Source organism: Variovorax sp. 38R (genome assembly GCF_014843395.1).
GTDB classification, from domain to species: domain Bacteria; phylum Pseudomonadota; class Gammaproteobacteria; order Burkholderiales; family Burkholderiaceae_C; genus Variovorax; species Variovorax paradoxus_H.
This window is the reverse complement of record NZ_CP062121.1, coordinates 1652570-1709145: the sequence shown is the minus strand read 5'-3', so window position 1 is coordinate 1709145 and position 56576 is coordinate 1652570. Positions and strand designations below refer to the sequence as shown.

Genomic DNA, 56576 nt, shown 5'->3' with positions numbered 1-56576 from the left:
AAAGCTCTCGGGCACGCAGCGCGACCGCAGCCGCGTGGCGCACGTGGGCTACATCTTCCAGCAGTTCAACCTGCTGCCGTACCTGAGCGTGCTCGACAACGTGCTGCTGCCCTGCCGCTTCTCGGCGCGGCGCGAAGCGCAGGCCGCGCGCAACGGCAGCTCACGCGACGAAGCCGAGCACCTGCTCGACCAGATGGGCCTGGACCGCACGCTGTGGAAGCGCCAGGCGCTGCAGCTCTCGGTGGGCCAGCAACAGCGTGTGGCCGCGGCGCGCGCGCTCATCGGCCAGCCCGAGGTCGTGATCGCCGACGAGCCCACGTCCGCACTCGACGAAGACCGGCGCGAAGCCTTTCTCGACGTGCTGCTCACGGCCTGCGCCGTGAACCACAGCGCGCTCGTGTTCGTGAGCCACGACCAGCGCATCGCGCCACGCTTCGCGCGGCACGTGCTGCTGCCGGAGATCAACCGAGCGGCCAGCAGCGCGATGGCGGTGGACGCATGAGCGCTCTTTTCTCGATCGCATGGCGCAGCGCCTGGAACCGCCGCTTCACGCTCGCGCTCACCGTATTCTCGATCGCGCTGTCGACCTTCTTGCTGCTCGGCGTCGAGCGCATCCGCACCGAGTTGCGCGAGAACTTCGCGTCGTCGGTCTCGGGCACCGACCTCATCGTCGGCGCGCGCACCGGCTCCACGCAGCTGCTGCTGTACTCGGTGTTCCGCATCGGCGCGGCCACCAACAACATCTCGTGGAAGAGCGTGCAGGCGCTGCAGGCGCACCCCGGTGTCGACTGGGTGGTGCCGCTGTCGCTGGGCGACTCGCACCGCGGCTTCTCGGTGCTCGCGACCACGCCCGACTACTTCTCGCACTTCCGCTACGGCGACCGCCAGACCTTGAAGCTGCGCGAAGGCAAGCCCTTCGACGCGCTGTTCGACGCCGTGGTCGGCGCCGAGGTGGCCGACAAGCTCGGCTACCACGTGGGCCAGAAGATCACGCTCGCACACGGCAGCGGCGAGCTCAACGTGGCCGAGCATGCCGACAAGCCCTTCACCGTGGTGGGCGTGCTCGCGCGCACCGGCACGCCGGTCGACCGCACCGTGCACATCGGCCTCGCGGCGATGAAAGCCATTCATCTCGAATGGGTGGGCGGCGCGCCGATGCCGGGCGTGAAGATCCCGGCCGAGCAGGTGCGCAAGTTCGACCTCACGCCCAAGAACGTGACCGCCGCGCTCGTGGGCCTGAAGAACCGCGCCGCCGTGTTCGGCGTGCAGCGCTGGATTTCCACCTACACCGGCGAACCGCTCATGGCCATCCTGCCCGGCGTGGCGCTCGACGAGCTGTGGAGCGTGATCGGCATCGGCGAGAACGCGCTGCTGCTGATGTCGGCACTGGTCGCGCTCGTGAGCCTCGCGGGGCTGGTGTCGGTGGTGATGGCGGGCCTGAACGAACGCCGCCGCGAGCTGGCTGTGCTGCGCGCCGTGGGCGCGGGCCTGCGCCATGTGCTGGCACTGCTGGCGCTCGAAGGCGCGCTGGTCACCGTGCTCGGCGTGCTGCTGGGCGTGACCATGGCCGTGCTCGGCATCGCCTTGCTCTCGCCATGGCTGCAGGCGCAGTTCGGACTGACACTGAGCCTGTCCGAACCTACACTGAACGAATGGCTGCTGACGGCGAGCCTGCTGGTCGCGGGCTGGCTCGCGAGCCTGCTGCCCGGCATCCGGGCCTATCGCCTGTCGCTGGCCGACGGCCTTTCTCCGAGAATCTGACCATGACGAAGACTTCTACACCCCGCGTGCTCACTGCCCTGTCGATGCTGCTGGCCGGCGCCGGCCTCGCAGCCGCCGCCTGGGCCGCCGAGCCCGCACCGAAGGACACCACTGCGACCAACCCGCTGGGCGGCAAGCCGGCCGCCGCCGCGCCGCAGGCCGCGTCGGGCCAGCCGCGCCAGATCAGCTGGGAAGAGCTGGTGCCCAAGGACTGGGACCCGGCCAAGGCCTTCAAGGGCATCGACCTGAGCACGCTCGACGACGGCGACCCGCGCGCCAACGAGCTGCTGATGAAGATGCAGGAGGTGTCGAACAACGCGCCCACCAACCCCGCGCTCAACGGCGTGGAAGTGAAGATCCCCGGCTTCATCGTGCCGCTCGAAGAGGCCAAGGGCGAGGTCACCGAGTTCCTGCTCGTGCCCTACTTCGGCGCCTGCATCCACACGCCGCCGCCGCCGGCCAACCAGATCCTGCACGTCATTCCGCAGAAGGGCGCAAAGTTCCGCGCCATGGACACCGTGTGGGTCACCGGCAAGCTGCAGACGCTGCGCAACGACTCGATGATGGGCGTGAGCGGATATCACGTGAAGGCGAGCAGCGTCACCAAGTATTCGGGCGGCGCCAAGTAGCGCGTTCCCCGGGTCTCGTGGTCCTGCGCCGACAGGACAGGCGGCGCACCGCCGACACAGACCGTTGCATCAGAGGCGCAGGCTGTGTCATCGCCTGCCCTGGCCCGCCGTTGAAGGAGTTCCGGGCACCATGCCGGCGTCTTCAGGACATGCCAGATGACACCCTCACCCCGCCTCCCCCTGCTTCAGCGGCGCCTCATGGCCTCGCTGTGCGTTGCAGCGCTGTTCATTGCCGGCTGCGACAAGCCTGCATCACCGCCTCCGGCCGCTGAAGCACCGACCACCCAGGCACCAGCCCCCGCGCCCGTCGCCGCCCCGGTGCCGGCCGCCTACACGCCGCCCTCGGCCGAGCAGCTCTACCAGCTGGTCGCGCCTATTGCGCTGTACCCCGACAAGCTCGTCGCGCAGGTCCTGGCCGGCGCCACTTACCCCGAGCAGATCACCGCAGCGCACGATTGGCTGCAGCAGAACCGCACGCTCAAGGCCGGCCCGCTCGCCGATGCCGCCAACCAGCAGCCGTGGGACCCGAGCGTGAAGTCGCTCACCGCATTCCGGCCCGTGATGGACCAGATGGCCGCCAACATCGCGTGGACCGAATCACTGGGCAAGGCCTACTACAACGACCCGGCCGACGTGATGAACGCGATCCAGGTGATGCGCCAGCGCGCGTCGAAGGCCGGTCGCCTCAAGAACAACGACAAGCTGCGCGTGGCGCGCGCCGCGACGCCGTCCAACTACACGCCCGCGCCCGACATGCAGCCGATGTACGCGGGCCCCATGGTGATCGAGCCGCCCGAAGAGTTCATCACCATCGAGCCCGTGCAGCCCGACGTGGTGTACGTGCCGCGCTACGACCCGCAGGTGGTGTACGACATGCCCGTGCCCGTCTACCCCGGCTATGCCTATGCACCGCCGCCGGTGGTGGTCGAGCCCGGCTACAGCCGCGGCCAGGTGGCCGCCGTGGGCGCCCTCGCCTTCGGCAGCGGCGTGATCGTCGGCTCGGCGCTCGAGCGCCACGGCTGGGGCTGGAACGCCTGGAACATGAACTGGGGCACGCCGCGCTGGCGCGACCGCGCAGCACCGCCGCCGCCCGCGTATCGGCCTGCAGTCGTCTACAACAACAGCACGTACGTCTCGCGCTCGACCACCGTCGTCAACAACGTGCGCAACGTCTACAACAACAACTACGGCAGCGATCGCAGCGGCCCGCCGACCGGTGCGGCGGCGTTGCAGGCGGCGCAGCAACAACAGCAGCAGCAACAGGCGCTGGTGCAACAGCAGGTGACCCAGAACCAGTTGCGCGAACAACAGCAGGTGCAACAGGAACAGGCACGGCGCCAACAACAGGCGCAGCAGGAGCAGGCCTTGCGCCAGCGCACGGACCAGCAAGAGCAGGCGCGACGCCAGCAGATGCAACAGCAAGCGGCCCAGAACCAGCAGCGCCAACAGCAGCAAGCCCAGCAGGAACAGGCGCGCCGCCAACAGCAGACGCAACAGGAACAGGCACTGCGGCAACGCCAGGATCAGCAGGAACAAGCGCGTCGCCAGCAGATGCAGCAACAGCAGGCCACGCAAAACCAGCAGCGCCAACAACAGGCGCAGCAGGAGCAGGCACGACGCCAGCAGCAAGCCCAACAGGAGCAAGCACTGCGTCAACGCCAAGACCCGCAGGACCCAACCCGTCGACAACAGATGCAGCAACAGCAAGCGGCTCAGGACCAGCAGCGCCAACAGCAGCGCCAACAGCAGCAGCAGCAGCAGCAACAGCAGCAGCAGCAGCAGCAGGAACAGGCGCAGCGGCAACGCCAGGACGCTCGACAAGAACAAGCCCGGCGACAGCAGGTGCAGCAGCAACAGGCGCAGCAAGAGCAGGCACGTGGTCAGCAGCAGGCGCAGCAACAAGAGCAAGGCCGGCGCCAACAGATGCAGCAGCAACAAGCGCAGCAGGAGCAGCTAAGGCGTCAGCAGGAACAACAGCAGGCCCAAGCCGCCCAGCAGCAGCAGCAACGGCAGGCGCAGCAACAAGCCCAGCAGGTTCAACAACAGGAGCAGGCGCGTCGTCAGCAGCAGATGCAGCAGCAACAACAGGCACAGGCGCAAGCCGTGCAACAACAACGTCAGGCCCAGCAGGAACAGGCGCGCCAGCAGCAGATGCAACAGCAGCAAGCCGCCCAGGCTCAACAACGCCAGCAGCAGGAGCAGATGCAGCGCCAGCAGATGCAACAACAGCAGGCGGCGCAGAACCAGGCGCGCCAGCAACAGCAACAGCAACAGCAACAGCAACAGCAACAGCAAGCCCAGGCTCAGGCGGCAGCAGCGGCTGCAGCCGCGCATCGCCGCCGCCCGGGCGATCCTCCGGGGCAGCAGTGAACCCGCGGCCACCGCCGCGGGCGCACCACGCGCTACCTCAGTTGTTCTTGCCGATCTCGGTCAGCAGCCGCGTCACGAGGTACAGGCGCGGCACGATCGAGTCGACTTCGATGTACTCGTCGCGTGCGTGGTAGCCGAAGCCCGCGAGGCCGAAGCTCTCGACCACCGTGGCCTTGCCCGAACGGCCTGCGAAGCCCGCGTCGGTGCCGCCGCCGGTCATCGGCGTCAGCGCCAGTTCGCGGTCGATTTCCTTGTAGATCGCCTGGGCCTTCTCGGCCAGCGCGCGGCCCTTGGCGCCCGCGACAAACGCCGGGCGGCCCACCTCGACCTTCACCGTGGTCTCGGTGTCGGGAATCAGCTTGCCGCTGGCGATCTTGGCCTGCAGCGCTTCGTTGAGTTTTTTCTCCGCGCCAGGCTGCGTGATGCGGATGTCGCCCAGCGCCTGCGCCTTCTCGGTGATCTGGTTGATCGGGCCGGTGGCGCGCGCCACGGTCCAGTTCAGCGTCACGCCGGGGATGTCCTTGGCGAGGTCTTTCGTCTGCAGCATCTGGTACGACAGCTCGTACAGCGCGTTGCGGCCCAGCTCGGGCGCGGCGCCGGCGTGTGCCGCGCGGCCCTTCACTTCGAGCGTGGCCTGCGCGATGCCGGCCGCGCCGAGCAGCAGCGACTCGCCCTTGGCCACCGCCTTGGCGGCCGTCGGCTCGAAGGACAGCACCGTGTCGTGCAGATCGGCCGTGGTCGCGATGAGTTCGCCCGAGCCCACCGAGCCCACTTCTTCGTCGGGGTTCACGAGCACCGTGAGCGTGTCGTAGTCGCGCCAGCCCGCGTCGGCCAGGATCTTCAGCGACGCCATCATCACCGCGAGGCCGCCCTTGTCGTCGGCGATGCCGGGGCCGTAGATGCGGTTGCCGTCCACCTTGTAGGGCTGGCTGTTCAGGATGCCCGGCGCGTACACCGTGTCCATGTGGCCCTGCAGCATGATCTTGCGCTTGCCCGTGCCCTTGATCGTGCCGATGACGATGTCGGCGCCCGCGCCGGCCGAGGCCTTGCGGCGCTCCGTCTTGAAGCCGGCCGCCTTCAGGCGCCCTTCGATCACGTCGGCCATCTTCATCAGGCCCTCGACGTTCAGGCTGCCCGACTCGATCGACACCATCTCCTTCAGGTTGTCGATGACGGCGGGCTGCGCCTTCTCGGCGGCGGCGAGCAGCTTCGCATCGGGGGCCGCCTGCACGGAGGCCGCGACGCCGAGCGCCAGGCCGCAGGCCAGGGCGACGGAACGCAGGGAAAAGAATGCCGAAGTACGCAGGGTCATGAGAGTCTCTTTTCTTGGAGTGATGGATTGGCGGGCGCCAGCATAGCGACATGGCGGGCGAAGCGGCGCAAATCGGCGACAGCAGGCGGCCGGCGGTTTACAGTGCGCCGCACCCTCCCACACGCCGCCCACCGAAGACCATGAGCCTCGCGAACGACGCCAGATTCTGGGACCGCACCTCACGCCGCTACGCGAAGAGCGCCATCGCGGACGAGGCCGGCTACGCGCGCACGCTGGACCGGACCCGCGCGCTGTTCAAGCGGGATGCGCGCGTGCTCGAACTGGGCTGTGGAACCGGCACGACGGCACTGCGGCTGGCGGGCCACGCTCGCAGCTATCTGGCAACAGACATCTCCGAGGAAATGATCGCCATCGCTGAAGAGAAACACGCCGCCGCACCGATTCCCGGCCTCGCGTTCCGTGCAGCCACCGCCGAGACGCTGGCATCGAACGAAGACACCTTCGATGTCGTCATCGGATTCAACTACCTCCACCTGGTCCGCGACCTGCCCGGCACGCTGCGCTGCATCCACGCCCTGCTCGCACCGCAGGGCCTGTTCATCTCCAAGACGCCCTGCCTCGGCGACATGAATCCGCTGCTGCGGCTGGCCTTGCTGCCGGCGATGCACGCGATCGGGCTGGCGCCGCATGCCGGTGTCTTCCGGGCGGCGGAACTGGGCTCGCTTCTGCAGGCTGCCGACTTCGAGGTGCTCGCCACTGAGAACCACGCGACGAAGGGCGGAGAGACCCGCCCCTTCATCGTGGCGCGCAAGCAATGAACTGAGCGCGCCACGCGCTCAGCGCACCACCATCGCCCCGAACACCACGATCAACAAGGCCAGGTAGACCTTGGCGTGGATGCGGTCCGGGATGCGCCCGATCCACAGCGCGGCCACGCGGATGCCGATCCACGAGCCCACCACGAGCGTCGCTGCCGCGCGCACATCGACGTACCCCAGATGCCACGGCCCGAACGAGGGCGTCGAGGCGGCGGACAGGGCCACGTAGGTGGCCGTGCCCGCCAGCGCGACCGGCAGCGACAGCGGATTGGCCATGGCCGTCGCGCGGCTCATCTCGATGCCGCGACGGCGCATGAGGGGCACCGTCATCACGCTGCCGCCGACGCCGAGGAATGCAGCCACCCAACCGATCACCAACCCCGACAGCGCCGTGGCTGTGAGAGAGGGCGCCGCTTTGTGTGTCGCAGTTGACCCGTCCTGATCTGGGTTGACACCTTTTCCCTCAAGAAAAGGCAAGTCAATGGAATCAGGCGTCAAACGCACCCAGCGGGACTACACGCTGGCTTTTAAGCTGTCGATGGTCGATCAGGTAGAAAAAGGCGAGCTCACGTACAAGCAGGCTCAGGCGCGCTACGGCATCCAGGGCCGCTCGACGGTGCTGGTGTGGCTGCGCAAGCATGGCCGCCAGAGCTGGGGTTGGGCATCATCTGGGCTGCCCATGCCAGTACCGATCAAGAAATCCTCATCTGCACCCACTGCACCACTGACCCCCGAGCAAAAGATCAAGGCCCTCGAAGTCCAGCTTCGCGATGCCAATGAGAAGGCTCAGCTGTTCGAAGCGGTGATCAACGTCCTGAAGAAGGACTACGGGGTGCGCATCGTAAAAAAGCCTTCGGGCAAGTCCTCACGCAAGAGCTCCTCCCGGGGCTGAGCGTGGCGAGGGCTTGCCGCCATTGGGGCGTCAGCCGCCAGGCCTACTACCAGCAGTTACAGCATCAGCAGCAGCGCTGTGCGCGCGCCGACACCGTGATCGAGCTCGTTCGGGAGGTGCGCCTGCGCCAGCCCCGGCTGGGCGCGCGCAAGCTGCACCATCTGCTCAAGCAGCCGCTGCAGCAGGCCGGTGCGTGCCTGGGGCGCGATGCGCTGCTGGACGTGCTGCGCGAGGCTCGCATGCTGGTGGCGCCCCGGCGGGCGTACCACAAGACCACCGACAGCCATCACCGCTTCCGACGCCATCCCAACCTGCTCAAGGAGGGGCCGGATCAGGTGCGAGCAACAGCCAGCGAGCAGGTGTGGGTGGCAGACATCACGTATCTGCCCACTGACAAGGGCTTCGTCTATCTCAGCCTGGTGACGGACGCGTGGTCACGCAAGATCGTGGGCCATCACGTGCACGACAGCCTGCACACCCAGCAGGTCAGCCGGGCGCTGAAAGAGGCGCTCAAGGGCCGGCAGACCCGCCAGATGCTGGTGCATCACTCCGACAGAGGCATCCAGTACTGCTCGAACGACTATCAGGAGATCCACCGGCGCTACGGCATCGCCTGCTCGATGACCGACGGCTACGACTGCTATCAAAACGCGCTGGCCGAGCGCGTCAACGGAATCCTGAAGATGGAGTTCCTGCTGCATCGGCCCGCCGACCTGGCGCAGGCCGCCCGGATGGTTCGCCAGTCGGTGCAGATCTACAACCAGGAGAGACCGCACCTGTCCCTAGAATTGAAAACGCCCGATGAGGTTCATCGGGCGTCTATTGCCGGCTTCAGCACGCCGGCTATGTGTCCCTCGTAGGTGTCAACCTATCGCAGGACGGGTCAAGTCGGAGAAAGAAAACCGGGCCGGAGCCAGCAGTCCCCGATGGTCAGCGCCAGATACGCTGCAAATGCCCAGCGCAGCCACTCCCCATGGACCGCGGAGGCCGCCAGCGCACCCAGCACCGCGCCGACACCGATCACGCCCAGCAGCGGCCTGACTTGCGACCAGTCCAGCGTCCCTGCACGCTGATGGCGCCATGTGGCCAGCAGCGCGCCAAAGATCATCACGCACGTGGACGTTGCCACCGCGATCTGCATGGCCGACTGCCCGACGGCGCTGTCGGCGGCATTCAGCTGGGACAGCAGTTGATAGAGCAACGGCACCACGACAAAGCCACCGCCGAAGCCGAACAGCACGGTGGTGACGCCCGTCAAACATCCACACACCACCAACAACACATACAACGACACAAGGCACTCCATCGACACAGAAGCCCCAAGGCTAGAGTCGGAGGGCTTGGCGCGCTTGCGAGCTTCGGTCAACAATATTTGTGTTTCCGCCAACCCTCCGATCTCGCTGTGCGCAACCAGTCCCTCGATTCCCTCGACCTCACACCGCGTGCCGTGCTGGCCATCGGCACCGACTACGCGCCGGGCACCGTGCTCGCCATGCACAGCCATCGCCGCGCCCAGTTTCTCTACGGTGCGACCGGGCTCATGGAGGTGGGCACCGACGACGGCGCTTGGGTCGTTCCACCGCACAGCGGCGTCTGGATTCCGGCCGGCAAGCCGCACCGCGTGAAGATGGTCGGCGTCAGCACCCGCAGCCTCTACATCGAACCGATCGCTGCACCGCGCGGTGGTTCATCGTGCGAAGTGCTCGCGGTGTCGCCGTTGCTGCGGCAGCTGCTCATCGAGGCCATCGATGTGCCGGCGCTGTACGACGAGTGCGGCCGCGATGGCTTGTTGATGTCGCTGGTGTTGCAGGAGGTCGGCCGCGCCACCGCATTGCCGTTCTTTGCGCCGCTGCCCAGCGATCCACGCCTGGCGGCTTTGTGCATCGCGTTCCTGCACGAGCCCGATGTGCGCACCTCCCCGCTCGCCTGGGCGCAGCAACTGCACCAGAGCGAACGCACGTTCAGCCGGTTCTTTCGTCTGCAGACCGGGATCACGTTCGCTGAATGGCGCAGTCAGGCCTGCCTCCTCTCGGCCATGGCTCAACTGGCAATGGGCCATCCGGTGACCACCGTGGCGCTTCAACTGGGTTACGACAGCCCGGGCGCTTTCTCCACGATGTTCCGCAAGAAGCTTGGGCAGAAGCCATCGGCGTTCATGGCGGCTTGAAGGGTTTCCAGCCGCCATGCACCTGTGGCATTCTTTGCCGCGTTGCACGCCGATTCACAGGGAGTGAACCCATGAAGCCTCATCCGCGCAAGCACTGCGCAGCACGGACATGCCACCTCGTCGCATTGGCCTGCGCGACAGCGACCCTGCTAACAGCAGTGCCCACCCAAGCCGCCGACAACTGGACCGAGATCGCCAGCACCCCGCGCAAGAAGGTGCTGCTGCAGCGCGAGTCGATCAAACCGCACGGCGACGCCGTGGAGGCGTGGACGCTCTACCGCTACGACGAGTTGCAGACCGATGTGGGCAAGACCCCGTTCCGCACCTCGCGCTATCTCTACGACTACGACTGCAAGGGCGGGCGCGAAAAGATGCGCCGCGTCGTGAGTCACAACGGGCCACTGGAAGTGCATGACATCGACCTTGCCCGGCGCAGCGACTGGAAGGCCGTGGGCGGCCCGACCACGGTGAGCGGGATCGTGTTCAAGCGCGTGTGCGCGCTGGCACGTTGATCTGGCACATGGGGTGCGGCGCCTCCGCTGAAATCGCAAAGGTGCTTCCGAGCAGCGTGGAGGCGGCCTGAGGGCCCCACGTTGCCAGCAGGAATATCCACTGCTACGATGCCCCTTCGCGGGAAAACAGCCTCCCGCACTGCAAAGTAAGACGGTGTCCCGTCCAAGCGCTGGTGACTCACAACGGAGCCTTCCGTGGACACCGCCTTGCCTGACACACCTCCTGCGCTTTCCGCGCCCCCCTCGCCCGTCTCCTTTGCCGAAGCCCTTCGCTTCTGGCTCAAGCTCGGCTTCATCAGTTTCGGCGGGCCCGCCGGGCAGATCGCGATCATGCACACCGAGCTGGTCGAGCGGCGGCGCTGGATCAGCGAGAAGCGCTTCCTGCATGCGCTGAACTTCTGCATGCTGCTGCCCGGCCCCGAGGCGCAGCAACTGGCCACCTACATCGGATGGCTCATGCACCGCACGCGCGGCGGCATCGCGGCCGGCGCCCTGTTCGTGCTGCCCTCCCTGTTCATCCTGATCGCACTGTCGTGGGTCTACCTGCGCTTCGGCAACGTGCCGGTGGTGGCGGGCATCTTCTACGGCATCAAGCCGGCAGTCGCCGCACTGGTGCTGCACGCGGCGCACCGCATCGGCAGCCGCGCGTTGAAGAACCGGTGGATGTGGGGCATCGCCGCCGCGGCCTTCGTGGCGATCTTCGCGTTCGACACGCCGTTTCCGGCGATCGTGCTGGCGGCCGGCCTCATCGGCCACTTCGGCGCGCGATGGGCGCCCGAGGTGTTCGCGCTCGGCGGCGGCCATGGCAATGCGCGACAGAGCTACGGCCCGGCGCTGATCGACGACGACACGCCCACACCGGCGCACGCGCGCTTTTCACGCGCGCACCTGGCCAAGGTGCTGGGCATCGGCCTGGGCCTGTGGCTGCTGGCCATGGGCGTGCTCGTCGCGACCCAGGGTCTGCACGGCACGCTCACGCAGATGGGCTGGTTCTTCACCAAGGCCGCGCTGCTGACCTTCGGCGGCGCTTATGCCGTGCTGCCCTACGTCTACCAGGGGGCCGTCGAGCAATACCACTGGCTCTCCGGTGCGCAGATGATCGACGGGCTGGCGCTGGGAGAGACCACGCCGGGCCCGCTCATCATGGTCGTGGCGTTTGTGGGCTTCGTCGGCGGATGGCTCCAGCAGGTGCTGGGGCCCGACGCGCTGTTCCTCGCAGGGGCGCTGGCCGCGACGGTCGTCACCTTCTTCACCTTCCTGCCCTCGTTCATCTTCATCCTGGCCGGCGGGCCCGCCATCGAGGCCACGCACGGCAGGCTGGGCTTCACCGCGCCGCTGTCGGCGATCACCGCGGCGGTGGTCGGCGTGATCCTGAACCTGGCGCTCTTCTTCGCGTACCACGTGCTCTGGCCGCACGGTTTCGGTGGCCGCTTCGATGCGGTGTCGGCAGTGATTGCCGTGGCCGCTACGCTCGCCCTGTTCCGCTTCAAGGTCGGTGTGATGCCGCTGCTCGGTGCCTGCGCGGCCATCGGGCTGGCGGTCACCTTGTGGCTTCCGCTGCTGCGCTGAAGGAGTCGCCATGGACGCCCGAACTCAAGCCCTGCCCTTCGATCCCGCCACGCTGCGCGGCCTGTCGGCGCAACTTCTGAACAGCCATCACCAGAACAACTATGGCGGCGCGGTCAAGCGCCTCAACGCCATCCGGGCTCAGCTCGCCACGACATCGTTCGCCTCCACGCCGGGCTTCCAGCTCAACGGCCTCAAGCGCGAAGAGCTCATCGCCAGCAACTCGATGCTGCTGCACGAGCTGTACTTCGCGTCGCTCGGCGGCGACGGCCAGACGATGGAGCCCGCCATGGCACTCGCATTGGCGGCCAGCTTCGGCGGCGTCGACCGACGGCACGAGGAATTCGCAGCGATGGGCAAGGCGCTTGGCGGCGGCTCGGGCTGGGTGCTGCTCACCTTCCAGCCGCGCGAGGGCACGCTGGTCAACCAGTGGGCCGCCGATCACAGCCACGCGCTGGCGGGCGGCACGCCGCTCCTGGCGCTGGACATGTACGAGCACGCCTACCACCTGGACCACGGCGCCGCCGCCGGCGCCTATGTCGATGCCTTCATGGAGAACATCGACTGGGCCCCGGTGTACGCGCGCTACCAGCAGGCGGTGCACGCCGCCAGCGAGCCCTTCGGGGCAACGCAGGACGACGTGGCCGGATCGATGCTGCTCGACGTGCGCCGTGCCGGCGTGTTCGCGCAGGCCGCGTCGATGATTCCCGGCGCCCGCTGGCGCGACCCGGCCGCGGTCGAACACTGGGCCGGCGAACTCCCGGCCGGTCGCGCGCTGGTCGTCTACTGCGTCTACGGCCACGAGGTGGGGCGCAGCACGGCCATGCGGCTGCGCGCTGCGGGCCTGAACGCGCGCTATCTGCGCGGCGGCATCGACGGCTGGCAGGCCGCCGGCCGTCCGCTCGACCCCAAGCCTGCCGACCCAGGAGCGACGTCATGAAATGGATCACCCGCGAACGCCCGAAGATCGACCGCATCGCCTGCCCGTGGTTGATCCTGCGCTTCATCGACCGCGAGGCCGAGTTTCTCTACGTGCCACCGGCCGACGTGTTGAGCATGGCGACAAGCACCGGCGCCACGCCCTACGACATTCCGGGGGTGGAGATGAGCCACGTCGGCGAGCGCTGCAGCTTCGACGCCTTCCTCGCGAAGTACCGGCTCGCCGAGCCTGCGCTGCACCAGCTGGCCGACATCGTGCGCGGCGCGGACACCTCGCGGCTCGACCTCACGCCGCAGTCGGCAGGGGTCTACGCGATATCGCTGGGGCTGTCGCGCGTGTTCGCCGACGACCAGGCGATGCTGCAGCACGGGCTGGTGATGTACGACGCGCTGTACGCGTGGTGCCACGAGGGCCGCGACGAGACGCACAACTGGCCACCGAAGATGCCGGGTTGAAGCAGGCCGACGGAGGACCTGCGACCACGAAGGGCAACGGCCTCTCTGGTCGGAAGCACGGTAACATTTCGCCCGGCTCCGCCGCACCACCCGGGTCGGACCATCGCGAGGTCTGCGACAACCCAGGGTGTCACCGCAAAACATGGAGCGTCCCGATGTGGAGCATCCTGGCCGACCTTGTCGTCGGCATCTTCGATTTCGTTCTCGATGTCCTGTTGTTCCGGAGCGTGCGCAACAAGCGCGGCCACCGAAGGCGCAGCGTGGCGGAAGACAGCTTCGAGGTCGCGCGCTTCGATTTCGTCACGCTGACGTTCATCGCGCTGGTCAGCGTCGGCTTGATGCTGATCCTGGCGCTCGCGTTCGATGTGCCGGCAGGTTGGAGCGTGGGCATCGGCCTCACCGTCGGCGCGATCTGGGGCGTCTGGCGGTACGCCCAGCTGGTTCGCGAGCGGTGAACGCATGACGCACAAGGATCGTTTCGTGCGCATCGCTACGGCACTGTCGATCGCAGCAGCCGCCTTGCTGCTCCCCGGCTCCGCCTCGGCACAGTCCCTCGCCTGCAACGGCTACCTCGTCGGCAAAGGTGCATCGCCCGCGACCCTGCTTCAGACCTGCGGCGAACCGGTCTATCGGCAGGCGGTCTGTGTGCCGACGGTGCAGCTCGGCTGGGTCCTCACGCCGTATCGACCGGGCGGCCCCGAAGCGGTACTGGCCAACCAATGCGTGCCGATGGAAGAGTGGACCTACGACCGCGGGCCGGGCACGTTCTTCGGCATCGTGCGCATCTACAACGGCACGATCGAATCGGTGCGCGATGGGGATCGCGGCCGTTAGGGCGCCAAGGCCTGCCCCTCAGCAAGCCGGAAACGCCCGGCAACATCTCCGGTACCCACTATGGGGGAGGACGCCCGCGGAACGGCGTTGACGACGATGCCTGGCAGGGCCACCATGGCCCAGCGTCCCCGTCACGCATGCCCAAACAGGCACGGACTCGTTGGAGCAAGGGAGCAGGCTCGCTCTGCAATCAATGAATGGTCAAGCCATGCACTGCTCAGAGCTTTCAAGGAGTTCCCATGGCTGCCGAAAGCGACAAGGTGTTCGCGGGCTCGATCCCGAAGTTCTACGACACGCTGATGGTCCCCCTGATCTTCGAGGGCTACGCCGTCGACGTCGCAGCACTGGTCGCGGGGTTCTCGCCCGGCGCGGTGCTGGAAACAGCGGCCGGCAGCGGCGCGGTCACGCGGATGCTGGCACCCCTGCTCGGCGCCGATGCGCGCTACGTGGTGACCGACCTCAACCCCGCCATGCTCGACTACGCCGTCACGCGCCAATCGGCCGACAGCCGCATCGAATGGAAGCAGGCGGACGCGCTCGCCCTGCCGTTCGAGAATGCCTCCTTCGATGTGGTGCTCTGCCAGTTCGGCGCGATGTTCTTCCCTGACCGGGTCGCCGGCTACAGCGAGGCGCGTCGCGTGCTCAAGCCCGGCGGGCGCTTTGTGTTCAGCGTCTGGGACCGCATCGAAGAGAACGCCTTCTCCAACGAAGTCACCCAGGCCGTCGCCACCGTGTTTCCGGACGACCCGCCGCGGTTCCTCGCGCGCACGCCGCACGGCTACCACGACGTCGCACAGATCCGCGAAGACCTGAGCCGCGCGGGGTTCACCGACATCGAGATCAAGACGATCGAGAAACAAAGTCGCTCGCCCTCTGCCAGCGAAGTGGCCATGGCCTACTGCCAGGGAACGCCGCTGCGCAACGAGATCGAGGCGCGCGATGCAAGCCTGCTTCAGCTTGCGACCGACCGTGCGGCCGAAGCGATTGCCAGCCGACATGGCACGGGGCCGGTGGCCGGGAAGATCCAGGCGCATGTGATCGTGGCGACGGGTTAGAGGGCTCGTCTTCTGGTGCCGCACAGGCTGAGACAATGACAACGTCCTTCCCAGCCCCACCAGAAGACTCCAGTGCAGAACGGCCTCGTCAAATCAGCCATCCGCGTCTTTGATCTGCTCGAGCTCTTCGACGCCGAGCGTCGGCCGCTGCGCGTGACCACCATTGCGCAGAAACTGGAAGCCCCGCAGTCCAGTGTCTCCATGCTGTTGAAGTCCCTTGTGTCCCGCGGCTACATGGAGTTCGATGCGACCACACGTGAGTACTGTCCTTCGGTGCGTGTCGCGTTCCTGGGCGATTGGGCCACGCGCATCCCGCACAAGCGCGATGCAGTCCAGGATGCGTTGCGGCGACTGGCGAACGAAACGGGCGAAACGGTGCTATTGGGGCGCCAGAGCGGCATCCTGCTGCAGTACCTCTCTGTCATCGAGTCGCAGAACGTCCTGCGCTTCTCGCCCTCGCCCGGCACCATGCGCCCGATGCACCGCACGGCGAGCGGCATCATGTTGCTCAGCGCGCAGGACGACGAGCGGATCGGCCGGCTGCTTCGGCGCTACAACGCCGAGCCCGGAAGAACGGGGCCGGTCGCAAAGATCGCCACGACCATGCGTGCCGTTGAATGGGCGCGCGAACATGGCTACTACGAATCGGCCAACCTCGCGACACAAGGCGCCGGCGTCATCGCGACGCTGCTGGCCACGCCGATCCGCGGGCAGCGCCTGAGCATTGGCGTCGGCGGGCCTGTCGATCGCCTGCACGCGCGCCGTGCCGAGCTCGTGCGCACCGTGCTTGCCATCGCCAGCACCAGCTGATCGGCGCGGGCCCTAGCGCCCGCGCGCCGTCCGCTCCTCGATGGCGTCGTGAATGGCCAGCAGCGCCTGCGCTTGCGCCAGGTGCAGGCGCTCGACCATCTTTCCGTCGAGGTTGACGACACCCGCGTCGGCGTTTTCCGGCCGGGCAAAGACCGCCACGATCTGCCGTGCGTCTGCCACCGCAGTTGCCGAAGGAGAAAAGGCCTCGTTCGCCGGGCCGATCTGCGTGGGATGAATGAGTGTCTTGCCGTCGAAGGCCATCTTCACGGACTCGACTGCTTCCGCGGCGAAGCCCACCTGATCGGCGAAGTCGTTCCAGACCCCGTCGAGCACGCACACACCATGGCGCTTGGCACAGAGCACGACGTGCATCAGCCAGGGCCGAAGAAAGGCGCGCCCCTCACCGGGGAAGACGCCCGTCTCCTTGGCGATGTCGTTGGTGCCGACCACGAGGCAGTCGAGGCCGGTCTGCGACGCGAGGCCCGCGCGAACGATCTCGTCGAGCGAGAGCAGCGCCGCGGGCGTCTCGACCATGGCCCACAGGCGAGGCGCCTCGTTCGTGCCACTCTTTGGCAACGCACGCGCGATCACCCCGAAATCGCTGGGGTTCGAAAGCTTCGGCACCAGCACGGCATCCGGACGGCAGGCCGCGACGGTGGCCATGTCGGCCTCGAAGTCCGTCGTGTCGATGGCATTGACCCGGATGACCCGCTCCTGCAGGCCCTCTTTCGGCGTCGCGAAGAAGGCTTCGAGGTTGCACCTCGCAGCCTCCTTCATCTCGGGCGCCACCGCATCCTCGAGATCGAAGATGACCACATCGCAGTCGAGCGATGCGGCCTTCGCGAGCGCGCGTTGGTTGATGGCGGGAACGTACAGGGCCGAGCGACGTGGTCGTCGCGATCGTGGGGCTGGGGCAGTGAGTGTCATGGCAAGGCATCGATGGGTTGAACAGGCGCGTCGCAGGGGAACGGACGCGAGTGCCAAGTCTGGCCCGGGTGCGCCATGACTTCCATCATGGATGTGATGGTGTGTCGCATCGATCAACCATCACATATGTGATGCATCTTTGCCCGAGCCGGCTCAATACTTTGGAGAACCCACCAACGAGCCTCTCACCGAGGCCCAGAGATAACGTGAAGAATCAGACCTGCGAGAGCATCGACAGCGTGGCGGTCACGCACCTGATGGCCGACTGGATTAGCCGCACCGACGATGCCGCCCTCACCCCCTCGGCGTACCAATGGGCGAAGCACGCGATGTTCGACTGGCTCGCCGTCAGCATTGCAGGCTCGTCCGAGCCCTTGGTGCAGATCCTTGCCGATGCGTACCAGGGGTCGGCAGACCAACCCTGCCTGCTGCTGGCCAGCGGACGGCGCGGAGCGCCGCACGACGCGGCGCTCATCAACGGCGCCGCGGGCCACGCGCTGGACTACGACGACGTCGCATCCCGCATGTTCGGCCACCCCACGGTGCCGGTGGCGCCGGCCGTGCTCGCCCTGGCGCAGTCGCGTGCGGCCTCCGGTCGCGACCTGCTGCGCGCCCTGGTGGTGGGTCACGAGATCGAGAGCCGGCTCGGGGAGATCGTCGGACCGAGCCACTACCAGTATGGCTTCCATGCCACCGGGACCGTCGGCACCTTCGGCGCCGCGGCGGCCTGCGCGAACCTGCGCGGCCTGAGCAGCGAGCAGACGGCGCATGCCCTGGGACTCGCGGCGACCCAGGCCGCGGGGCTCAAGTGCATGTTCGGAACCATGGGCAAGCCGCTGCACGCCGGCAAGGCCGCGATGAACGGACTGATGGCCGCGGAGCTCGCCGCGCGCGGCTTCACGGTGAACGACAGCGCGATCGAATGCGTGCAGGGCTTTGCCCGCACCATGGCACCGGCGCTGAACGGCGTGGCACCGTCGATCGACACGCGCAACGGCTTCGCCGTCGAACAGACGCTCTTCAAGTACCACGCCTCCTGCTACCTCACCCATTCCACGATCGAGGCAATCCGCGCATTGCGGCAGCACGACGGCGTCGACCTCGACGCGCTGGAGTCGATGACCCTCCAGGTCGCCGGCAACCATCGGGGCGTCTGCGACATCGCGGTGCCGCAGAGCGGGCTCAACGTGAAGTTCTCGATCCAGCATCTGGCCGCGCTGGCGCTCGATGGCGCGGACACCTCCGACCTCGGCCTGTACTCGGACCAGACCGCGCTGGATGCGCGCTACGCCGCCGCAGCCCGGTGCATGTCGATGGTCGTGGTCGAGGCCGAGAACCGCGATGCGGCCACGGTGACGATGCACACGCGCGACGGCCGGACGCTCTCCCGCACCGCCAACGTGGCGATTCCCGCCACCGACCTCGACGCGCAATGGACGCGCCTGCTGGCCAAAGCCCGCGCCATCGCCGAACCCGTGCTCGGCGCCGCCCGCTTCGAGCGCTTCGTCGAGGCCGTCGACGCGCTCGACCGCTCCCCTTCTCTCCACCCCCTGTTCGAAGCCATCCAATGACTCCCAACGACACCACGGTCGCACGGCTGAAGGCCGACGCGACGCTGCGACGCCGCGGCAACCGCTACGAAGATTTCGAGATCGGCCGCAGCTTTGCGCACCACTGGGGCCGCACGGTCACGGCGGCCGACAACACGCTCTTCTCGACGCTCACGCTCCACTACAACCCGCACTACACCAACGAGGCCTTTGCCAAGACGCACGGCCATCCGGCCACGCCGGTCAATCCGCTGCTGGTGTTCAACACGGTGTTCGGGTTGTCGGTCGAAGACCTGTCGGAAGGCGGCGGCCCCTTCCTGGGCGTCGACGAACTCAGCTACCGCAAGGCCGTGTACCCCGGTGACACGCTGTACGCGCACTCCGAAGTCATTGCGCGGCGCCTGGCCTCCAACCGGCCCGGCTACGGGATCGTGACCTGGCACACGCGCGGGTCGAACCAGCAAGGCGAGGAAGTCATCGACTTCAAGCGCTCCAACCTCGTCAAAACAAGGAACTGAGAAATGTCAGAAGACGGACTGGGCTACATGACCGAAGAGCGTCGCATGATTCGCGACGCCGCACGCGACTTCACCATGAAAGAGGTGCTGCCGGTTGCCAACCGGCTCGACGGGCCCGACGGCGAGATCCCGATGGACTTGCGCCAGAAGCTGGCCGACATGGGCTACTTCGGCATCATGATCCCCGAGGAATACGGCGGCATGGGGCTGGGCTACTTCGAGTACTGCCTCATCTGCGAGCAACTGGCGCGCGGCTGGATGTCGGTGGCATCCATCGTGGCCCGCGCCCAAGGGGGCTGGATCAAGTCGGCCATGCCCGAGGAGATGCGTGCACGCTACCTGCCCCGCGTCGTGCGCGGCGAGTTCCTCAACGCCAGCGCCCTGAGCGAACCCGACACCGGCTCCGACCTGGCATCGATCTCGTGCCGCGCGGTGCGTGACGGCGACGAGTGGGTGCTCACCGGCAACAAGTACTGGTGCACCTTTGCCGATGGCGCCGACTACCTCACGCTCTTTGCGCGCACCTCGCCCCCGCCGAGTTCGGACAAGCGCTACCTGGGCATCTCGTGCTTCCTCATCGAGAAGGAGCGCGGCAGCTTTCCCAAGGGCATGACGGGCTCGCCCATTCCGAAGATCGGCTATTTCGGCTGGAAGACCTTCGAGCTCGCGCTCGACGGGCTGCGCGTGCCGGCCGAAGGGCTGATCGGCGAAGAAGGCAAGGCCTTCCACCTGATGACCAAGGGGCTCGAAGGCGCACGCGCACACACGGCGGCTCGCGCCATCGGCCTTGCGCAAGGCGCACTGGAAGACGCCATCGCCTATGCGGGCGAACGCAAGCAGTTCGGCATGCCCATTGCGGAGTACCAGGCGATCCGTTTCAAGATCGCGACCATGGCGACCGAGATCGAGGCGGCGCGCCAGCTGATGTACTACGTGTGCGGCCAGATCGACAGCGGCCGGCGCTGCGACAAGGAGGCGTCGATGGTGAAGTACTTCGCCTCCGAGATGGCCGAGCGCGTGACGTCCGAGGCCATGCAGATCTTCGGCGGCGCGGGCTACACCACGCTGTTTGCGGTGGAGCGCTACTGGCGCGACGCCCGCCTGACCAAGATCTTCGAGGGCACGTCGGAAATTCAGCAGCGCATCATCTCGACGCAGCTGCTGGGCAAGTCGGAAGTGGAAGCCATGATCGCCGAACGCGCCTTCGAGAAGCTGCAGGCCGCCAAGCGGGGGGCCACAGCATGAAGACGTCGGAACTCACCAGCACGGACAACTACTTCGAAGACTTCGAAGTGGGCGCGCTGATCCGGCATGCGCGCGGCAAGACCGTGACCGAGATGGACAACGTGCTCATCACCAACATGGTCATGAACACGGCCGAGGGGCACTTCAACGAGCATGCGATGAAGCGCGACGCGCGCGGCATCTTTTCGCAGCGCGTGGTGTTCGGCGGCATCAACCTGTCGATGGTGCTCGGGCTGGCGGCGCAGGACACGGCCGAACAGTGCCTGCGCGAACTGACGCTCGACAAGATCCGCCTGTCGAACCCCGTCTTCCATGGCGACACGCTGTACGCCTTCAGCGAAGTGCTCGAGCGCCGCGACGCCGACCAGCCCGACGCCGGCATCGTGCGCTTCCGGCACTACGGCATCAACCAGGACGACACGCTCTGCGTGGAGGCCGAGCGCACCGTGCTGCTCAAGCGCAAGAGCCACTGGGCCGACAAGTGACGGGCACTGCAGCGCCCTTCCGGTGTGCGACGGGCGCCCTCGAAGGCCTCGTCGTGCTCGACCTGACGCAGATGCTCGCCGGTCCGTACGCCACGATGATGTTGGCCGACCAGGGCGCGCATGTCGTGAAGATCGAGCCGCCGGGCGGTGATCTCACGCGCCGCACCGGGCCGCACCTCGACGGCGCCAGGCGCATCGACGAGCAGGGCTTCGGCAGCTACTTCGCCTCGATCAACCGCAACAAGGATTCGCTGGTGCTCGACCTGAAGCAGCCGGCCGGCAAGGCTGCGCTGTTGCGGCTCGTGCGGCAGGCCGATGTGCTCGTCGAGAACTACCGCTCGGGCGTGATGGAGCGGCTGGGCCTCGGCTACGAAACGCTGGCGCAGGAGAACCCGCGCCTGGTGTATGCGGCGCTGCGCGGCTTCGGCGATGCACGCAGCGGCGAGAGCCCTTATGCCGACTGGCCCGCCTACGACCCGGTGGCCCAGGCGATGGGCGGCATCATGGGCATCACCGGCGCCGTGCCGGGCGGCGCCCCCACGAAGATCGGACCCGGCGTGGGCGACATCGTGCCCGCCATGTACCTGGCCTACGGCATTGCCGCGGCCTGCTGGCGCACGCAGCGCACCGGCCAGGGCCAGTTCCTCGATGTGGCGATGGTCGATGCCGTGCTCGCGGTCTGCGAACGGCTGGTGTTCCAGCACAGCGCGACCGGCGCCATCCCGGGGCCCGAGGGCAACGGCCACCCGCTGCTGTGCCCCTTCGGGCTCTTTCCCGCGAAGGATGGCCATGTGAGCCTGGGCGTGCCCAACGACCGCTTCTGGGTGCCGCTCGTGCAACGCATGGGCCAGCCGGAACTCGCGGCGGACCCGCGCTATGCGACCAACGAGGCGCGCGTCAAGCACAGGGCGAGCGTCGAGGAGATCGTCGGCGGCTGGACCGCGCGCCATACCAAGGCCGAGCTGTCGGCGCTGCTGGGCGGAGAGATTCCGTTCGGCCCCGTCTTCGATGCGGCCGACATCTTCGACGACCCGCACTTCCGCGCGCGCCAGATGCTGGTCGACGTCGAGCAGCCCGGCGCCTCCCGCCCGCTCACCGTGGCCGGCACGCCGGTGCGCATGAGCGGCACCCCGGGCGGCGTTCGCCGCCGCGCACCCCTGACGGGCGAGCACACCGACGAGACGCTGCGAACCTTCGGCTTCAGCCGCGAGGACATCGCGGCATTGCGCGCCGAACACGTCATCCAGTAACCCCTTCCCTCTTCTGATCTCCCAAGGAAAACCCATGCAAGAAAGACCCAAGCGGCTGCGCCGTTGCCAGTTGTCCGTTCCCGGCTCCAGCGAAAAGATGATGCAGAAGGCCGCCGGCATGGACGTCGACTTCGTCTTCCTCGACCTCGAGGACGCGGTCGCGCCCTCCGAGAAGCGGCCCGCGCGCGCCAAGATCGTGCAGGCCCTCAACACCCTCGACTGGGGCCGCACCACGCGCTGCGTGCGCATCAACGACCTGACCACCGAGTACGCCTACGAAGACATCATCGAGGTCGTCGAAGGTGCGCGCGAGAACCTCGACATGATCATGCTGCCCAAGGCCATGAGCGCGGCCGACGTGCAGTTTGTCGACAAGCTGCTCACCATGATGGAGAAGAAGCTCGGCCTGAAGAAGCGCATCGGCATCGATGTACTCATCGAAGAAGTCGAAGCCATGATGCAGGTCGAGGAGATCGCCGCATCGACGCCGCGGCTCGAATGCCTGATCTTCGGCATGGGCGACTACTCGGCGAGCCAGGGGGTGTCGATCCGAGACATCGGCGGCCCGAGCGGCTACCCCGGCGACATCTGGAGCTACCAGCGCCACAAGCTCACGATCGCGGCGCGCGCGAACCGCATCGATGCGGTCGACGGGCCCTTCGCCGACTTCAAGGAGCCCGAAGCCTTCCGCGAAGAGTGCCGCAGGGCCATGATCCTCGGCATGGTCGGCAAGTGGGCGATCCACCCGTCGCAGGTGGAGATCGCGCAAGCCACCTTCTCGCCGGCCGCCGCCGATGTGGCGCGCGCGCGCGAAATGATCCGGGCCTACGACGCCGCACTGGCACAAGGCCTGGGCGCCGTCCAGTACGGCGGAAAGATGATCGACATCGCCTCAGTCCGCATCGTGAAGAACCTGGTCGACCGCGCGGACCAGATCGGCATGTAGCCGCGCTTCACGGGCCGCATGGCCGGCACGCACACCTGATCCCCAAAAAATGACGGAGATGGTATGGACGCCTCCCCCTAACTGAGCGATTGCGAGCGCTGGGGATGTGGGCAAGGAAGGGGGGCCTCGCAGTCAACGGCATCGAGTGCCAAAGTGGAAGTTCGATCTACCCACTTACAGACGGAGGCCCCGAAATGGATCGTACGACGTATGGCTTGGACATTGCAAAGAACGTGATGCAGCTTCATTGGGTCAATAGCGAGACGGGCGAGATCGGGCGCAGGAAGCTCGGTCGGGCCAAGCTGAGCGAGTTCTTCGCCCAGTTGCAGCCGGCACGCGTGGCGATGGAGGCGTGCGGCAGCGCGCACCACTGGGCGCGCGAGTTGGGTGCTCTGGGACATCAGGTGGAGTTGTTGCCGGCACGCCAGGTACGTGCATTTGTGCGCGGCAACAAAGACGACGCAGCCGATGCCCGAGCGATCTGGCTGGCCGCGCAGCACTCGGACATTCGCCGCGCACCGGTCAAGAGCAAGGAGCAGCAGGCGGTGATGTCGCTGCATCGAGTGCGCTCGCACTGGGTGAGCGTGCGCACGGCCACGCTCAACATGCTGCGAGGCTTGCTGTACGAATTTGGCGTGGTGCTGCCAGGCGGCAAGAAGGCCGGACTAAAGACGATCGCAGTCAAGCGCGCCGATATTGACGACAAGCTGCCGCCGTTGATGCGTGGGCTGGTCGACCTGCAGCTCGAAGCGCTCAAAGGAGTCGAGCGCAGCATCGATCAGCTCGAAACCGAGATCGCCGGGCAGCAGCGCCAGTTGGACAAGGCGCGCACGCTGCGCGAGGTGCCGGGCATCGGCGTGCTCGGTGCAACGGCGCTGGCCGCAACGCTGGTGACGCCAGCGGCTGGCGCTCGGGACGGGAGTTCGCAGCCAGCCTGGGGCTGGTGCCTGCGCACAGCGGCACGGGCGGCAAGACCCGCATCGGGCACCTGAGCAAGCGCGGCGACCCTACCTGCGGACATTGCTCATCCACGGTGCGCGTGCGGTGATCACGCACGCCAAGGACATGCCCACGTGGCTGGAGGAACTGCTGCGACGCCGGCCGCTGAATGTGGCGGTGGTGGCGTTGGCCAACAAGATGGCTCGCACGGCCTGGGCGCTGGTGGCGCACGGGCGGGCGTACCAATCGGAGTGGAAAAGCACTCCACCAAGTGGCTGCGGCGCGCGAGCGCAGGCGGCTTAGCAACAACCTGAGACAACAACCACAGGAGTGGAAGCCGCAAAGAGTGCGTGAGTCGAGTCGATGAAGTGATGGTGAAGCGGTCGGACCGCGGGTCGGGTAAAGCTGAATGTTGTCTCGGGCAAGCCCTCGCGCGAAGCCCGCGATGGAGATGAGCACCGACCCCGCGCATGACCATCAAGGCCAGCGGGCGGACTTCGGTCCGATCTGCACAAACAGGCCGGATATAAGACCGCAGTCATTACCGCCAGCCGGAACTTCAAGAACTCGCTTGCCACACGGGAGGCGTCCATATAAGACAACATGACTACGAGCATCGAATCGACATTGGCCCCCGAGGGCGCGCAACGCCGCCGCCTCCTTGGCACCGGCCTGGGCCTGCTGGGTGTCGGATGGCTTCCAGACGTGGCGCGTGCGCAGGACTGGCCCTCGCGGCCCATCAAGATCATCGCGGCGCAGGCGCCGGGTTCGTCCAACGACGCGACCGCACGGGCACTCGCGGAATACATGACGGGCCGGCTCGGCGTTCCCGTGGTCGTGGAGAACCGCCCCGGCGCCATCGGCATGATCGCGGCGGATGCGGTGGCGCGTTCCGCACCGGACGGCTACACCTTGCTGATCACGCTGCACAGCCAACTGGCGCAGGCGCCCGTGCTGCTCAAGAAGGTGCCGCTCGACACCACCAAGGACCTGACGCCGATCGCTGCGTTCAGCACCGGCACGTCGCCCATGGTCGTCAAGAAAGACCTGCCGGTGAAGAATTTCAAGGAGCTGATCGCGCTGGCGCGCCAGCGGCCGGTGAGCGTCGGCAACTACGGCATCGGCTCGGGTTGGCAACTGATGATGAGCCAGCTGGCCAAGCAGACCGGTGCCAAGTTCGACCTCGTCAACTACAAGGGGACGGGGCCGATGGTGTTCGACCTGATGGCAGGCAACATCGACATGGGTGCCGGCTCGATGGCCGGCATGGCGGCCGGCATCCAGCGCGGTGCGTTCCGGCCGATCCTGGTGATCTCGGGCGACCGTTCGGAGCGGCTGCTCCCGGGCATCCCGACCTGGGCCGACGAGGGCTTCACGGGACCGGCGTTCGAACACCTCAAGGAATGCAACATGGTGCTGGGCCCGGCCAACCTGCCCAAGGAGGTGGTGCGGCGGCTCGCCGAAGTGGCCCTCGAATCGTCGACGAAATCGGAACCCGTGAAGACCGTGCTCGCGCAGCTGGGTGTGGAGAGCCCGCCATGGACCGGCGCCGAACTGCAGAAGTTCATCCAGCAGACGTGGCCCACGTACCAGAAGATGACGCGTGAGCTGGGGCTGATGGTCGAGTAGCAAGCAAGACGTCCCCGCATTGCGTGCGGGGACCGGCGCGACCGCTACGCCCGCAGGATCTTCTCGATCGCCTTCCCCTTGGCCAGCTCGTCGACCAGCTTGTCCATGTAGCGGATCTTCTGCATCAGCGGGTCTTCGACTTCCTCGACGCGCACGCCGCACACCACGCCCTTGATCAGCGCGCGGTTCGGGTGCAGCGCCGGGGCCTGGGCGAAGAAGGTCCTGAAATCGTTCTGCTGTTCGATCTGCTGCTGCAGCCCCGCCGCGTCGTAGCCGGTGAGCCAGCAGATGACTGCATCGACCTCTGCCTTCGTGCGATTCTTGCGTTCCGCCTTCTGGACGTACATCGGGTACACCTTGGCGAACGGCATCGCGAAAATCTTGTGCTCGGCCATCGTCATTGCTCCTTCATGTCGGTCGGAATGGTCGATTCTGGCCGGTGCTTGTGGCTACGGATACCAGACGATCGAACACCCGTTCTCGAGCGCGCCCTCGTAGTGCTTGGTGAACGCGTGCATCCGAGGATCGTTCAGCGACTCGACCATCAACGGGCGCCCTGCCATGAGGTGAAGGTCGACGAATCCGAATTTCGCGAGTTCCGCTGCAGCTTCCTCTTCGCGGGAGACATCGTCGCCTTGTGCGAGGAAGAGCATGAGCTTGTGCCGGCCCCCGACGGGCGGTGCATCCCACGCGAAGTCGCAGGCCCCGCTGTAGGTCGCCTCCGCGCCGTAGACACAGACGGTGATTGCGGGAGCTGGCGACCGACTCACTTCTTCCCGCCCCGTCCCGCTTTCTTCGCGGCCACGGTCTTGCGCACCGGCTTCAACGCCGGCGCCTCGCGCGCCGACTTCATGTGCCCGCTCTCCCCCGAGGTCATGCCCACGATCTTCGCGAGCTGGCGGCTCACGCTCACGTAGGCGTGGCCGAGGCGGCTGTCGAAGTACAGCGAGTCGCCGCGCGCCAGGCGCACGACTTCGCCGTTGTCGAAGTGCACGTCGATCTCGCCTGACAGCACGTACGCGAATTCTTCACCCGTGTGCCGCACGAAGTCTTCGGGGCCGTTGATGCGGCGCGCATGCACGGTGCCGACGATGGGGCTCATCTGCTTGCCGGCGGCGGTGGTGCCCAAAAACTCGTAGGCGATGGCCAGTCCCTTGTAGACCACGCCCTTGCCCGCGCGCGTGACGACCGGGCCGTCGAACTGCTCGGGCTTGACGCCGGCGCCCGCGAACATGGCGTTCATGTCCATCTCGAGCGCGCGACCCAGTGCGGTGAAGTTCTCGTAGCCGAGCGCAAGCTGGCCGCGCTCGGCGCGCGAGATGGTGGTGATCGACACGCCGGAGCGCTCGGCCAGTTGCGCCAGCGTCCAACCGAAACGCTTGCGCGCGGTGCGCAGGCGATGGCCGAAAGTGGTGCGGTCCAGCGTGGGCGGCTCTTCCTTCGGCTTCGCCCCGGCCCGGTTCCCTGTGTGTGGAGTCACGCTTGGCTTTCTCTAGGTGTGCCGGGTGATTCTGCCAGCCCCGCGCCCGGCCGGCCACGCACGGCGCGATCTTGGCCGGCACGCGTTTTGCGTATACGCAAATTGCGTGTACGCAAATTTCACCGCGCTGGTGCACCCATGGTTTCCCCTTGGTCGGCGCAAATCAATTTGCGTATCCGCAAATTTCTACCTACACTTTTCGGCGATGACAACAAACACAACCACCCCTGTCGTGGCCGACTACCTCGTGATCGGCGGCGGCATCGCCGGAGCCTCCGTGGCCCATTGGCTCGCCCCGCATGCCCGCGTGATCCTGCTCGAACGCGAAGCCCAGCCGGGCTACCACTCCACCGGCCGTTCGGCCGCGCTCTTCATGGAAAGCTACGGCACGCCGCAGGTGCGCGCCCTCACCATGGCCAGCCGCGCTTTTCTCGAACACCCGCCCGAAGGCTTTGCCGAGCACCCGCTGCTCACGCCGCGCGGCGCGATGATGGTCGCGGGCACCGAGCACCTGCACGAGCTCGAAGCGCACTGGGAGCTGCTGCGCGCGATGGACGTGGGCGCCCAGCGCCTCGACGGCGAGCAGGCGCGCGAGATGGTGCCGGCGCTGCGCCCCGAGCAGGTGGCCGGCGCGGTGTACGAACCCGATGCCTCCGACATGGACGTGCACGCCATCCACCAGGGCTACCTGCGCGGCATGCGCCAGGCCGGCGGCAAGCTGGTGTGCGACGCCGATGTCACCGCCATGGAGCGCGTGGGCGAGTGCTGGCGCGTGACGGCCGGCGGCACGGTGTATGAAGCGCCGGTGGTGCTCAACGCGGCCGGTGCGTGGGTCGACACGATCGCGCAGCTGGCCGGCGTGCGTCCGCTGGGCATCGAGCCGCGCCGCCGCTCGGCCTTCATCTTCGCGCCGCCCGAGGGCCAGAGCGTCGCGCACTGGCCGATGGTGTTCGCCGCCGACGAGGGCTGGTACATCAAGCCCGACGCGGGCATGTTGCTGGGCTCGCCGGCCAACGCCGACCCGGTCGAGCCGCAGGACGTGCAGCCCGAAGAGATGGACATCGCCATCGCCATGCACCGCATCGAAGAGGCGACCACGCTCGCCATTCGCCGCCCCACGCGCACCTGGGCGGGCCTGCGTTCCTTCGTGGCCGACGGTGACCTGGTCGGCGGCTTTGCACCCGACGCGCCCGGCTTCTTCTGGGTCGCGGCGCAAGGCGGCTACGGCATCCAGACCTCGGCCGCCATGGGCGAAGCCTGCGCCGCGCTGGCACGCGGCCTGCCGCTGCCCGAGCGCATCGCGGGCTTCGGGCTCACGGCCGAGATGCTCGGCCCGCAGCGGCTGCACACGGCCGGCTGATCCGTTCCTTCCCCCACAACGAACCCTCTCCACGAGAAATCACCATGCGTGTCTTCAGTGCCTCTCTTGCGACCGAAACCAACACCTTCGGCCCGATGCCGACCGGCATCGCGTCCTTCAAGGACCGCGGCTACTTTCCCGCCGGCCAGCATCCCGATGCGCTGACGATCTACTCGGGCCCGCTGTGGGCCGCACGCATCCGCGGCAAGGAAAAGGGCTGGACGCTGCTCGAAGGCATGGTGGCGGGCGCGCAGCCCAGCGGCATCACCACGCGCCATGCGTACGAAACGCTGCGCGACGAAATGCTGAACGACCTGCGCGCCGCGCTGCCGGTCGACATGGTGCTGCTCGGCCTGCACGGCGCCATGGTGGCCGACGGTTATGACGACTGCGAAGGCGACATGCTGGTGCGCGTGCGGGAGATCGTGGGCCCCGACGTGGTGATCGGTGCCGAGCTCGACCCGCACAACCACCTCACGCCCGCCATGGTCGACAACGCCAACGTGATGGTCTCGTTCAAGGAGTACCCGCACACCGACGTGCTCGAACGCGGGCTGGAGCTGGTCGACATCTGCGCCGCGGCGGTCGAAGGCAAGGTCAAGCCGGTGGCCGCGATGGTCGACTGCGACATCATCGTCACCGTCCATACCTCGCGCGAACCGGCGCGCAGTTTTGTCGAGCGCATGCAGGCGCTCGAAGGAAAAGACGGCGTGCTCTCGGTCTCACTCACGCACGGCTTCTCGTGGGGCGACGTGCCCGAGATGGGCACCAAGGTGCTGGTCTACACCGACGGCGACCAGGCCAAGGCGGATGCGCTGGCGCGCCAGCTGGCCGACGAAGTCATCGCCATGCGCGACGGCCTCACGGTCAACTACCCGAGCATCGACGACTCGCTCGACCAGGCGCTGGCCTTCGACGGCGGCCCCGTGGTGCTGGCCGACGGTGCCGACAACCCCGGCGGCGGTGCGGCGAGCGACTCCACCTTCATCCTGCGCCGCATGCTGGAGCGCGGCATCACCAATGCGGCGCTGGGCCCGATGTGGGACCCGATCGCCGTGCGCATCGCCTTCGATGCCGGCGTGGGCGCCAAGCTGCAGATGCGCATCGGCGGCAAGATCAGCCCGCTGTCGGGCGATCCGCTCGACGTCGAATGCACCGTGAAGGCGCTGCAGCACGACCTGGTGATGACGGGCCTGTCGAACACGCCCACGGCCATGGGCGACTGCGCACTGGTCGAGATCAACGGCATCGAGATCGTTCTGATCACGCGGCGCAACCAGGCCATGGGCACCGACATGTTCACGCAGCTGGGTTGCGACCTGGCGGCCAAGAAGATCGTGGTCGTCAAGTCGTCGCAGCACTTCTATGCGTCGTACTCCCAGGTGGCGAAGCACGTGATCTACGCCGGCGCACCGGGCGCCGTGACGCTCGATCTCACGACGCTGCCGTATCGAAAAGCACGCCTGCCCAAGTGGCCCATCGGCGTCGCTGCCTGAGCTCCCTCTTCTTTTTCTTTCGCCCCCACCGACCGGAGAACCGACGATGAAACGACGAACGCTTGCCGCCCTCGCTGCCCTGGCCTTTTCGGCCGCCAGCCTTCCCGCGCTCGCCCAGACAACGCCGCCCAAGACACTCAAGGTGGTGGCGCATGCCGACCTGAAGATTCTTGACCCGACCTTCACCACGGCCTACATCTCGCGCAACTTCGGCCACATGGTGTACGACACGCTGTTCGCACAAGATGCCACCGGCAAGCCGCAGCCGCAGATGGTCGAGAAGTACACGACCTCGAAGGACGGCAAGCAGTGGAGCTTCACGCTGCGCCCGGGCCTGAAGTTCTCCGATGGCGCCGCCGTGACCTCGGCCGACGCCGTGGCGTCGCTGCAGCGCTGGGCCGCACGCGACAGCCTGGGCCGTGCCATGACGGGCATCGGCGCCGAGTGGAAGGCAACCGACGCGCGCACCCTCACGCTCACGCTCAACGAACCCTTCGGCATGGTGCTCGACGCGCTGGCCAAGCCCTCGGGCTTCCCGCCCGTGATCCTGCCCGAGCGCATCGCCAAGCTGCCGGCCACCTCGCCGCTGACCGAGGTCGTCGGCTCCGGGCCCTTCATCTTCAAGCGCGATGAATGGGTGCCGGGCAACAAGACGGTGTTCGTGCGCAACCCGAACTACGTGGCGCGCAGCGAGCCGCCGAGCGGCCTGGCCGGCAGCAAGAAGACCACGCTGGACCGTGTCGAATGGCTCTACCTGCCCGACGCCAACAGCGCCGTGTCGGCGCTCAAGCGCGGCGAGGTCGACTACATCGAGCAGCTGGCGCCCGACTACATCGCGCCGCTGCGCACCGACAGCAACATCAAGATCGGCTCCGGCGGCGCCTACCAGGGCTTCCTGGTGATGAACCAGCTGCACGCGCCCTTCGACAACCCGAAGGTGCGCCAGGCGCTGCTGCAGGCCGTGAACCAGGAACGCTTTGTCGCGGCCATGGGCTTCCCGCTGGACATGCGCATGGCCTACTGCGCCACCTGGTTCATCTGCGGCAGCCCCAACGAGACCGCGGCCGGTGCGGAGCCTTTCCGCAAGGCCGACGTGGCCAAGGCGAAGAAGATGCTCGCCGACGCCGGCTACAAGGGCGAGAAGGTGGTGCTGATGGTGCCGAGCGACGTGCCGTATCTCAACGCCGAGGCGCTGATGGCCGCGCAGACCATGAAGAGCATCGGCCTGAACGTCGATGCACAGACCATGGACTGGGCCTCGATCGGTGCGCGCCGCGCCAAGCGCGATGCGCCCGACGCCGGCGGCTGGAACATCTACGTCACGGTGGCCGGCGAGTTCGATGTGAACTCGCCCATCAGCAATGCCTACCTCGGCGCGGCCTGCGGCAACACACTGCCCGGCTGGCCCTGCGACAAGAAGCTCGACGAACTGCGCACCGCCTGGCTGAAGGAAACCGTGCCGGCCAAGCGCAAGGAACTGCTCGACGCCTTCCAGTCGCGCGCCTACGAGGCCGTGCCGTACATCAACGCCGGCCAGTACTCGGCCGCGTTCGCGGCGCGCGCCAGCCTCAAGGGGCTGGACAAGATGTGGGCCGGCATGCCGACCGTCTGGGTGCTCGACAAGTAAGCCGCCGCGCACGCCATGGGCTACATCGTTCGACGCTTTCTTTCCACGCTGCCGGTGATGGCGGTGGTGGCCGTGGTGGTGTTCCTGCTGATCCACCTGTCGCCCGGCGACCCGGCCGCGCTCATCGCGGGCGACCTCGCCACCACCGAAGACATCGACAAGCTGCGCGCCGCGCTCGGCCTGAACCTGCCGCTGTGGCAGCAGTTCGGGCTGTGGATCGGCAAGATCTTCACGGGCGACCTGGGCACCTCGATCTTCACGCAGGTGCCGGTAACGCAGCTGCTCGGCCAGCGGCTGGAGCCCACGGTGTCGATCGCGGCACTGACCATGCTCATCACGCTGGTGACTGCCGTGCCGCTGGGCACGCTCGCGGCCTACTGCGCGGGCACCTGGATCGACCGCCTCGTGATGCTGTTCGCGGTGCTGGCGTTCTCGGTGCCGGTGTTCCTCATCGGCTACCTGCTGGTCTACACCTTCGCGGTGCAGCTGCCGTGGTTTCCGGTGCAGGGCTACGTTCCCTTCTCCGAAGGCCCCGGTGCCTGGCTGCGCGCGCTGGTGCTGCCCTGCGTGAACCTGGCGCTGGTGTACATCGCGCTGGTGACGCGCATGACGCGCGCCACCGTGCTCGAGGTGCTGCACGAGGACTACATCCGCACCGCGCGCGCCAAGGGCCTGGGCGTGCTGCCGGTGCTGCGCCATGCGCTGCGCAACGCGGCCATTCCCATCGCGACCACCATCGGCGCGGGCATCGCGCTGCTCATCGGCGGCGTGGTGGTCACCGAGACGGTGTTCGCCATTCCGGGCGTGGGCCGGCTCGTGATCGATTCGGTGCAGCGCCACGACTACCCGGTGATCCAGAGCGTGCTGCTGCTCTCGGCGGGCGTGTACGTGCTGATCAATCTCCTGATCGACCTGAGCTACCGCCTGTTCGACCCGCGCATCCAGTACTAGAAAAAAGAACGAGCCCCACGACGCCATGTCCACTGCCCTGCCCTTGCGCGAGGTCGATGCGCCGGTGCCCAGCGCCGCCGTTGCCGCCACCTCGGCCCTTGCCGAAGACCCTCCTTTCGTACCGCCGCGCTGGCGCTGGGTGCGCAAGCACCCGACGCTGATCGTCGGCGCGCTGCTGCTCATCGTGGTGGCCGCGCTGTCCATCGCCGCCCCCTGGATCGCCACCCACGACCCGCAGGACATCGACCCGCTGGCGCGCATGCAGACGGCCTCGGCCGAGCACTGGTTCGGCACCGACGCGCTGGGCCGCGACGTGTTCAGCCGCGCCGTGTGGGGCGGTCGCGTGTCGATGATCGTCGGCGCTTCGGTGGCCGTGCTCGCCACCTTCTTCGGCATCGTGCTGGGCCTGGTGTCGGGCTTCGTGCGCTGGGCCGACGGCCCGATCATGCGGGTCATGGACGGGCTCATGGCCATCCCCGGCATCCTGCTGGCCATCGCGCTGATGGCCGTGACGCGCGCCAGCCTCACGACCGTGATCATCGCCATCACCGTGCCCGAGATTCCGCGCGTGGTGCGGCTGGTGCGCTCGCTGGCGCTCACCTTGCGCGAGCAGCTGTTCGTGGAGGCCGCGCACGCGGTCGGCACGCGGCTGCCGGTGATCCTCGTGCGGCACGTGCTGCCGAACATCGTGGCGCCGCTGATCGTGCAGGCCACCTTCGTGGCCGCCGCCGCCGTGCTCACCGAAGCCGCGCTGTCCTTCCTCGGCGTGGGCGTGCCCTCGCAGACACCGAGCTGGGGCAACATGATGGCCGAGGGCCGCAACTTCGTGACCGTGGCGTTCCACATCATCCTGTACCCGGGCCTGCTGCTGGCGGCCACGGTGCTGGCGATCAACCTGCTCGGCGACGGCCTGCGCGATGCGCTCGACCCCCGCCTGGCGCGGCAACTGTGATGAAGAGGAACGCCCCATGACGATCCACATGTCCCAGGCCACCCTCGCCCCCGGCGAGCCGCTGCTCGAGGTCGACAACCTGCGCACCTACTTCAACACGCTCGCGGGCACCGTGCGCTCGGTCGACGGCGTGTCGTACACCGTACGCGCGGGCCGCACGCTCGGCGTGGTCGGCGAATCGGGCTGTGGCAAGAGCGTGACCGCGCTGTCGATCCTGCGGCTGGTGCCCACGCCGCCCGGTCGCCACATGGGCGCGGTGCGCCTGCGCGGCACCGACCTGATGCAGCTCAGCGAACGCGAGATGCGGCAGATTCGCGGCAACCGCATCTCGATGATCTTCCAGGAGCCGATGACCTCGCTGAACCCGGTGCTCACCGTGGGCCGGCAGATCGCCGAGACCGTGCAGCTGCACCAGAAGGCCAGCCGCGCCGAGGCGCTGCAGCGTGCGGTCGAGATGCTGCGCCTGGTGCAGATTCCCGAGCCCGAGCGGCGCGTGAACGAGTACCCGCACCAGCTCTCGGGCGGCATGCGCCAGCGCGTGATGATCGCGCTGGCCCTGGCCTGCAACCCCGAGGTGCTGATCGCCGACGAGCCGACCACCGCGCTCGACGTGACCATCCAGGCGCAGATCCTCGACCTCATCAAGCGGTTGCAGAAAGAGCTGGGCATGGGCGTGGTGATGATCACGCACGACCTGGGCGTGGTGGCCGAGAGCTGCGACCGCGTCGTCGTCATGTACGCCGGCAAGAAGGTGGAAGAGGCCGACGTGATCGACCTCTTCGATCGCCCGCTGCACCCCTACACGCGGGCGCTGATGGCCTCGATGCCCGCCATGAGCACGTCGAGCGCGCGGCTGCACGAGATTCCGGGCATGGTGCCCGCCGCACACGAGCTCGGACGCGGCTGCGCCTTTGCCGCGCGCTGTTCGCAGGCACGCGAACGCTGCCGGCGCGAGACACCACCGCTTTCCACGCAGGGCGACGGGCACGTGGTCGCTTGCTTCGCGGTGCAGGAGCAATGGACCGACGAGGCTGCCGAGGTGAGCGCATGACGACGACAACGACAACATCCACCAACGCACCGCTCCTGCAGGTGCGCGAGCTGCGCAAGCACTACATCTCGCCGCGCCGCTGGCTGCGCCCGACCAAGCCGGCGATCCAGGCGGTCGACGGCGTGTCGTTCAACGTCGGGCACGGCGAGACGCTGTCGCTGGTCGGCGAGTCGGGTTGCGGCAAGACCACCACGGCCAAGTCGGTAATGCGGTTGGTCGAGCCCACCTCGGGCTCGGTGCGGCTGAACGGCGAAGAGCTGCTGACCCTGTCCGCGAACGCGATGCGCCAGCGCCGGCGCGACCTGCAGATCATCTTCCAGGACCCGTACGCCTCGCTGAACCCGCGCCTCACGGCCGGCGACATCGTGGCCGAGCCGCTGCGCAACTTCGGCGATGTGTCGCTGGCCGAGCGGCGCGAGCGCGTGCAGTGGCTGTTCTCGCGTGTCGGCCTGCGGCCCGAGGCGGCAAAAAAGTTTCCGCACGAGTTCTCGGGCGGCCAGCGGCAGCGCCTGGGCATTGCGCGCGCGCTGGCGCTAAACCCCAAGCTCATCGTCTGCGACGAGCCGGTGTCGGCACTCGACGTGTCGGTGCAGGCGCAGGTGGTCAACCTGCTGATGGACCTGCAGGCCGAGTTCGGCATCGCCTACCTGTTCGTGGCCCACGACCTTGCCGTGGTGCGCCACATCAGCCACCGCGTGGCCGTGATGTACCTCGGGCACATCGTGGAAATTGCCGACCGCGACACGCTGTTCTCGGCGCCACGCCATCCGTACACCGAGATCCTGCTGTCGGCCGTGCCCGTGCCCAACCCGCGCACGCCCGCACGCCGCCTGCTGCTGCAGGGCGACCCGCCGAGCCCGGCCAATCCGCCGTCGGGCTGCCGCTTCCACACACGCTGCCCGATGGCACAGGCCGTGTGCAAGGAGCAGACGCCCGAGCTGACGGAACGGCCTTCGTCTTCCAAGGGTGGCCATTGGGTGGCTTGCCACTTTCGCTGACGAACGCTCGGGCGACGCTCCCGCCGACGGGAACCTTGCTCCGCGAATGTCCCCCGGGGCTACGCCCCTCCTCCTTGATTTCGCTGCGCAAGGCACCCCATCGACGAGAGCGTTTCAGAGCACTTGTTGATCGGCCGCACACCACCGCCGCGTCCCCTGCGCAGGGCACTGGGTGCTTCCCGCAGCGAAATCAAGGAGGAGCGAAGCGGGGGACATTCGCGGAGGGAAGTACCCGGTGGCCTGTGCACACGCCCTGAACCACGCGCTCTTGAAATGAACACATGAAAGGACCGACATGAAATCCACCACCCACTACGACCTGCTGATCCAAGGCGGCACCGTCATCGACGGCACCAAGGCCCCGCGCTTCGACGCCGACGTGGGCATCGTCGACGGACGCATCGCCGCCATCGGCAAGCTCACAGGCCACACGGCTGACCAGACGCTAGACGCCACGGGCCGCATCGTCGCGCCGGGCTTCATCGACTCGCACACGCACGACGACCAGGCCGTGCTGTCGCAGGCGCAGATGCCGTTCAAGGTGTCGCAGGGCGTGACCACGGTGGTGGCGGGCAACTGCGGCATCAGCGCCGCGCCGCTGCGCGCCGACATGGACCTGCCGATGCCGTTGAGCCTGCTCGAGACGCCGGCCGAAGACCGCTTCACGACCTTCGCGGCCTACCTCGACGCGCTGCGCGCCACGCCCTCGTCGGTGAACGTGGCGGCGATGGTCGGCCACTCGACGCTGCGTGCCGTGACCATGTCCGACCTCGACCGGCCCGCCACCGCGCAGGAGATCGCCGCCATGCAGGCGCTGGTCGAAGAAGCCATGCAGGCCGGCGCCATCGGCCTGTCGACCGGCACCTTCTACCCGCCGGCCGTGAAGGCGACGACCGAGGAGATCATCGAGGTCGGCCGCCCGCTCACGTCGCGCAAGGCGCTGTACGTGACGCACATGCGTGACGAGAGCGACCACGTGATGGAATCGCTCGAAGAAACCTTCCACATCGGCCGCGCGCTCGACATCCCGGTGGTGGTGTCGCATCACAAGGTGCAGAACACGCAGAACTTCGGCAAGACCAAGGTCACGCTGCCGTTCATTCAAGAGGCGATGAAGCACCAGTGCATCGGCCTCGACTGCTACCCGTATACCGCCGGCTCCACCATGATCCGCACCGACCGCGGAATGATGGACGGCCGCGTGCTCATTGCCTCCAGCGTGCCGCACCCCGAGTGCGCGGGCCGCGACCTGAAGGACATCGCGGCCGAATGGGGCGTGTCGGGCGAAGAGGCCGCGCTGCGCCTGTCGCCCGGCAGCGCCATCTATTTCATGATGGACGAAGACGACGTGCAGCGCGTGCTCGCCTTCGACGAGACCATGATCGGCTCCGACGGCATTCCGCTGGGCGACAAGCCGCATCCGCGCCTGTGGGGCACCTTTCCGCGCGTGCTGGGGCACTACAGCCGCGACGTCGGGCTGTTCCCACTCGAGACGGCGGTGTGGAAAATGACGGGGCTCACGGCGCGCAACTTCGGCCTGCACGAACGCGGCGCGCTCAAGGTCGGGCATCACGCCGACGTGGTGGTCTTCAATGCCGCCACGGTGCGCGACACCGCGAACTACGAAACGCCGACCGAGCCCGCCGAAGGCATCGATGCGGTGATCGTGAACGGCGCCGTCACATGGCGCCACGGCGTGCACAGCGGCGCGCGCAACGGCCAGGTGATCGTGCGCCAGGACGCGGCCTGACAGCTCACGCCGCGGCGGCACCTGCATGGCGCCCGCCCTCGCATCCTGGTGCATGCGCAGCACCGGATCGGTGAACACGCCGGGCCTCGCGGGCCCGGTTTTTCTTTCTCCTTTGCGCTCTTCCTCTCTGGCAGTGCGTCCCTAGGGGATTTCCCTCGGCATCTGGCCCGGAGCTTGCGTAGTTCGTCCACATAGTTGAACATTTCAACTATTGAAGACTTCTACCAACCCGCCATGCACGCCCCGCTTCGCCTGAAGAACGACTACCTCAACGTGCTGATCGACCTGGCGTCGCAGCGCACGCGCGACCGCGGCTCGCGCATCTACGAGATCGAACTCGGCCTGTCGATCCGCGACGTGCGGCTGCTGCGCATGATCGGCGCCGAGCCCGGCATCACCATGGGCCAGCTGGTGCAGACCTGCGGCATCGAGAAGACGCTGGTCTCCAAGCTGGTGAGTTCGCTGGTGCAGCGCAAGCTGGTCGAGCGCCAGATCGGCACCGAGGACGCGCGGCAGATCCGCCTGTGCCTCAGCAAGACGGGTGTCGACATGGTGCTGCGCGCCGAGCCCATCGGACATGAGATGGAAGCGCGCTTTCTCGACTGCCTGAGCGTCGCCGACATCGAGAACCTGCGCCGCATCATGCACAAGCTCATCGACGCCGAAGAAGGCTCGCGCGACATCTTCGAATTCCTGCTGGTGCAGCTGCGCGAAAGCAAGGAATCGCCCCCGTCTTCCTCTCCCTCGTCTTCCGCTCCCTCCCGAAAGAAGTAAGGCTCCATGGCAATCCATTTTTCACCGCGCCGCGTCGCGGCGGCTTCCCTGTCGGCGCTCGCTTTGTGCTTCGCCGCCACCGCGTCCGCCCAGACCGTGCTTCGCACCGTGCCCTCGTCGGACCTGAAGATCGTCGACCCGATCTGGACCACCGCCAACATCACGCGCAACCACGGCCTGATGATCTACGACACCCTCTTCGCGATGGACGAGAAGGGCGTCATCAAGCCGCAGATGGTCGACAAGTACAGCGCAAGCGCCGACAACAAGGTGTGGAGCTTCACGCTGCGCCCAGGCCTGAAGTTCCATGACGGCGCACCGGTCACCTCGCAGGACGTGATCGCCTCGCTGGCGCGCTGGGCCAAGCGCGACACGCTGGGCCAGAAGATGTACGAGGCGATGGGCAGCATCGCCGCCGACGGCCCCAACGGCTTTCGCATGACGTTCAAGCAGCCCTTCGGCGTGGTGCTCGACGCGCTCGGCAAGCCCAACCCGCTGGTGCCGTTCATCATGCCCAAGCGCGTGGCCGACACGCCTGCCGACAAGCAGATCGACGAGATGGTGGGCTCCGGTCCCTTCACGCTCGCCAAGGAAGACTTCCGCCCCGGCGACCGCGTCATCTACCGCAAGAACACCGCCTACGTGCCGCGCAAGGAACCCGCCTCGGGCCTGGCCGGCGGCAAGGTGGTGCACGTGGACCGCGTCGAATGGGTGATGCTGCGCGACCCGCAGACGCAGACCAATGCGCTGCTCAACGGCGAGGTCGACATGCTCGAGACCGTGCCCTCGTCCGGCTACACCGGCATGCGCACCAACGAGAAGATCGAGCTGGTCGACGTGATGCCGGCGGGCCCCTTCACGGTGCTCTACAACCACAAGGTGCCGCCCTTCAACAACCCCAAGGCGCTGAAGGCCGCGATGCTCGCCATCAACCAGGAAGCCATGCTGCGCGCGCAGGTCACCTTCCGCGATTTCTACAAGCCCTGCGCATCGATCTACCTGTGCGGCTCGCTCTACGCGAGCGACAAGACCGGCTTCTACACCGGCAAGCCGCAGTTCGAAGAGGCACGCAAGCTGCTCAAGGAATCGGGCTACGACGGCAAGCCCGTGGTGCTCATGCTGCCCGGCGATGCGCCCGCGCTGAACAAGCTGCCCGCGGTGTACGGCCAGCTGCTCAAGCAGGTGGGCTTCAATGTCGACGTGCAGACCACCGACTGGGCCACGCTCGTCACGCGGCGCGCCAAGAAGGACCTGCCCGAGAACGGCGGCTGGAACGCCTTCATCACCTTCTGGGGCGGCGTGGACGCAAGCAGCCCCATCAGCTACAGCCCGCTGACCGGCAACGGCGACCAAGGCTACTTCGGCTGGCCGGTGGTGCCCGAGCTCGAGGCGCTGAAGACCAAGTTCATCGCCACCGCCGACCTCGCGCAGCGCAAGGAAATCGCCACACAGATCCAGCAGGTCGTGCTCGAGCACGGCGTGCTCGCGCCGCTCGGTGAAGCCAAGGCACCCACGGCTGTGCGCCGCGGCACGATCACCGGCCTGCTGCCCTCGCCGGCGGTGCTGTACTGGAACGTGCGCAAGAAGCCGGCGCCGTAAACAGGCCCGCGCGCCCCTCTCCCCTTTCTGATCGACACCCCTGACCGGCTGCGCCTTGCGCGGCAGCCGGGCGGGACTTCCTTTGCCCGCGCCGGACGCCCGGCCCTTCGTCACGGACCTGATTCACATGCTCCACTTCCTGTTGCGCCGCGGACTGGCCACCGCGCCCGTGCTCCTGATCGTGGCCGTCATCGTCTTCCTGCTGCTGCGCATGACGCCCGGCGACCCGGCAGCGGCCATCGCGGGCGATGCGGCCAATGCGCAGGACATCGCACGCATCCGCGCGCAGCTGGGCCTGGACGCATCGATCGTGACGCAGTTCGTGCACTGGCTCGGCCAGGTGCTGCGCGGCGACCTCGGCTACTCGTTCTTCTACCGGATGCGCGTGACCGACCTGATCGGCCAGCGCCTGGAACCCACGCTCTCGGTGGCGGCGGTGACGGTGGTGCTCACGGTGCTGATCGCCGTGCCGCTGGGCGTGCTCGCGGCCTCGCAGCGCGGCGGCCGGCTCGACCGCTTCATCATGGGCGCCTCGGTGCTCGGCTTCTCGGTGCCGGTGTTCGTGGCCGGCTACGTGATGATCTGGCTGTTCTCGATGCAGCTCGGCTGGCTGCCCTCGCAGGGCTACCAGCGCATCGGCGACGGCATCGGCCCGTGGCTGCGCCACCTGGCGCTGCCCTGCATCACGCTGGCCGTGATGTACGCGGCACTCATTGCGCGGGTCACGCGCGCGGCGGTATCGGAGGCGCTCACCGAAGACTACGTGCGCACCGCGCGCGCCAAGGGCATCTCGGAGTGGCGCATGCTGCTGCGCCACGCGCTGGCCAACGCGGCCGTGCCGATCGCCACCGTCATCGGCCTGAGCGTGGCCGGCCTCATCGGCGGCGTGGTGGTCACCGAAACGATCTACGCGATCCCCGGCCTCGGCCAGCTCACGGTGGACGCCGTGCTCTCGCGCGACTACCCGCTGATCCAGGGCATCACCCTCTTCTTCTCGCTGGTCTACGTGGTGGTCAACCTGCTGGTGGACCTGAGCTACCTGCTGCTCGATCCGCGCATCCGCTACTGACAGCCTTCATCCGACTTTCGAAAGCCTCGCCATGACTTCGATTTCCCTGCGCGACGATGCGCCCACATTGACGGCGGTTCCTCCCGCCGCGCCGCGCGCCCCAACCCGGTCTCTGCTGCGCCGCTTGCTCGCCAACGGCGCCGTGCGCGTCGGCGGTGCCTTGCTGGTCGCGATGCTGGTGCTGGCGGTGGCCGCGCCCTGGCTCTACACCATCGACCCGAACGCGATGGACCCGGCGAACTCGCACCTGCCGCCCGGCACGCGCACCGAGTTCACGACGCTCGCGGGCGACAGCTTCGAGCGCTTCTTCCCGCTGGGCACCGACAGCATGGGCCGCGACCTGTGGAGCCGCACGGCCTACGGGGCGCGCATCTCGTTGTCGGTGGGCGTGGCGGTGGCGCTGGGCTCGGTCGCGTTCGGCCTCGTGGTGGGCATGGTGGCGGGCTACTTCCGGCGGCTCGACGGCGTGATCATGCGGGTGATGGACGGGATGATGGCCATCCCCGGCATCCTGTTCGCGATCGTGCTGGTGGCCGTGTGGCGGCCCAGTCTGCTCACGGTGATCCTGGCCATCGTGGTGCCCGAGACGCCGCGCGTGGCGCGGCTGGTGCGCTCGGTGGTGCTGTCGGTGCGCGAAGAGCCGTATGTGGAAGCGGCCGTCGCGCTCGACACGCCGACCTGGAAGCTGATGCTGCGCCACATCCTGCCCAACACGGTGGCGCCGCTGATCGTGCAGGGCACCTTCATCTGCGCGGCGGCGATGCTGGTGGAGGCGGTGATGTCGTTCCTGGGCATCGGCCTGCCGTCCGACGTGCCGACCTGGGGAAACATCATGTCCGAAGGCCGCACGCACTTCACCTCGCACCCGTCGACCGTGCTGCTGCCCGGCCTCTTCCTGGCGCTCACGGTGCTGGCCGTGAACATGCTCGGCGACGGCCTGCGCGATGCGCTCGATCCCAAGTTCAAACCGCGCGGAGCCTGACCATGACATCCACCCCTTCTTCGGCTTCTGCGACATCGACCGCGCCCTGCCTCGTGGTGCGCGACCTCGCCATCGACCTGCCCGCCGGCGCCGACCGCGCGCATGCGGTGCATGGCATCTCGTTCGACGTGATGCCCGGCCAGGTCGTGTGCCTGCTCGGCGAATCGGGCTCCGGCAAGTCGGTCATCGCGCAGGCCGCGATGGGCCTGCTGCCCGCGTCGCTGCGGCCCTCGGCCGGGCGCATCGAGGTGCAGGGCGAGAACGTGCTCGCAGCCGATGCGAAGCGGCTGCGCGCCCTGCGCGGCGCGCGCATGGCGATGGTGTTCCAGGAGCCGATGACCGCGCTCAACCCGGTGATGCGCTGCGGCGCGCAGGTCGACGAGATCCTGGCCGAGCACACGACGCTGGGCGCCGCCACGCGCCGCGAGCGCGTGCTCGCCATCTTCGAGCGCGTGCGGCTGCCCGAGCCCCAGCGCATCTACGACGCCTACCCGCACCAGCTCTCGGGCGGGCAGCGCCAGCGCATCGTGATCGCCATCGCGCTGATCCTGCGCCCCGCATTGCTGATCTGCGACGAGCCCACCACCGCGCTCGACGTGACCACGCAGGCCGAGATCCTGTCGCTCATCCGCGAGATGCAGCAGGAGAACGGCACGGCCGTGCTGTTCATCACGCACGACTTCGGCGTGGTCGCCGACATCGCCGACCAAGTGGTGGTGTTGCAGCTGGGCCGGCAGGTCGAGAGCGGACCGAAAGACGAGGTGCTGCGCCGACCGAAAGAGGCCTACACGCGCATGCTGCTCGACGCCGTGCCGCGGCTGGCACCGGTGCTGCGCGCGCCGGTCGAGACGAAAGCGCCGCTGCTCGATGCGCGCGGCGTGGGCAAGATCTACCGCTCGGGCAGCTGGCCCGGCAAGCGCCGCACGGTGCATGCGGCGGCCGACGTGTCGCTGAAGCTGCATGCGGGCGAAACGGTCGGCATCGTGGGCGAATCGGGCTCGGGCAAGTCGACCGTGGCGCGTTGCATCGCGCGGCTGATCGAACCGACCGATGGCGACATCCGCGTGCCGGGCATCGAGGGCTCGCGCGGCGCGCAGCGCTCGGCGTTCCGGCGCATGGTGCAGGTCGTGTTTCAGGACCCGAACCGCTCGCTCAACCCGCGCCGCACGGTGGGCCAGTCGATCGTCGAGGGGCCGGTGAATTTCGGCGTGCCGCACGCCAAGGCCTGGCAGCGCGCCGAGGAGCTGATGGCGCTGGTGCGGCTGCAGCCCGAGGTGCTGCACCGCTACCCGAGCGAGTTCTCGGGCGGCCAGCGGCAGCGGCTGTGCATTGCGCGCGCGCTGGCCTGCGAGCCGCGCGTGCTGATCGCCGACGAGGCCGTGTCGGCGCTCGACGTGTCGGTGCAGGACCAGATCCTGAAGCTGCTCGCGGAGATCCAGCAGCGGCTGTCGATCGGCATTCTGTTCATCACGCACGACCTGCGCGTGGCCAGCCAGATCTGCGACCGCCTGATCGTGATGCACCAGGGCCACATCGTCGAGCAAGGCACCGCGCACGACGTGCTGCTGTCGCCGCGCGAGGCCTACACGCGCGCGCTGCTGGCCGCGGCGCCCGGCCAGGGCTATGCGTTCGGAGGCGGCTGAGCGCCGTCGCCTGCCCCCTGTCTTTTCAACCCACCTTCATCCAACCACCCAAAGAAGAAGCGAAGCCATGACAACACCCCTGTACGAACTCAGTGCCATCCAGCTACTCGAACACTACCGTGACTGCGCCTTGTCGCCGGTCGAGGTGACACAGGCCGTGCTCGCGCGCATCGAGCGCTGGGAGCCGCACATCCACGCCACCTACGGCCTGGACGCCGAGGCCGCGCTGGCCTCGGCCCGCGCCTCCGAGGCGCGCTGGGCGCAGGGCAAGCCGCAGGGCGAGCTCGACGGCGTGCCGGTCACGCTGAAGGAAAACATCGCCACGCGCGGCACGCCCACGCCGATCGGCAGCGCGGCCACCGTGCTGGCGCCCGCCGCGGCCGACGCCCCCGCCGCCGCACGCCTGCGCGAAGCGGGCGCGGTGATCGTGACCAAGACGACGATGCCCGACTTCGGCTTCCTCGGCGCGGCGCCGTCGAGCTTCCATGCACTCACGCGCAACCCGTGGGACCTGGGCCGCAACACCGGCGGCTCGAGCTCGGGTGCCGGCGCCGCCGCCGCCGCAGGCTACGGCCCGCTGCACCTGGGCTCCGACATCGGCGGCTCGGTGCGCATTCCGGCCAGCTTCTGCGGCGTGTTCGGCCTGAAGCCCAGCCACGGCCGCATCCCGGTCGACCCGCCCGCCGCGGCGCGCGTGATCGGCCCGATGACGCGCACCGTCGCCGACGCCGCGCTGCTGATGCAAGTGGTGACGCGCCCCGACGCGCGCGACTACATGAGCCTGCCGCCGAACGACCTGGCGTGGCAACGGCTCGAACGCAATGTGAAGGGCCTGCGCATCGGCCTGTGGACCGAGACCACGGGCGGCTGGCCCATCGATGCGGAAGTGAAAGAGGCCGTGCTGGCCGCGGCCCGTTTGTTCGAGCAGGCCGGCGCCATCGTCGAGCCGCTGGCCGACTGGACCACGCTCGACATGCGCATGGGCATGGCCCACTTCTTCACGATGCGCTGCCGCGTCGACCTGGCCGCGATGCCGCCGGAACGCGCGAAGCTCGCGGCCGGCTACATCCATCAGGCGGCGGAATTTGCGGCCTCGCTCACGCCCGAAGACACCTTCCGTGCCTTCACGCGCATGCAGGCGCTGCGCGCGGCCACCGTGGCGGCCACGCAGCCCTTCGACTACGTGCTGTCGCCGGTGTCGCCGGTGCTGCCGTTCGCGGCAGACGCGATCAACAGCGGCTCGGAGAATCCGCTGAAAGACTCACACTTCACGTCGGTGTTCAACCAGTCGGAACAACCGGCCGCGTCGATCAACTGCGGGCACTCAACGAGCGGCCTGCCGATCGGCCTGCAGATCGCGGGGCGTCGCTTCGACGACCTGGGCGTGCTGCAGATGGCGCGCTTCTATGAATCGGTGCGTCCGGCGCAGGCGCGCTGGCCTGAACCGGCCTGAGTCGGGCCGCAGATCAGTCCGGCGCGTTCATCACGCGGTCGAACTCTTCGTCGGCCGGCACGTTGTCGGCATCGAGCTCGCTGGCATCGGTGAGGTCGATGCCCGTTTCGTCCGACAGGTCGTCGGACGCATCGGCTTCGAGTTCATCGAAGTCGTCGGCAGGCGTGCTGTCGTCATCGTCGTCTTCGGACGACGAGGCGGAGCGCGCGGTGGCATCGGCGTGGGGCGTCATGAGAATTCCTCGGCAGATGGGTGAACGGCCCTCTATGGTGCGCCTGTTTTGCCCATTGCGGTGGATCGAGGGGCTGACGTCGGTGTCGGAAAGTTTCCCGTCCCCCGAGGCCGCGAGGCCGCCCGCACGCGTCGTCGTCAGTCCTTGTGGACGTGGCCGTGCTCGCCGTGTCCTTCATCGTGGCCATGCTCATGGCCATGGTCGCCGTGTGCGAGCCGGCTCACGAGCGTGACCAGCAGGATGCCCGCTGCAAGCCACGCGATCTGCGCCGCGGTCTGGCGCGCGGGCAGGCGCTTCTGCAGTTGCGGAATCAGGTCGGCCAGCGCCACGTAGACGAAGCTGCTGCCGGCCAGCACCAGGAAGTACGGCAGCCAGCCATGCAGCTGGTCGACCAGCCACCAGCCCGCGATACCGCCGAGCATGGTCATCGTGCCCGCGAGCGACACCTTCACCAGGGCCGCGCGCGAATTGGCCGAGCTCTGGCGCAGCACGACGAGGTCGCCGATGTGGTGCGGCACTTCGTGCGCGAGCACCGCCAGCGCGGCCACGAGGCCCAGGCGGATGTCGGCGACGAAGGCCGAGGCGATCAGGATGCCGTCGCCGAAGCAGTGCACGCTGTCACCGGTGAGCACGGCCCAGCTGCCGCCGCCCGTGGGGGATGTGTGGTGGTGGGCGTGGCCGTGTAAATGACCGTGGTCGTGGCCGTCGTGATCGTGCGCTTCGCCCTTCGCGGGTGCGACGTCGCCATGGTGGTGCTCGTGCCCGTGGTGCCACAGCTCGGCCTTGTCGAGCAGGAAGAAGAACACCAGCCCGAACAGCAGCACCGCGAACAGCAGCGCGGGCTCGATGCGGCTTTCGAAGGCCTCGGGCAGCAGGTGCATGAAGGCGGTGGCCAGCAGCGCGCCGGCCGCCAGGCTCAGCAGGTGCTGCGGGTTCACGCCGCCGCCGCCGCTGCGCACGCCCACGCGCAACAGCAGGGCCGCAAGCCAGACGCTTCCGATGCCGGCGACCAGGGTCGCCACGAGAATTACTATCAAATTCATAGCTGCTTGCGCAAATGGGACGGCCGTTATGACCTTGTTCCGTTCATAAAAAGAGAAAGGCCGTCACTTCGGACGGCCTTCGGCGGAGGGTGGCTACGGGGCCGCCGTCTTCAGTCAGGCGACACCATTGGCTTTGAACCAGGCCGTGGCACGCTGCCAGCCGTCGTCCGCGGCGCTCTTGACGTAGCTGGAACGGTAGTCGGCGTGCAACGCGTGGCCTGCTTCGGGGTACACGACGAAGCTCGATGCCTTGGCCGCCGGGGTTCCAGTGGCCAGAGCAGCTTTCATCTTATCAACCGTGTCAAGGGGGATGCCCTGGTCTTTTCCGCCGTACAGGCCGAGCACCGGCGCCTGCAGGCTGGCGGCGATGTCGACCGGGTGTTTCGGCTGCAGTTCGCTGGCCTGCCCGACCAGCCGGCCGTACCAGGCCACACCGGCCTTGACCTTGCCCGTGGCGGCGTACAGCCACACGATGCGCCCGCCCCAGCAGAAGCCGGTGATGCCGGCCTTGCTGGCGTCGCCGCCGTTGGCCTTGGCCCAGGCCAGCGCACCATCCAGGTCGGCCATGACCTGCGCGTCGGACACCTTGCTGACGATGTCGGCCTGCAGCTTGGGAATGTCGGTGTAGCCGCGCGGATCGCCCTGGCGCGCATACAGCTCGGGCGCAATGGCCAGGTAGCCGAGCTTGGCGAAGCGGCGGCAGGTGTCGGCGATGTACTCGTGCACGCCGAAGATTTCCTGAATCACCAGCACCACCGGCAGCCCGGTCTTGCCGGCCGGCGCGGCGGCGTAGGCAGGCACCTCGAAGCCGTTGACGGTGTACTTGATGGGGCCGGCCTTCAGGCCGTCGGCCGGGGTCGAGATGGCCGTCTGCGCGGCCACCGGCAGCACGGCGGCGGCGTAGCCGACACCGAGGGCGGCCTTGAGCGCAGTGCGGCGCGTGGCCCCCTGCTCGGTGCTGTCGCCGGGGCGCAGCGAATCGAATTCGGAACGGTTGTCGTCGAAGGAGGTCATGCAAAGGCTCCGGTTGAATCGTCTGACAAGGGGGTGTGGCGTAGAAAAACGCACGCCGCAATGTAGGCGAAATCGGGCCGGGCCGTGTGACCGGGCGGTAAAGCAGCTAGGTGCCGTAGGCCCGCCGTGCCAGCGCCTCGGCCAGCACCTGCGCCGGGTCGACAAGGCGCAGCCCCGCCACCGCGGCCGAGCCCTGCAGGCCCAGCGGCACCTCGGTGCAGCCCATGATGATCGTGACCGGGCCGTGCCGCTCGGCCAGCCGCAGCGCGACCTCGGAGAAGCAGCGTTCGGCCAGCGGCAGGTTGCCGGCCTTCACGCCGTCGAAGATGCCGCGCATGATGGTCTGACGCTCGTCGGCCAGCGGCACATGGCAGCCCAGGCCGGCCTCGGCCAGCGCCTCTTCATACAGCCGCACGCGGTAGGTGCCTTCGGTGGCCATCAGTGCCACCTCGGTCGCGCCTTGCGCGGCCAGTTGCCGCGCGGTTTCGCGCGCCATGTGCAGCAGCTCGACCTGCGGAAAACGTTCCTGCAGGCTCGCATGCCAGGCATGCGCCGTGTTGCAGGCGATGGCCACGGCGCGGCTGCCCAGCGCGGCCAGCCGGCCCAGCGCCTGCAGCATCGGCTCGAGCGGCTGGTGCGCGCCCTGCTCACCCGAGGCCAGCGCGCCGGTGCGATCGGGCACCGGCACCTGCGCCAGCCAGTGTTCGGGAAAGGACTGGTCGCGCACCGGCTCGCCGCGCGCACGCATCTGCTGTGCGCAGGCCTGCACGAAGAGCCGGACGAAGTCGGCGCCCGCCGCGGGGCCCATGCCCCCGAGGATGCCGACGACCTGTGTGGCTGCGACCATGTCTTTTCTCTTTCGCTCTCTCTGTGCGATCAGGTCGCTGGTTTGTCGCTGAAGGCCTTCAGGTTCTCTTTCAGCTGGTCGCTCATCGGCAGGTTCAGCGGCACGTTCTTCGGCGGGATCGGCTGCATGAACCACTTGGTGTAGAGCTTCTCGAACTCGCCGCTCTTCATCATGGCGGTGAAGGTGTCGTCCACCAGCTTCTTGAAGGCCGGGTCGTCCTTGGGCAGCATGCAGGCGTAGGGCTCGACCTGCAGCGACTCGCCCACCACTTCGTAGTCGGCCGGGCTCTTCGAGTTGGCGATGAGGCCGAACAGCAGGATGTCGTCCATGGCGAAGGCCACGGCGCGGTCGCTCTCGACCAGCAGGAACGCGTCGGCGTGGTCCTTGCCGAGCACGATGTCCATGCCGAGGTTCTTCTCGGTGTTGTACTTGCGCATGACCAGCGCGTTGGTGGTGCCGGTGGTGCTGGCCACGGTCTTCTTCGCGAGGTCGGCGTAGTCCTTGATCTTGGAAGACTTCTTCGTCAGCAGGCGCGTGCCCGTGTAGAAGTGGTTGACCGCAAAGGCCACGTCCTTGCCGCGCGCGGTGTTGTTGGTGGTGGAGCCGCACTCCAGGTCGATGGTGCCGTTGGTGATCAGCGGGATGCGGTTCTGCGAGGTGACCGCCATCAGCGAGACCTGCAGGTTGGGCTTGTTCAACTTCTTCTTCACCGCTTCGACCACGGCGTTGGAGAGTTCCACCGAGAACCCGATCGGCTTGTTGGGGCCGTCCAGGTAGCTGAAGGGCACCGACGACTCGCGGTAGGCGAGCGAGATCTTGCCGGACTCGGCGATCTTGGCGAGCGTGTCGGCAGCTTGCGCGGCCGGTGCAGTGAAGAGGACCGCGGCAGCCAGGGACGCCATCAAAACGGAGAGTTTCATTCGAGCCTTCATTCGGTTGGATTGAACAGACAACCAGTGTAAGAAGGAGTGACACATCGGGACAATTCCAATTAACCCCGGGGTCATGCCCAAAGGTTATGGGCTGGGTTCTTTTGGCATTTCCGGGCGAAGCCGGGGGCCCCTACAGTCGCAGGCTGTCTTCTTCACTTCCGGAAAGTTGCCCCCATGCATGTGTGCGTGCTCGGCGCCGGCATCGTGGGCCTGGCGACCGCCTGGCAACTCGAGCGCCAGGGCCACCAGGTCACGGTGATCGACCGCGCGGCGCCCGGCGCGGGCGCGAGCGGCGGCAACGGCGCGCAGCTCAGCTACTCGTACGTGCAGCCGCTGGCCGATCCGTCGATCTGGACGCAGCTGCCCAAGCTGCTGTTCTCCCCTTCCTCGCCGCTGAAGCTGCGCCCGCAGCTCGATCCGCTGCAATGGCGCTGGGGACTGGCTTTCCTGGCCGCGTGCAACGCCTCGACCTCGCGCGACACCACCGCGCAGCTGCTTGCATTGGCGGCCGCGAGCCGCAGCGGCTTCGAAGCGATGCAGGCCGACATCGCGCCCGACTGCGATTTCTCCGCCACGGGCAAGCTGGTGCTCTACGCGAGCGCGGCCTCGCTGGCCGGTGCGCGCGCACAGGTCGAATTGCAGCGCACGCTGGGTAGCGAGCAGCGCGTCGTCACGCCCGACGAGTGCGTGGCCATCGAGCCCGCGCTCGCGGACTACCGCGGCCAGATGGCGGGCGCGGTCCACACGCCGAGCGAGTGCGCGGCCGACTGCCTCAAGGTGTGCGCCGAGCTGATGCGCGCACTGAGCACGCGCGGCGTGCGCTTCATGCTCGGCGCCGACGTGCACGGCTTTGCGCGCAGCGAAGGACGCGTGGCGGCGGTGCAGACGAGCGAAGGCGACATCGAAGCCGATGCCTTCGTGATGGCACTCGGCTCGGCCTCGCACAAGCTCGGTCGTGCGCTCGGTGCCTACCTGCCGGTGTACCCGCTCAAGGGCTACAGCATCACGGTCGATGTCGACCCCGCGCCCGGTGCGGCGCCGCGCGTGAACGTGACCGACAGCGCGCGCAAGGTCGTCTTCGCACGCATCGGCTCGCGCCTGCGCGTGGCCGGCATGGCCGAGCTCGTGGGGCACGACGCGAGCATTCCCGCCACGCGCATCGAGACGCTGGCCGACGCCACGCGCGCGGTGTTCCCGCGCGCCAGCCGGCTCGCCGAACTGCACCCCTGGACCGGCATGCGCCCGGCCACACCGAAGGGCCTGCCGATCATCGGACGGCTGCCGCATGCGCCGTCGAACATGCTGTTCAACACCGGCCACGGCGCGCTGGGTTTCACGCTGGCCTTCGGCTCGGCGCAGCGGATCGCGCAGGCGCTGGACGCGGCCCCGTCGCGCGCCTGAGCTTGCGGCCCAGGCGCCGCCAGCCGATCACCACACCGGTCAGGCTCAGCAGCGCACCGCCCGCGCTCAGCGCGACCAGCAGCAGGTCCCACAGCGGACGGTGCTCGAGCAGCGGCAGCCAGTCCCAGCTGTGCAGCATCGCGAACAGCCAGCGGCTCCAACGACGCGTGCTGTCGCTGCGACCGAGCACGGCGCCGGTCTGCGGATCGACATGGACCCAGGTGGCGTGCGTGTCGGCGAACACCACGCGCCAGACAGGCAACGGCTTCTCGCTGCCGCCGGTCATGGTGTGCGCCTCGCGCGTGTAGTAGTGGCTGTCGTAGGCGGTGAGCACGTCGATGCGCGTGACCGGATCAGGCAGCAGTTGTGCGACGGCGGTGCGCAGCGCCTCCGGGTCGATCTGCTGCGGCTGTGCGCTGGCCGCGTCGCGCACCAGCGGCCGGCCACTGGCGGTGCTGGCCAGCACCAGCGTGTGCCCTGCCGCGCGCGCCCAGCGCAGTTCGCGGATGTCGCCACGCGTGGAAGCCAGCAAGGCAGCGGGCGCCGCATCGCCTGTGTCTACAACGAGCGGCCCGCCCTGCATCGCCGCCATGCGCAACGCCGGCGCGCCGCTGTCGAACACGCGCCAGGGGTTCATCGACATCAGCCCGCTGAAGATCCACGTCAGCGTGACGAGCGCGAACAGCAGGCCGCTGATGTGATGCCAGCGCATCATCGTGCCCTGGTACGGCGAGTGCGAGCCGCTCTTGTAGGTGCGCCGGAAGCGCCAGCGCATCACGCCCACCACCGTGCCCGTGAGCGTGACGGCGATGCCGACGATCGACAGCCAGTTGACGATGTCGGCCCAGTAGCGGTCCAGGCCCGTGCCGCGCAGCGGGTACAGCCAGTGGATCCACGCGCCGGCGTAGTTCCACAGCCGCTCGGCGCGCGGCGCGTCGCGCACGACCTCGCCGGTCTGGCCCGAGATGTACAGCCGCGTGGCCTGCGCATCGACGAGGTCGACCACATGCAGGGGGCGGTGCGCATCGAGCCCGCGCGAATGGGTGAAGGCGTCTTCATCGATGGCGCCTCGGTACCTGAGCACCACGCCCTCGCCCCCATAGGCCTGCGCGCTGACGAGCGCGCGGGCACGGTCGACCTGGCGCAGCACCGCGCCGGTCTGTGCATCGACGACGACCACGCCACGCCCTGGCGGCGACCGGCGCGCGCCGGGCTCTGCAGCACGCGCCGGCACCGCGAGGTACACCGCCTGCCCGCCGCTGGCCACGGCGAGCCGCAGGTCCTGCAAGGGCCCCGCAATGCCGGCCACATCAAGCGCCTGCCGCGGGCCCAGCAAGGGTGCCGACGCATCGAGCGGCGGCAGGTGCTGCAGGCGCTCGGCCTCGGTGAGCTTGGGGTAGCCCACGTACATCATCACCACGCCCGAGACGAACCACATCGCGAAGAAGGCGCAGACGACCACGCCGAGCCAGCGGTGGATCAGGAACAACCAGCGTTTGGCATGCATGTCAGAAGCTCACGCGCAGCGAGACATCGGCCGTGCGCGGCGCGCCGAGGTAGGCAAAGCCGGCACCGACGTTCGCGGCATACACGCGATCGGTCGCATTGCGGATGCGGCCCACCAGCGTGACGGTGCGGTTCACCTGCCAGCTCAGCCCGAGATCGAGCAGCGTGTAGCCCGGCCAGTGCATCGTGTTGGCCGCGTCGGCATACACCTTGCCCACATGCCGCACGCCCGCCGTGGCCTGCAGGCGCGGCGTGAAGGCGTACGACACCCAGAGGTTCGCAACGATCGCCGGCGTGTTGGTCGGCGTGCGGCCCGCGAGCGAAACACCGCCCTGGCGGAACTGGTCGTAGCGCGCATCGACATACGTGAGGTTGCCCTGCAGCGACCACTGCGGCGTCGGCTGCAGCCCGAGTGCCAGCTCCACGCCCTTCGACGACTGTTCGCCGACGAGCACCGTGAGCGTGCTGTTGGCCGGGTCCTGCGTCGCGATGTTGGTGCGGCGGATGCTGTAGGCCGCGAGCGTGGCCGTGCCCTTGCCCTGCCAGAAGTCGAGCTTGGTGCCGACCTCGACCTGCCGACCGGTGGTGAGCTCGCTGTTGTTGCGCACGTCGGCGAACGAGGCGGTCGAGAGCACGCCCGACGGCGGATCGGCCGCCGTCGCGTACTGCGCGTACAGGTTGGCGCCGGGCGCGAAGTCCCACACCAGGCCGATGCGGCCCGTGGTGGGTTGGTAGCCGCGATGGAAGGTGGCCGGGTTCGACGCGTCCACGGTGCGGCGGTTGACCAGGTCGAGGTCGATGCGCTCGTGGCGCAGCGCCGTCACGAGGTGCAATGCCGGCTGCAGCGCGGTGCGGTTCTCCAGGTACAGCGCGGTGGTCCGCACCTTGTTGTCGCGGTCGGGGCGGAAGCCCGGCGTCATGCCCGGCACGTCGAAGAAGCGCTCGGTGGCAAAGGCGTACGGGTTCACCGTGCTCACGGTGCCCGGCAGGCTGTTGGGAAAGCGCGTCTGCCGGTTCACGCTGAAGTCCAGTCCGAAGGACCAGTCGCTCTTCAACCCGCCAAGCTGCCCCTTGTAGATGCCTTCGACGCGGTTGCCCCACACGTCCTGGTCGTGCCGCTGCAGCAAGGCGCCCGAGCGGATGACGGCCGTGTTGCGCGCGTTGTAGCGGTAGTTCTCGACGTTGCGGTAGTCGCGCAGCGCGTCGTAGGCATAGAAGGTGTTCCGGAACTGCAGCGCGTCGCTGGCCTGCCATTCGGTGACCGAGCGCAGCCACTGCACGCGCTGCGCGTAGAGGCCCTCCGCGCTGTTGTAGTTCTTGAAGCGCGTGCCGCGGTCGATGCGCATCTCGCCGCCCGCCGGGTTCAGCACGGGCGTGCCCCAGTAGGGCCGCGTGACATCTTCGTCCTGGTATTCGTAGGCCAGCGTGTGCTTCAGGCCGCCGCCGAAGTCCGACAGCAGCGAGGCCGCGAGCTGCGTCGATTGGTTCTTGGTGCCGTCGGTCGAGCCGTTGGCGTCGCGGTGGTTCACGTCGATGCGCGCGTAGTGGCTGCCCGCGCCGCCATCACCGGCGATGCGGCGGTTCAGGCCGAACGAAGCCTCTTTCAGGTGCTGCGTGCCCAGGCGCAGCTGCGCTTCGGCGAAGTCGCTGCGCTCGGGCGCCTTGGTGATGTAGTTGATCGAGCCGCCCAGCGCGCCCGAACCGAACAGGAAGCTCGACGGGCCGCCGATGGCTTCGACGCGGTCGTAGATCCAGCTGTCGACCGGGCGGGCCGCGATCGAATACTGCAGGTTGATGCCGTTGAACAGCTGCGCGATCGACCCGCTGCCGAAACCCCGGTAGCTCACGCCGACGTTGCCGGGCGCGTCGTGCGCGGTCACGCCAGGCACGGCGCGCAGCGCCTCCTGCGTGTTCTGCGCGCCGCGCGCGTCGAGCACCGCGCGGTTCACCACCGTGACGGACGCGGGCGTTTCGCGCGGCGTGAGGCCCAGGCGGCTCGCGGTGTCGGCGGGCGTGTCGAGGTCGAGCCGGCCGTTGGGGCGCGGGGCGTCGTCGGCCACCTCGATCAGAGGCAGCGAGGGCACAGCGGCCAGGGCTTGAACAGGCGCGCTGACGGCGCCGAACAAGGCGAGCAGCCCCAAAGCGGGGGCACGGGAAAGGGTAGGCATGGCATCTCTCTTGCGGCGGCGCTGGCGCAAAACAAAGGCGCACAACGCCGGCCGCACAACGACCGGGAACGCACCGCGCGGCCCGTTCAGGCGGCGTCAGGTGCAGGAACGACGAAGCTCAGGAGAGATGCGTGGGCGGCGCTCGCGCCGGCGGCGGCGAGGCCGTGGCTGCCGCGAGGCGGGCAGCGGGAATCGATTGCAGCGCGCGGCCCAGCGGCAGCGGCGTGGGCAGCGTCACCTGCACGGCGGCAGGCGGCGGGCCGGAGACCATGCACAGCGGACAGTCCATCGCCGCCATGCCGACTTCGGTCGCGCCGTCGTCGCCCTGCACGATGAGCTTGACAGTGCCCGCAGCGGAACACACCAGCTCCATCGCCTGCGGATTCACGAGCGGCGAGGCGCCCGCAATCAGCAGCGACGCCATGAACCACGCCAGCACCAGACGGTGCATTGCGAAGAAGGTTCGAAGGGCGTGCATGGGCGCGAATTATGGCGTGCCCCGGCGGCGTGCGTCCGTATCGCCGACGGGCGCTGCGGGGCTTTGCCGTGTTCTTTCAGGGGGCCGAGACGAGCTTGAGCCCCACCACGCCCGCGAGGATGAGCCCGATGCACAGCAGCCGCATCGGCGCGGCCGAGTCGCCCAGCACCACGATGCCCACGACCGCGGTGCCCGCCGCGCCGATGCCGGTCCAGACCGCATAGCCCGTGCCCATCGGCAAGGTGCGCATCGAGAACGCGAGCAGCACCACGCTCGACAGGCCGGCAGCCACGGTGAACAACGCCGGCACCAGCCGCGTGAAACCTTCGGACGACTTCATGGCGAAGGCGAAGGCGATTTCCAGCAGCCCCGCGATGCCGAGCCAGACCCAGGCCATGGCGTTCAGGCCCTGGCGGCAGCAGCGGCAGCCGTGGCGGCCGGCGTGGCACGGAAGGTGACGCCGAAGCGGTTGAAGGCGTTCATCAGGCTGATCGCGTAGGTGAGATCGACCAGCTCCTTCTCGCCGAACTCGGCAACGGCAGCTTCGTAGTCGGTGTCGGGAACGCCCGTCTCGGCGACGCGCGTCACGGTTTCCGCCCAGGCGAGCGCCGCGCGTTCGCGTGCACTGAACACGGCGCCCGCGTCGTGCCACACGGGCACCAGCACCAGCTTGTCGACCGCGAGGCCGGCCTTGAGCAGGTCGCGCGAATGCATGTCGATGCAGTAGGCGCAGCCGTTGATCTGCGACACCCGCAGGTAGACGAGATCGACCAGTTCCTTGGGCAGGCCGGTTTTCTGGACGGCGACGTGCACCCCGCCGAAAGCCTTGTAGACCTCGGGCGAAACTTTGGCGTAGTCGATGCGATGGCTCATGAGAAGTCCTTGTGTGTGTGCTGATGGAGAAGGACTCGATCGTCGGCCATCTTGGCTCAGTCAAGAAGAGCCATGAACAGCATTCTGTTCTAGGCCATGATTCCTCGGATCACATCAAGGCCAGGATGCGCTTGCCCAGTTTCTCGGCCGTGGCCCGGGAGTCGATGTTCGTGAAGTTGACGAGCAGCGCCGAGGCGCCCTTGCCGCCCTTCGACCATTCCGACAGCGCCTCCGCGAACAGGCCCGCATCGCGCATGCGCGCCACGAGCTTGCGGTCCGACTGGCGGCCTGCCAGCCGCAGGATCAGGTGCATGCCGCCGGGCAGCGCGTCGATGCGCACATGTTTGCCCAGCACGCTCGCCAGGCCCGCGCTCGTCGCTTCGCGGCGCTCGGCGTAGAGCTTGCGCATGCGCTGGATGTGGCGCGCGAAGTGACCCTCCTGGATGAACGCCGTGACGATGGACTGCGTGAGCTCGGGGCTGCCGCCCGCAAAGGTCTGGAGGATCTGCTCGAAGCGCTCGACCTGCGCCTGCGGCACCACGAGGTAGGCCAGCCGCAGGCTCGGAAAGAGCACCTTGCTGAAGGTGCCCGCATAGAGCACGCGCCCGTCGCGGTCCAGGCTCTTGAGGGCCGGCAGCGGGCGGCTCACGTAGCGGTACTCGCCGTCGTAGTCGTCCTCGACGATCCAGGCGTTGTGGCGCCCGGCCCAGTCCAGCAGCGCCATGCGCCGCTTGAGCGACAGCGACACGCCCAGCGGGCTCTGGTGCGCCGGCGTGACCACGGCCGCGCGCGCACGCGGCGCCGACCGGATGCCTTCAGCCACGACCATGCCCTCCGCGTCCACGGGCACCGGGACGGTCGCAATGTGCATCTGCGCGAACAGCTCGCGCGTGGGCGGGTAGCCCGGGTCTTCGAGCCACACGCGGTCGCCCGCCTTCAGCAACGCCAGGCCGATCAGTTCGATGGAGTGGCGGTAGCCCGAGGTCACGAACACCTGCGACGGCGCGCAGGTGATTCCCCGCGACACCTGCAGGTAGGCGGCGATTTCCGCGCGCAGCGCCGGCTGCCCGTAGACGGAGGGATGCGTCATGTCGAGCGGCTGCATGGCACGCACGCAGCGCGCGCCCAGTCGCGCCCATATCTTTCGGGGGAACTCGTCCAGCGCGGGCAGGCCCATCTGGAACGGAAGGATCGATTGCGGGCGAAAGCCGATCGACGAGGTTGCGGTGTCGGGTGCAGGCGGCGCGACGGTCGCGGGCGTTCGCGGCTTGAGGCCCGGCGTGACGATGGTCCCGGCCTGGCCGCGCGCCTGGATGTAGCCCTCTG

The 56576-nt window shown here is 68.0% G+C and carries 54 protein-coding genes and 2 pseudogenes (2 of these 56 running past the window's edge); 38 read left to right on the top strand and 18 right to left on the bottom strand.

The genetic code is table 11. From position 1 onward, the window contains the following. The 4 genes from IG196_RS07575 to IG196_RS07560 form a co-directional block, all read left to right on the top strand. Positions 1-502, top strand: the 3' portion of a protein-coding gene (locus IG196_RS07575; RefSeq protein ID WP_192195650.1) for an ABC transporter ATP-binding protein. It extends 248 nt beyond the left edge of the window; 502 of the gene's 750 nt are visible here — the last part of the coding sequence; its start codon lies off the left edge, out of view; it ends in the stop codon at positions 500-502. Then, entirely contained in the window at positions 499-1761 is a 1263-nt protein-coding gene (locus tag IG196_RS07570; RefSeq protein ID WP_192195649.1) for an ABC transporter permease, read from the top strand. The genes IG196_RS07575 and IG196_RS07570 overlap by 4 nt, the downstream gene beginning before the upstream one ends. A 2-nt stretch (positions 1762-1763) precedes the next feature. Further along, the gene (locus IG196_RS07565) at positions 1764-2390 is read left to right on the top strand and encodes a DUF3299 domain-containing protein (RefSeq protein ID WP_062468832.1); all 627 of its coding nucleotides are present in this window, start codon (positions 1764-1766) and stop codon (positions 2388-2390) included. Positions 2391-2546: 156 nt separating this feature from the next. Continuing rightward, complete coding sequence (locus IG196_RS07560; protein ID WP_192195648.1) at positions 2547-4760, top strand: DUF3300 domain-containing protein; 2214 nt, start codon at positions 2547-2549, stop codon at positions 4758-4760. Positions 4761-4797: 37 nt separating this feature from the next. Here the strand turns inward: IG196_RS07560 and IG196_RS07555 are convergent, their stop codons facing one another. Beyond that, positions 4798-6072: a M20/M25/M40 family metallo-hydrolase gene (locus IG196_RS07555; RefSeq protein ID WP_192195647.1), complete on the bottom strand. Its 1275-nt coding sequence runs from the start codon at positions 6070-6072 to the stop codon at positions 4798-4800. A gap of 140 nt (positions 6073-6212) precedes the next feature. On the opposite strand from IG196_RS07555, the gene IG196_RS07550 reads away from it, so the two are divergent. Then, positions 6213-6851: a class I SAM-dependent methyltransferase gene (locus IG196_RS07550; protein WP_192195646.1), complete on the top strand. Its 639-nt coding sequence runs from the start codon at positions 6213-6215 to the stop codon at positions 6849-6851. A gap of 18 nt (positions 6852-6869) precedes the next feature. Here the strand turns inward: IG196_RS07550 and IG196_RS07545 are convergent, their stop codons facing one another. Beyond that, positions 6870-7355 carry a sulfite exporter TauE/SafE family protein gene (locus IG196_RS07545; protein WP_225616955.1) on the bottom strand — a complete coding sequence of 162 codons (486 nt, stop codon included), beginning with the start codon at positions 7353-7355 and terminating at the stop codon, positions 6870-6872. On the opposite strand from IG196_RS07545, the gene IG196_RS07540 reads away from it, so the two are divergent. Then, a protein-coding gene (locus IG196_RS07540) for an IS3 family transposase (protein WP_225616954.1) occupies positions 7333-8603 on the top strand; the annotation gives its coding sequence in 2 pieces (ribosomal slippage) (positions 7333-7692 and positions 7695-8603; 1269 coding nt in all). The two genes, IG196_RS07545 and IG196_RS07540, sit on opposite strands and share 23 nt — an antisense overlap. A gap of 32 nt (positions 8604-8635) precedes the next feature. On the opposite strand, the pseudogene IG196_RS07535 reads toward IG196_RS07540, so the two are convergent. Beyond that, positions 8636-9130, bottom strand: a pseudogene (locus IG196_RS07535) (sulfite exporter TauE/SafE family protein); the annotation flags it as partial. A gap of 15 nt (positions 9131-9145) precedes the next feature. On the opposite strand from IG196_RS07535, the gene IG196_RS07530 reads away from it, so the two are divergent. The 9 genes from IG196_RS07530 to IG196_RS07490 all read left to right on the top strand — a co-directional run bounded on the left by IG196_RS07530 (position 9146) and on the right by IG196_RS07490 (position 16082). Further along, positions 9146-9910 carry an AraC family transcriptional regulator gene (locus IG196_RS07530; RefSeq protein ID WP_192195645.1) on the top strand — a complete coding sequence of 255 codons (765 nt, stop codon included), beginning with the start codon at positions 9146-9148 and terminating at the stop codon, positions 9908-9910. Positions 9911-10068: 158 nt separating this feature from the next. Then, positions 10069-10422, top strand: a complete 354-nt coding sequence (locus IG196_RS07525; protein ID WP_192195644.1) for a surface-adhesin E family protein — start codon at positions 10069-10071, stop codon at positions 10420-10422. Positions 10423-10617: 195 nt separating this feature from the next. Next, a complete protein-coding gene (gene chrA / locus IG196_RS07520) occupies positions 10618-11991 on the top strand; it encodes a chromate efflux transporter (RefSeq protein ID WP_192195643.1) in 1374 nt (457 codons plus the stop codon). A 10-nt stretch (positions 11992-12001) separates the two neighbouring features. Further along, positions 12002-12928, top strand: a complete 927-nt coding sequence (locus IG196_RS07515) for a Fe-Mn family superoxide dismutase (RefSeq protein ID WP_192195642.1) — start codon at positions 12002-12004, stop codon at positions 12926-12928. Then, a complete protein-coding gene (locus IG196_RS07510; protein ID WP_192195641.1) occupies positions 12925-13383 on the top strand; it encodes a chromate resistance protein ChrB domain-containing protein in 459 nt (152 codons plus the stop codon). The genes IG196_RS07515 and IG196_RS07510 overlap by 4 nt, the downstream gene beginning before the upstream one ends. A 155-nt stretch (positions 13384-13538) precedes the next feature. Next, positions 13539-13838: a hypothetical protein gene (locus tag IG196_RS07505; protein ID WP_192195640.1), complete on the top strand. Its 300-nt coding sequence runs from the start codon at positions 13539-13541 to the stop codon at positions 13836-13838. A gap of 4 nt (positions 13839-13842) precedes the next feature. After that, positions 13843-14217 carry a DUF2845 domain-containing protein gene (locus tag IG196_RS07500; protein ID WP_192195639.1) on the top strand — a complete coding sequence of 125 codons (375 nt, stop codon included), beginning with the start codon at positions 13843-13845 and terminating at the stop codon, positions 14215-14217. 239 nt (positions 14218-14456) lie between these two features. Beyond that, positions 14457-15272 carry a class I SAM-dependent methyltransferase gene (locus tag IG196_RS07495; RefSeq protein WP_192195638.1) on the top strand — a complete coding sequence of 272 codons (816 nt, stop codon included), beginning with the start codon at positions 14457-14459 and terminating at the stop codon, positions 15270-15272. A 72-nt stretch (positions 15273-15344) separates the two neighbouring features. Next, positions 15345-16082, top strand: coding sequence for an IclR family transcriptional regulator (locus IG196_RS07490; RefSeq protein WP_192195637.1), 738 nt, complete (start codon positions 15345-15347; stop codon positions 16080-16082). A gap of 12 nt (positions 16083-16094) precedes the next feature. Here IG196_RS07490 and IG196_RS07485 read toward each other — a convergent pair whose 3' ends face one another. Beyond that, positions 16095-17009, bottom strand: coding sequence for an HpcH/HpaI aldolase/citrate lyase family protein (locus IG196_RS07485; protein WP_192195636.1), 915 nt, complete (start codon positions 17007-17009; stop codon positions 16095-16097). Positions 17010-17215: 206 nt separating this feature from the next. Here IG196_RS07485 and IG196_RS07480 point away from each other — a divergent pair, with 206 nt between their 5' ends. From IG196_RS07480 to IG196_RS07445, 8 genes and pseudogenes are all read left to right on the top strand, one after another. Then, on the top strand, positions 17216-18580 hold the full coding sequence (locus IG196_RS07480; RefSeq protein ID WP_225616953.1) for an MmgE/PrpD family protein: 1365 nt from the start codon (positions 17216-17218) through the stop codon (positions 18578-18580). Further along, entirely contained in the window at positions 18577-19077 is a 501-nt protein-coding gene (locus IG196_RS07475) for a MaoC family dehydratase (protein WP_192195634.1), read from the top strand. The genes IG196_RS07480 and IG196_RS07475 overlap by 4 nt, the downstream gene beginning before the upstream one ends. Positions 19078-19080: 3 nt before the next feature. Further along, positions 19081-20322, top strand: a complete 1242-nt coding sequence (locus IG196_RS07470) for an acyl-CoA dehydrogenase family protein (RefSeq protein WP_192195633.1) — start codon at positions 19081-19083, stop codon at positions 20320-20322. After that, positions 20319-20807 carry a MaoC family dehydratase gene (locus IG196_RS07465; RefSeq protein WP_192195632.1) on the top strand — a complete coding sequence of 163 codons (489 nt, stop codon included), beginning with the start codon at positions 20319-20321 and terminating at the stop codon, positions 20805-20807. Before IG196_RS07470 ends, IG196_RS07465 begins: the two co-directional genes overlap by 4 nt. Continuing rightward, positions 20804-22057, top strand: a complete 1254-nt coding sequence (locus tag IG196_RS07460) for a CaiB/BaiF CoA transferase family protein (RefSeq protein ID WP_225616952.1) — start codon at positions 20804-20806, stop codon at positions 22055-22057. Before IG196_RS07465 ends, IG196_RS07460 begins: the two co-directional genes overlap by 4 nt. 34 nt (positions 22058-22091) lie before the next feature. After that, positions 22092-23003 carry an HpcH/HpaI aldolase/citrate lyase family protein gene (locus IG196_RS07455; protein WP_192195631.1) on the top strand — a complete coding sequence of 304 codons (912 nt, stop codon included), beginning with the start codon at positions 22092-22094 and terminating at the stop codon, positions 23001-23003. Positions 23004-23197: 194 nt separating this feature from the next. Next, a pseudogene (locus IG196_RS07450) lies at positions 23198-24245 on the top strand (IS110 family transposase). A 300-nt stretch (positions 24246-24545) separates the two neighbouring features. Then, complete coding sequence (locus IG196_RS07445) at positions 24546-25571, top strand: Bug family tripartite tricarboxylate transporter substrate binding protein (RefSeq protein ID WP_192195630.1); 1026 nt, start codon at positions 24546-24548, stop codon at positions 25569-25571. A gap of 44 nt (positions 25572-25615) precedes the next feature. Here IG196_RS07445 and IG196_RS07440 read toward each other — a convergent pair whose 3' ends face one another. The 3 genes from IG196_RS07440 to IG196_RS07430 all read right to left on the bottom strand — a co-directional run bounded on the left by IG196_RS07440 (position 25616) and on the right by IG196_RS07430 (position 27051). Further along, positions 25616-25966, bottom strand: coding sequence for a DUF2200 domain-containing protein (locus tag IG196_RS07440; protein ID WP_192195629.1), 351 nt, complete (start codon positions 25964-25966; stop codon positions 25616-25618). Between the two features lie 54 nt (positions 25967-26020). Further along, complete coding sequence (locus IG196_RS07435) at positions 26021-26224, bottom strand: hypothetical protein (RefSeq protein ID WP_192195628.1); 204 nt, start codon at positions 26222-26224, stop codon at positions 26021-26023. A gap of 113 nt (positions 26225-26337) precedes the next feature. Beyond that, complete coding sequence (locus IG196_RS07430) at positions 26338-27051, bottom strand: helix-turn-helix domain-containing protein (protein ID WP_192195627.1); 714 nt, start codon at positions 27049-27051, stop codon at positions 26338-26340. Positions 27052-27256: 205 nt separating this feature from the next. On the opposite strand from IG196_RS07430, the gene IG196_RS07425 reads away from it, so the two are divergent. From IG196_RS07425 to IG196_RS07360, 14 genes are all read left to right on the top strand, one after another. Beyond that, the gene (locus tag IG196_RS07425) at positions 27257-28411 is read left to right on the top strand and encodes an NAD(P)/FAD-dependent oxidoreductase (RefSeq protein WP_192195626.1); all 1155 of its coding nucleotides are present in this window, start codon (positions 27257-27259) and stop codon (positions 28409-28411) included. Between the two features lie 44 nt (positions 28412-28455). Continuing rightward, complete coding sequence (locus IG196_RS07420) at positions 28456-29907, top strand: M81 family metallopeptidase (RefSeq protein WP_192195625.1); 1452 nt, start codon at positions 28456-28458, stop codon at positions 29905-29907. Positions 29908-29953: 46 nt separating this feature from the next. Further along, complete coding sequence (locus IG196_RS07415) at positions 29954-31534, top strand: ABC transporter substrate-binding protein (protein WP_192195624.1); 1581 nt, start codon at positions 29954-29956, stop codon at positions 31532-31534. A gap of 15 nt (positions 31535-31549) precedes the next feature. After that, positions 31550-32485, top strand: a complete 936-nt coding sequence (locus IG196_RS07410; RefSeq protein WP_192195623.1) for an ABC transporter permease — start codon at positions 31550-31552, stop codon at positions 32483-32485. Positions 32486-32510: 25 nt separating this feature from the next. Next, positions 32511-33437, top strand: a complete 927-nt coding sequence (locus IG196_RS07405; protein ID WP_225616951.1) for an ABC transporter permease — start codon at positions 32511-32513, stop codon at positions 33435-33437. Between the two features lie 16 nt (positions 33438-33453). Beyond that, complete coding sequence (locus IG196_RS07400) at positions 33454-34488, top strand: ABC transporter ATP-binding protein (protein ID WP_192195622.1); 1035 nt, start codon at positions 33454-33456, stop codon at positions 34486-34488. After that, the gene (locus IG196_RS07395) at positions 34485-35486 is read left to right on the top strand and encodes an ABC transporter ATP-binding protein (protein WP_192195621.1); all 1002 of its coding nucleotides are present in this window, start codon (positions 34485-34487) and stop codon (positions 35484-35486) included. The genes IG196_RS07400 and IG196_RS07395 overlap by 4 nt, the downstream gene beginning before the upstream one ends. 295 nt (positions 35487-35781) lie before the next feature. Beyond that, positions 35782-37236, top strand: a complete 1455-nt coding sequence (locus IG196_RS07390; RefSeq protein ID WP_192195620.1) for an N-acyl-D-amino-acid deacylase family protein — start codon at positions 35782-35784, stop codon at positions 37234-37236. Between the two features lie 234 nt (positions 37237-37470). Further along, a complete protein-coding gene (locus IG196_RS07385; RefSeq protein WP_192195619.1) occupies positions 37471-38010 on the top strand; it encodes a MarR family winged helix-turn-helix transcriptional regulator in 540 nt (179 codons plus the stop codon). A gap of 6 nt (positions 38011-38016) precedes the next feature. Continuing rightward, positions 38017-39609, top strand: a complete 1593-nt coding sequence (locus tag IG196_RS07380; RefSeq protein ID WP_192195618.1) for an ABC transporter substrate-binding protein — start codon at positions 38017-38019, stop codon at positions 39607-39609. A gap of 127 nt (positions 39610-39736) precedes the next feature. Continuing rightward, a complete protein-coding gene (locus IG196_RS07375; protein ID WP_192195617.1) occupies positions 39737-40678 on the top strand; it encodes an ABC transporter permease in 942 nt (313 codons plus the stop codon). A gap of 31 nt (positions 40679-40709) precedes the next feature. Next, the gene (locus tag IG196_RS07370; RefSeq protein WP_192195616.1) at positions 40710-41660 is read left to right on the top strand and encodes an ABC transporter permease; all 951 of its coding nucleotides are present in this window, start codon (positions 40710-40712) and stop codon (positions 41658-41660) included. Between the two features lie 2 nt (positions 41661-41662). After that, positions 41663-43303, top strand: a complete 1641-nt coding sequence (locus IG196_RS07365; protein WP_192195615.1) for a dipeptide ABC transporter ATP-binding protein — start codon at positions 41663-41665, stop codon at positions 43301-43303. Between the two features lie 67 nt (positions 43304-43370). Beyond that, positions 43371-44756, top strand: coding sequence for an amidase (locus tag IG196_RS07360; protein ID WP_192195614.1), 1386 nt, complete (start codon positions 43371-43373; stop codon positions 44754-44756). A 13-nt stretch (positions 44757-44769) separates the two neighbouring features. Here the strand turns inward: IG196_RS07360 and IG196_RS07355 are convergent, their stop codons facing one another. The 5 genes from IG196_RS07355 to IG196_RS07335 form a co-directional block, all read right to left on the bottom strand. Continuing rightward, a complete protein-coding gene (locus IG196_RS07355) occupies positions 44770-44988 on the bottom strand; it encodes a hypothetical protein (RefSeq protein ID WP_095744272.1) in 219 nt (72 codons plus the stop codon). 137 nt (positions 44989-45125) lie between these two features. Continuing rightward, on the bottom strand, positions 45126-46031 hold the full coding sequence (locus IG196_RS07350; protein WP_192195613.1) for a ZIP family metal transporter: 906 nt from the start codon (positions 46029-46031) through the stop codon (positions 45126-45128). A gap of 114 nt (positions 46032-46145) precedes the next feature. Beyond that, the gene (locus IG196_RS07345) at positions 46146-47045 is read right to left on the bottom strand and encodes a dienelactone hydrolase family protein (protein WP_192195612.1); all 900 of its coding nucleotides are present in this window, start codon (positions 47043-47045) and stop codon (positions 46146-46148) included. 106 nt (positions 47046-47151) lie between these two features. Further along, positions 47152-47892 carry an aspartate/glutamate racemase family protein gene (locus IG196_RS07340; protein WP_192195611.1) on the bottom strand — a complete coding sequence of 247 codons (741 nt, stop codon included), beginning with the start codon at positions 47890-47892 and terminating at the stop codon, positions 47152-47154. A 29-nt stretch (positions 47893-47921) separates the two neighbouring features. Continuing rightward, complete coding sequence (locus tag IG196_RS07335; protein WP_318646644.1) at positions 47922-48812, bottom strand: transporter substrate-binding domain-containing protein; 891 nt, start codon at positions 48810-48812, stop codon at positions 47922-47924. Positions 48813-48998: 186 nt separating this feature from the next. Here IG196_RS07335 and IG196_RS07330 point away from each other — a divergent pair, with 186 nt between their 5' ends. After that, entirely contained in the window at positions 48999-50225 is a 1227-nt protein-coding gene (locus IG196_RS07330; RefSeq protein ID WP_192195609.1) for a D-amino acid dehydrogenase, read from the top strand. On the opposite strand, the gene IG196_RS07325 is transcribed toward IG196_RS07330, so the two are convergent. From IG196_RS07325 to IG196_RS07300, 6 genes are all read right to left on the bottom strand, one after another. Continuing rightward, complete coding sequence (locus IG196_RS07325) at positions 50158-51732, bottom strand: PepSY domain-containing protein (RefSeq protein WP_192195608.1); 1575 nt, start codon at positions 51730-51732, stop codon at positions 50158-50160. The genes IG196_RS07330 and IG196_RS07325 overlap by 68 nt on opposite strands. A gap of 1 nt (position 51733) precedes the next feature. Continuing rightward, on the bottom strand, positions 51734-53899 hold the full coding sequence (locus tag IG196_RS07320) for a TonB-dependent receptor (RefSeq protein WP_192195607.1): 2166 nt from the start codon (positions 53897-53899) through the stop codon (positions 51734-51736). 118 nt (positions 53900-54017) lie between these two features. Further along, positions 54018-54377 carry a DUF2946 family protein gene (locus IG196_RS07315; protein WP_192195606.1) on the bottom strand — a complete coding sequence of 120 codons (360 nt, stop codon included), beginning with the start codon at positions 54375-54377 and terminating at the stop codon, positions 54018-54020. Between the two features lie 76 nt (positions 54378-54453). After that, the gene (sugE, locus tag IG196_RS07310; RefSeq protein ID WP_192195605.1) at positions 54454-54774 is read right to left on the bottom strand and encodes a quaternary ammonium compound efflux SMR transporter SugE; all 321 of its coding nucleotides are present in this window, start codon (positions 54772-54774) and stop codon (positions 54454-54456) included. A 5-nt stretch (positions 54775-54779) separates the two neighbouring features. Continuing rightward, a complete protein-coding gene (locus IG196_RS07305) occupies positions 54780-55250 on the bottom strand; it encodes a carboxymuconolactone decarboxylase family protein (protein WP_192195604.1) in 471 nt (156 codons plus the stop codon). Positions 55251-55359: 109 nt separating this feature from the next. Continuing rightward, positions 55360-56576: the 3' portion of a PLP-dependent aminotransferase family protein gene (locus IG196_RS07300; RefSeq protein WP_192195603.1), read on the bottom strand. The gene runs 205 nt beyond the window's last position; only the last 1217 of its 1422 coding nucleotides appear in the window; its start codon lies beyond the right edge, outside the window; its stop codon occupies positions 55360-55362.

Bases quoted from the DNA above. Each gene is read 5' to 3' on its own strand.
- IG196_RS07495 (WP_192195638.1), top strand. From the start codon at position 14,457: ATGGCTGCCGAAAGCGACAAGGTGTTCGCGGGCTCGATCCCGAAGTTC.
- IG196_RS07440 (WP_192195629.1), bottom strand. From the start codon at position 25,966: ATGGCCGAGCACAAGATTTTCGCGATGCCGTTCGCCAAGGTGTACCCG.
- IG196_RS07395 (WP_192195621.1), top strand. From the start codon at position 34,485: ATGACGACGACAACGACAACATCCACCAACGCACCGCTCCTGCAGGTG.
- IG196_RS07475 (WP_192195634.1), top strand. From the start codon at position 18,577: ATGACTCCCAACGACACCACGGTCGCACGGCTGAAGGCCGACGCGACG.
- IG196_RS07445 (WP_192195630.1), top strand. From the start codon at position 24,546: ATGACTACGAGCATCGAATCGACATTGGCCCCCGAGGGCGCGCAACGC.
- IG196_RS07570 (WP_192195649.1), top strand. From the start codon at position 499: ATGAGCGCTCTTTTCTCGATCGCATGGCGCAGCGCCTGGAACCGCCGC.
- IG196_RS07560 (WP_192195648.1), top strand. From the start codon at position 2,547: ATGACACCCTCACCCCGCCTCCCCCTGCTTCAGCGGCGCCTCATGGCC.
- IG196_RS07355 (WP_095744272.1), bottom strand. From the start codon at position 44,988: ATGACGCCCCACGCCGATGCCACCGCGCGCTCCGCCTCGTCGTCCGAA.
- IG196_RS07505 (WP_192195640.1), top strand. From the start codon at position 13,539: ATGTGGAGCATCCTGGCCGACCTTGTCGTCGGCATCTTCGATTTCGTT.
- IG196_RS07305 (WP_192195604.1), bottom strand. From the start codon at position 55,250: ATGAGCCATCGCATCGACTACGCCAAAGTTTCGCCCGAGGTCTACAAG.
- IG196_RS07550 (WP_192195646.1), top strand. From the start codon at position 6,213: ATGAGCCTCGCGAACGACGCCAGATTCTGGGACCGCACCTCACGCCGC.
- IG196_RS07510 (WP_192195641.1), top strand. From the start codon at position 12,925: ATGAAATGGATCACCCGCGAACGCCCGAAGATCGACCGCATCGCCTGC.
- IG196_RS07380 (WP_192195618.1), top strand. From the start codon at position 38,017: ATGGCAATCCATTTTTCACCGCGCCGCGTCGCGGCGGCTTCCCTGTCG.
- IG196_RS07425 (WP_192195626.1), top strand. From the start codon at position 27,257: ATGACAACAAACACAACCACCCCTGTCGTGGCCGACTACCTCGTGATC.
- IG196_RS07415 (WP_192195624.1), top strand. From the start codon at position 29,954: ATGAAACGACGAACGCTTGCCGCCCTCGCTGCCCTGGCCTTTTCGGCC.
- IG196_RS07335 (WP_318646644.1), bottom strand. From the start codon at position 48,812: ATGAAACTCTCCGTTTTGATGGCGTCCCTGGCTGCCGCGGTCCTCTTC.
- IG196_RS07340 (WP_192195611.1), bottom strand. From the start codon at position 47,892: ATGGTCGCAGCCACACAGGTCGTCGGCATCCTCGGGGGCATGGGCCCC.
- IG196_RS07500 (WP_192195639.1), top strand. From the start codon at position 13,843: ATGACGCACAAGGATCGTTTCGTGCGCATCGCTACGGCACTGTCGATC.
- IG196_RS07470 (WP_192195633.1), top strand. From the start codon at position 19,081: ATGTCAGAAGACGGACTGGGCTACATGACCGAAGAGCGTCGCATGATT.
- IG196_RS07390 (WP_192195620.1), top strand. From the start codon at position 35,782: ATGAAATCCACCACCCACTACGACCTGCTGATCCAAGGCGGCACCGTC.
- IG196_RS07375 (WP_192195617.1), top strand. From the start codon at position 39,737: ATGCTCCACTTCCTGTTGCGCCGCGGACTGGCCACCGCGCCCGTGCTC.
- IG196_RS07455 (WP_192195631.1), top strand. From the start codon at position 22,092: ATGCAAGAAAGACCCAAGCGGCTGCGCCGTTGCCAGTTGTCCGTTCCC.
- IG196_RS07410 (WP_192195623.1), top strand. From the start codon at position 31,550: ATGGGCTACATCGTTCGACGCTTTCTTTCCACGCTGCCGGTGATGGCG.
- IG196_RS07555 (WP_192195647.1), bottom strand. From the start codon at position 6,072: ATGACCCTGCGTACTTCGGCATTCTTTTCCCTGCGTTCCGTCGCCCTG.
- IG196_RS07485 (WP_192195636.1), bottom strand. From the start codon at position 17,009: ATGACACTCACTGCCCCAGCCCCACGATCGCGACGACCACGTCGCTCG.
- IG196_RS07345 (WP_192195612.1), bottom strand. From the start codon at position 47,045: ATGACCTCCTTCGACGACAACCGTTCCGAATTCGATTCGCTGCGCCCC.
- IG196_RS07565 (WP_062468832.1), top strand. From the start codon at position 1,764: ATGACGAAGACTTCTACACCCCGCGTGCTCACTGCCCTGTCGATGCTG.
- IG196_RS07360 (WP_192195614.1), top strand. From the start codon at position 43,371: ATGACAACACCCCTGTACGAACTCAGTGCCATCCAGCTACTCGAACAC.
- IG196_RS07370 (WP_192195616.1), top strand. From the start codon at position 40,710: ATGACTTCGATTTCCCTGCGCGACGATGCGCCCACATTGACGGCGGTT.
- sugE (WP_192195605.1), bottom strand. From the start codon at position 54,774: ATGGCCTGGGTCTGGCTCGGCATCGCGGGGCTGCTGGAAATCGCCTTC.
- IG196_RS07435 (WP_192195628.1), bottom strand. From the start codon at position 26,224: ATGCTCTTCCTCGCACAAGGCGACGATGTCTCCCGCGAAGAGGAAGCT.
- IG196_RS07325 (WP_192195608.1), bottom strand. From the start codon at position 51,732: ATGCATGCCAAACGCTGGTTGTTCCTGATCCACCGCTGGCTCGGCGTG.
- IG196_RS07465 (WP_192195632.1), top strand. From the start codon at position 20,319: ATGAAGACGTCGGAACTCACCAGCACGGACAACTACTTCGAAGACTTC.
- IG196_RS07320 (WP_192195607.1), bottom strand. From the start codon at position 53,899: ATGCCTACCCTTTCCCGTGCCCCCGCTTTGGGGCTGCTCGCCTTGTTC.
- IG196_RS07330 (WP_192195609.1), top strand. From the start codon at position 48,999: ATGCATGTGTGCGTGCTCGGCGCCGGCATCGTGGGCCTGGCGACCGCC.
- IG196_RS07315 (WP_192195606.1), bottom strand. From the start codon at position 54,377: ATGCACGCCCTTCGAACCTTCTTCGCAATGCACCGTCTGGTGCTGGCG.
- IG196_RS07420 (WP_192195625.1), top strand. From the start codon at position 28,456: ATGCGTGTCTTCAGTGCCTCTCTTGCGACCGAAACCAACACCTTCGGC.
- IG196_RS07385 (WP_192195619.1), top strand. From the start codon at position 37,471: ATGCACGCCCCGCTTCGCCTGAAGAACGACTACCTCAACGTGCTGATC.
- IG196_RS07365 (WP_192195615.1), top strand. From the start codon at position 41,663: ATGACATCCACCCCTTCTTCGGCTTCTGCGACATCGACCGCGCCCTGC.
- IG196_RS07405 (WP_225616951.1), top strand. From the start codon at position 32,511: ATGTCCACTGCCCTGCCCTTGCGCGAGGTCGATGCGCCGGTGCCCAGC.
- IG196_RS07400 (WP_192195622.1), top strand. From the start codon at position 33,454: ATGACGATCCACATGTCCCAGGCCACCCTCGCCCCCGGCGAGCCGCTG.
- IG196_RS07515 (WP_192195642.1), top strand. From the start codon at position 12,002: ATGGACGCCCGAACTCAAGCCCTGCCCTTCGATCCCGCCACGCTGCGC.
- IG196_RS07350 (WP_192195613.1), bottom strand. From the start codon at position 46,031: ATGAATTTGATAGTAATTCTCGTGGCGACCCTGGTCGCCGGCATCGGA.